This window comes from Pseudomonas lyxosi (assembly GCF_047758685.1).
Taxonomy (GTDB): domain Bacteria; phylum Pseudomonadota; class Gammaproteobacteria; order Pseudomonadales; family Pseudomonadaceae; genus Aquipseudomonas; species Aquipseudomonas lyxosi.
The window spans coordinates 3,583,411-3,637,382 of sequence record NZ_CP180481.1; the positions used below are offsets into that span (position 1 = coordinate 3,583,411).

Annotated in this window: 57 protein-coding genes (2 of these 57 only partly in view); 22 read left to right on the forward strand and 35 right to left on the reverse strand. The window is 59.8% G+C overall.

Annotated features, from left to right (window positions below):
* A protein-coding gene (locus tag ACMXYI_RS16435) for a type VI secretion system Vgr family protein (protein ID WP_415768134.1) crosses the window boundary here: on the reverse strand, positions 1-192 show its beginning. It extends 1,227 nt beyond the left edge of the window; only the first 192 of its 1,419 coding nucleotides appear in the window; it begins with the start codon at positions 190-192; its stop codon lies beyond the left edge, outside the window.
* Between the two features lie 232 nt (positions 193-424).
* On the opposite strand from ACMXYI_RS16435, the gene ACMXYI_RS16440 reads away from it, so the two are divergent.
* The gene (locus ACMXYI_RS16440) at positions 425-1,132 is read left to right on the forward strand and encodes a YebC/PmpR family DNA-binding transcriptional regulator (RefSeq protein WP_415768135.1); all 708 of its coding nucleotides are present in this window, start codon (positions 425-427) and stop codon (positions 1,130-1,132) included.
* Here the strand turns inward: ACMXYI_RS16440 and ACMXYI_RS16445 are convergent.
* From ACMXYI_RS16445 to ACMXYI_RS16485, 9 genes are all read right to left on the reverse strand, one after another.
* Complete coding sequence (locus tag ACMXYI_RS16445; protein WP_415768136.1) at positions 1,129-2,517, reverse strand: leucine-rich repeat-containing protein kinase family protein; 1,389 nt, start codon at positions 2,515-2,517, stop codon at positions 1,129-1,131. The two genes, ACMXYI_RS16440 and ACMXYI_RS16445, sit on opposite strands and share 4 nt — an antisense overlap.
* 80 nt (positions 2,518-2,597) lie before the next feature.
* The gene (zapE, locus tag ACMXYI_RS16450) at positions 2,598-3,728 is read right to left on the reverse strand and encodes a cell division protein ZapE (RefSeq protein ID WP_415768137.1); all 1,131 of its coding nucleotides are present in this window, start codon (positions 3,726-3,728) and stop codon (positions 2,598-2,600) included.
* Positions 3,729-3,986: 258 nt separating this feature from the next.
* Positions 3,987-5,033 carry an ABC transporter substrate-binding protein gene (locus ACMXYI_RS16455; protein ID WP_415768138.1) on the reverse strand — a complete coding sequence of 349 codons (1,047 nt, stop codon included), beginning with the start codon at positions 5,031-5,033 and terminating at the stop codon, positions 3,987-3,989.
* Between the two features lie 18 nt (positions 5,034-5,051).
* Positions 5,052-6,167, reverse strand: coding sequence for an NAD(P)/FAD-dependent oxidoreductase (locus tag ACMXYI_RS16460; RefSeq protein ID WP_415768139.1), 1,116 nt, complete (start codon positions 6,165-6,167; stop codon positions 5,052-5,054).
* Entirely contained in the window at positions 6,164-7,519 is a 1,356-nt protein-coding gene (locus ACMXYI_RS16465; protein ID WP_415768141.1) for an NAD(P)/FAD-dependent oxidoreductase, read from the reverse strand. Before ACMXYI_RS16465 ends, ACMXYI_RS16460 begins: the two co-directional genes overlap by 4 nt.
* 154 nt (positions 7,520-7,673) lie before the next feature.
* Positions 7,674-7,964, reverse strand: a complete 291-nt coding sequence (locus tag ACMXYI_RS16470) for a (2Fe-2S)-binding protein (protein WP_008148449.1) — start codon at positions 7,962-7,964, stop codon at positions 7,674-7,676.
* A gap of 7 nt (positions 7,965-7,971) precedes the next feature.
* Entirely contained in the window at positions 7,972-8,766 is a 795-nt protein-coding gene (locus tag ACMXYI_RS16475) for an ABC transporter permease (protein WP_415768142.1), read from the reverse strand.
* Positions 8,767-8,772: 6 nt separating this feature from the next.
* Positions 8,773-9,642 carry an ABC transporter permease gene (locus ACMXYI_RS16480; protein WP_223527647.1) on the reverse strand — a complete coding sequence of 290 codons (870 nt, stop codon included), beginning with the start codon at positions 9,640-9,642 and terminating at the stop codon, positions 8,773-8,775.
* The gene (locus ACMXYI_RS16485) at positions 9,639-10,658 is read right to left on the reverse strand and encodes an ABC transporter ATP-binding protein (protein ID WP_415768143.1); all 1,020 of its coding nucleotides are present in this window, start codon (positions 10,656-10,658) and stop codon (positions 9,639-9,641) included. Before ACMXYI_RS16485 ends, ACMXYI_RS16480 begins: the two co-directional genes overlap by 4 nt.
* Before the next feature lie 244 nt (positions 10,659-10,902).
* Here ACMXYI_RS16485 and ACMXYI_RS16490 point away from each other — a divergent pair, with 244 nt between their 5' ends.
* On the forward strand, positions 10,903-11,739 hold the full coding sequence (locus tag ACMXYI_RS16490; RefSeq protein ID WP_008148459.1) for an IclR family transcriptional regulator: 837 nt from the start codon (positions 10,903-10,905) through the stop codon (positions 11,737-11,739).
* Between the two features lie 51 nt (positions 11,740-11,790).
* On the opposite strand, the gene ACMXYI_RS16495 is transcribed toward ACMXYI_RS16490, so the two are convergent.
* Positions 11,791-12,543 (reverse strand): anti-sigma factor family protein, encoded by a 753-nt coding sequence (locus ACMXYI_RS16495; RefSeq protein ID WP_415768145.1) that lies wholly within the window; start codon positions 12,541-12,543, stop codon positions 11,791-11,793.
* On the reverse strand, positions 12,540-13,046 hold the full coding sequence (locus tag ACMXYI_RS16500; RefSeq protein ID WP_415768146.1) for a sigma-70 family RNA polymerase sigma factor: 507 nt from the start codon (positions 13,044-13,046) through the stop codon (positions 12,540-12,542). The genes ACMXYI_RS16495 and ACMXYI_RS16500 overlap by 4 nt, the downstream gene beginning before the upstream one ends.
* Positions 13,047-13,204: 158 nt before the next feature.
* On the opposite strand from ACMXYI_RS16500, the gene ACMXYI_RS16505 reads away from it, so the two are divergent.
* Positions 13,205-14,293: a catalase family peroxidase gene (locus tag ACMXYI_RS16505; RefSeq protein ID WP_415768148.1), complete on the forward strand. Its 1,089-nt coding sequence runs from the start codon at positions 13,205-13,207 to the stop codon at positions 14,291-14,293.
* Positions 14,290-14,835 carry a cytochrome b gene (locus ACMXYI_RS16510; RefSeq protein WP_415768150.1) on the forward strand — a complete coding sequence of 182 codons (546 nt, stop codon included), beginning with the start codon at positions 14,290-14,292 and terminating at the stop codon, positions 14,833-14,835. The genes ACMXYI_RS16505 and ACMXYI_RS16510 overlap by 4 nt, the downstream gene beginning before the upstream one ends.
* A gap of 133 nt (positions 14,836-14,968) precedes the next feature.
* On the opposite strand, the gene ACMXYI_RS16515 is transcribed toward ACMXYI_RS16510, so the two are convergent.
* Positions 14,969-16,168: an MFS transporter gene (locus ACMXYI_RS16515; RefSeq protein ID WP_415768151.1), complete on the reverse strand. Its 1,200-nt coding sequence runs from the start codon at positions 16,166-16,168 to the stop codon at positions 14,969-14,971.
* 96 nt (positions 16,169-16,264) lie between these two features.
* Between ACMXYI_RS16515 and ACMXYI_RS16520 the strand changes: the two genes are divergently transcribed.
* Positions 16,265-16,711, forward strand: coding sequence for a winged helix-turn-helix transcriptional regulator (locus tag ACMXYI_RS16520; protein ID WP_123366482.1), 447 nt, complete (start codon positions 16,265-16,267; stop codon positions 16,709-16,711).
* 39 nt (positions 16,712-16,750) lie between these two features.
* Here ACMXYI_RS16520 and ACMXYI_RS16525 read toward each other — a convergent pair whose 3' ends face one another.
* Together ACMXYI_RS16525 and ACMXYI_RS16530 are read right to left on the reverse strand one after the other, a co-directional pair.
* Complete coding sequence (locus ACMXYI_RS16525; RefSeq protein WP_415768152.1) at positions 16,751-17,902, reverse strand: M14 family metallopeptidase; 1,152 nt, start codon at positions 17,900-17,902, stop codon at positions 16,751-16,753.
* Positions 17,903-18,386: 484 nt separating this feature from the next.
* Positions 18,387-18,728: a DUF6124 family protein gene (locus tag ACMXYI_RS16530; protein ID WP_415768153.1), complete on the reverse strand. Its 342-nt coding sequence runs from the start codon at positions 18,726-18,728 to the stop codon at positions 18,387-18,389.
* A gap of 129 nt (positions 18,729-18,857) precedes the next feature.
* Here ACMXYI_RS16530 and ACMXYI_RS16535 point away from each other — a divergent pair, with 129 nt between their 5' ends.
* Complete coding sequence (locus tag ACMXYI_RS16535) at positions 18,858-19,508, forward strand: LexA family protein (RefSeq protein WP_033057227.1); 651 nt, start codon at positions 18,858-18,860, stop codon at positions 19,506-19,508.
* A 39-nt stretch (positions 19,509-19,547) separates the two neighbouring features.
* Here the strand turns inward: ACMXYI_RS16535 and ACMXYI_RS16540 are convergent, their stop codons facing one another.
* Genes ACMXYI_RS16540 through ACMXYI_RS16555 form a run of 4 tightly spaced genes read right to left on the reverse strand, consistent with a single transcriptional unit; the run spans position 19,548 to position 25,115 of the window.
* The gene (locus ACMXYI_RS16540) at positions 19,548-21,503 is read right to left on the reverse strand and encodes an acetyl/propionyl/methylcrotonyl-CoA carboxylase subunit alpha (RefSeq protein ID WP_415768154.1); all 1,956 of its coding nucleotides are present in this window, start codon (positions 21,501-21,503) and stop codon (positions 19,548-19,550) included.
* A complete protein-coding gene (locus ACMXYI_RS16545) occupies positions 21,503-22,318 on the reverse strand; it encodes a gamma-carboxygeranoyl-CoA hydratase (protein ID WP_415768155.1) in 816 nt (271 codons plus the stop codon). The genes ACMXYI_RS16540 and ACMXYI_RS16545 overlap by 1 nt, the downstream gene beginning before the upstream one ends.
* A 13-nt stretch (positions 22,319-22,331) precedes the next feature.
* Positions 22,332-23,939: a carboxyl transferase domain-containing protein gene (locus ACMXYI_RS16550; protein WP_150656352.1), complete on the reverse strand. Its 1,608-nt coding sequence runs from the start codon at positions 23,937-23,939 to the stop codon at positions 22,332-22,334.
* Positions 23,940-23,951: 12 nt separating this feature from the next.
* Positions 23,952-25,115 carry an isovaleryl-CoA dehydrogenase gene (locus ACMXYI_RS16555; protein ID WP_046047545.1) on the reverse strand — a complete coding sequence of 388 codons (1,164 nt, stop codon included), beginning with the start codon at positions 25,113-25,115 and terminating at the stop codon, positions 23,952-23,954.
* A 204-nt stretch (positions 25,116-25,319) separates the two neighbouring features.
* Here ACMXYI_RS16555 and ACMXYI_RS16560 point away from each other — a divergent pair, with 204 nt between their 5' ends.
* Positions 25,320-27,017, forward strand: coding sequence for an AMP-binding protein (locus tag ACMXYI_RS16560; protein WP_415768156.1), 1,698 nt, complete (start codon positions 25,320-25,322; stop codon positions 27,015-27,017).
* A 609-nt stretch (positions 27,018-27,626) separates the two neighbouring features.
* Here ACMXYI_RS16560 and ACMXYI_RS16565 read toward each other — a convergent pair.
* From ACMXYI_RS16565 to ACMXYI_RS16575, 3 genes are all read right to left on the reverse strand, one after another.
* Positions 27,627-28,526 (reverse strand): hydroxymethylglutaryl-CoA lyase, encoded by a 900-nt coding sequence (locus tag ACMXYI_RS16565; protein ID WP_415768157.1) that lies wholly within the window; start codon positions 28,524-28,526, stop codon positions 27,627-27,629.
* A 147-nt stretch (positions 28,527-28,673) separates the two neighbouring features.
* A complete protein-coding gene (locus ACMXYI_RS16570; protein WP_415768158.1) occupies positions 28,674-29,075 on the reverse strand; it encodes a MerR family transcriptional regulator in 402 nt (133 codons plus the stop codon).
* Positions 29,076-29,169: 94 nt separating this feature from the next.
* Positions 29,170-30,099, reverse strand: a complete 930-nt coding sequence (locus tag ACMXYI_RS16575; protein ID WP_008148497.1) for a LysR family transcriptional regulator — start codon at positions 30,097-30,099, stop codon at positions 29,170-29,172.
* Positions 30,100-30,264: 165 nt separating this feature from the next.
* Between ACMXYI_RS16575 and ACMXYI_RS16580 the strand changes: the two genes are divergently transcribed.
* On the forward strand, positions 30,265-31,494 hold the full coding sequence (locus tag ACMXYI_RS16580; protein ID WP_415768159.1) for an acyl-CoA dehydrogenase: 1,230 nt from the start codon (positions 30,265-30,267) through the stop codon (positions 31,492-31,494).
* Positions 31,495-31,598: 104 nt separating this feature from the next.
* Here the strand turns inward: ACMXYI_RS16580 and ACMXYI_RS16585 are convergent, their stop codons facing one another.
* Positions 31,599-32,405 (reverse strand): TatD family hydrolase, encoded by an 807-nt coding sequence (locus tag ACMXYI_RS16585; protein WP_415768160.1) that lies wholly within the window; start codon positions 32,403-32,405, stop codon positions 31,599-31,601.
* Positions 32,406-32,640: 235 nt separating this feature from the next.
* Here ACMXYI_RS16585 and ACMXYI_RS16590 point away from each other — a divergent pair, with 235 nt between their 5' ends.
* The 3 genes from ACMXYI_RS16590 (at position 32,641) to ACMXYI_RS16600 (ending at position 35,160) form a co-directional block, all read left to right on the forward strand.
* The gene (locus ACMXYI_RS16590; RefSeq protein ID WP_415768161.1) at positions 32,641-34,062 is read left to right on the forward strand and encodes a transglycosylase SLT domain-containing protein; all 1,422 of its coding nucleotides are present in this window, start codon (positions 32,641-32,643) and stop codon (positions 34,060-34,062) included.
* 107 nt (positions 34,063-34,169) lie between these two features.
* Positions 34,170-34,604 (forward strand): DoxX family protein, encoded by a 435-nt coding sequence (locus ACMXYI_RS16595; protein ID WP_033057209.1) that lies wholly within the window; start codon positions 34,170-34,172, stop codon positions 34,602-34,604.
* Positions 34,605-34,851: 247 nt separating this feature from the next.
* Positions 34,852-35,160, forward strand: coding sequence for a hypothetical protein (locus ACMXYI_RS16600; RefSeq protein WP_046056997.1), 309 nt, complete (start codon positions 34,852-34,854; stop codon positions 35,158-35,160).
* 18 nt (positions 35,161-35,178) lie between these two features.
* Here the strand turns inward: ACMXYI_RS16600 and greB are convergent, their stop codons facing one another.
* From greB to ACMXYI_RS16615, 3 genes are read right to left on the reverse strand one after another with little or no spacing between them, the layout of a single operon-like run.
* A complete protein-coding gene (gene greB, locus ACMXYI_RS16605; RefSeq protein WP_415768162.1) occupies positions 35,179-35,676 on the reverse strand; it encodes a transcription elongation factor GreB in 498 nt (165 codons plus the stop codon).
* Between the two features lie 34 nt (positions 35,677-35,710).
* Entirely contained in the window at positions 35,711-38,215 is a 2,505-nt protein-coding gene (locus ACMXYI_RS16610) for an ABC transporter permease (RefSeq protein ID WP_415768163.1), read from the reverse strand.
* Complete coding sequence (locus ACMXYI_RS16615; protein ID WP_415768164.1) at positions 38,215-38,898, reverse strand: ABC transporter ATP-binding protein; 684 nt, start codon at positions 38,896-38,898, stop codon at positions 38,215-38,217. Before ACMXYI_RS16615 ends, ACMXYI_RS16610 begins: the two co-directional genes overlap by 1 nt.
* Before the next feature lie 10 nt (positions 38,899-38,908).
* Between ACMXYI_RS16615 and ACMXYI_RS16620 the strand changes: the two genes are divergently transcribed.
* From ACMXYI_RS16620 to ACMXYI_RS16630, 3 genes are all read left to right on the forward strand, one after another.
* The gene (locus ACMXYI_RS16620) at positions 38,909-39,514 is read left to right on the forward strand and encodes an arylesterase (RefSeq protein WP_415768165.1); all 606 of its coding nucleotides are present in this window, start codon (positions 38,909-38,911) and stop codon (positions 39,512-39,514) included.
* A 56-nt stretch (positions 39,515-39,570) separates the two neighbouring features.
* Positions 39,571-39,864, forward strand: a complete 294-nt coding sequence (locus ACMXYI_RS16625) for a hypothetical protein (RefSeq protein ID WP_415768166.1) — start codon at positions 39,571-39,573, stop codon at positions 39,862-39,864.
* 102 nt (positions 39,865-39,966) lie between these two features.
* Positions 39,967-40,938: a L,D-transpeptidase family protein gene (locus ACMXYI_RS16630; RefSeq protein ID WP_415768168.1), complete on the forward strand. Its 972-nt coding sequence runs from the start codon at positions 39,967-39,969 to the stop codon at positions 40,936-40,938.
* Positions 40,939-41,062: 124 nt separating this feature from the next.
* Here the strand turns inward: ACMXYI_RS16630 and oprI are convergent, their stop codons facing one another.
* Positions 41,063-41,314 carry an outer membrane lipoprotei OprI gene (gene oprI, locus ACMXYI_RS16635; RefSeq protein WP_002553018.1) on the reverse strand — a complete coding sequence of 84 codons (252 nt, stop codon included), beginning with the start codon at positions 41,312-41,314 and terminating at the stop codon, positions 41,063-41,065.
* Positions 41,315-41,954: 640 nt separating this feature from the next.
* Between oprI and ACMXYI_RS16640 the strand changes: the two genes are divergently transcribed.
* Positions 41,955-42,242, forward strand: a complete 288-nt coding sequence (locus ACMXYI_RS16640) for a GNAT family N-acetyltransferase (RefSeq protein ID WP_008057026.1) — start codon at positions 41,955-41,957, stop codon at positions 42,240-42,242.
* 71 nt (positions 42,243-42,313) lie between these two features.
* Here the strand turns inward: ACMXYI_RS16640 and ACMXYI_RS16645 are convergent, their stop codons facing one another.
* Together ACMXYI_RS16645 and ACMXYI_RS16650 are read right to left on the reverse strand one after the other, a co-directional pair.
* Positions 42,314-43,390 (reverse strand): 3-deoxy-7-phosphoheptulonate synthase, encoded by a 1,077-nt coding sequence (locus ACMXYI_RS16645; protein ID WP_415768169.1) that lies wholly within the window; start codon positions 43,388-43,390, stop codon positions 42,314-42,316.
* A gap of 182 nt (positions 43,391-43,572) precedes the next feature.
* A complete protein-coding gene (locus ACMXYI_RS16650; RefSeq protein WP_415768170.1) occupies positions 43,573-44,016 on the reverse strand; it encodes a PilZ domain-containing protein in 444 nt (147 codons plus the stop codon).
* Here ACMXYI_RS16650 and ACMXYI_RS16655 point away from each other — a divergent pair.
* The 5 genes from ACMXYI_RS16655 (at position 44,015) to cysB (ending at position 47,972) form a co-directional block, all read left to right on the forward strand.
* Positions 44,015-44,401, forward strand: coding sequence for a thioredoxin family protein (locus ACMXYI_RS16655; RefSeq protein WP_415768171.1), 387 nt, complete (start codon positions 44,015-44,017; stop codon positions 44,399-44,401). The genes ACMXYI_RS16650 and ACMXYI_RS16655 overlap by 2 nt on opposite strands.
* Positions 44,398-45,354, forward strand: a complete 957-nt coding sequence (locus ACMXYI_RS16660; protein WP_415768172.1) for a putative 2-dehydropantoate 2-reductase — start codon at positions 44,398-44,400, stop codon at positions 45,352-45,354. Before ACMXYI_RS16655 ends, ACMXYI_RS16660 begins: the two co-directional genes overlap by 4 nt.
* Positions 45,355-45,380: 26 nt before the next feature.
* Positions 45,381-46,286, forward strand: a complete 906-nt coding sequence (locus tag ACMXYI_RS16665) for a 5'-nucleotidase (protein ID WP_008148545.1) — start codon at positions 45,381-45,383, stop codon at positions 46,284-46,286.
* 94 nt (positions 46,287-46,380) lie between these two features.
* On the forward strand, positions 46,381-46,884 hold the full coding sequence (locus ACMXYI_RS16670; protein WP_415768173.1) for a universal stress protein: 504 nt from the start codon (positions 46,381-46,383) through the stop codon (positions 46,882-46,884).
* Positions 46,885-46,997: 113 nt separating this feature from the next.
* A complete protein-coding gene (gene cysB, locus ACMXYI_RS16675) occupies positions 46,998-47,972 on the forward strand; it encodes an HTH-type transcriptional regulator CysB (RefSeq protein ID WP_008148549.1) in 975 nt (324 codons plus the stop codon).
* A gap of 9 nt (positions 47,973-47,981) precedes the next feature.
* On the opposite strand, the gene ACMXYI_RS16680 is transcribed toward cysB, so the two are convergent.
* Together ACMXYI_RS16680 and ACMXYI_RS16685 are read right to left on the reverse strand one after the other, a co-directional pair.
* Complete coding sequence (locus tag ACMXYI_RS16680; RefSeq protein WP_046047528.1) at positions 47,982-48,464, reverse strand: GreA/GreB family elongation factor; 483 nt, start codon at positions 48,462-48,464, stop codon at positions 47,982-47,984.
* A gap of 14 nt (positions 48,465-48,478) precedes the next feature.
* Positions 48,479-48,889, reverse strand: coding sequence for a hypothetical protein (locus ACMXYI_RS16685; protein WP_415768174.1), 411 nt, complete (start codon positions 48,887-48,889; stop codon positions 48,479-48,481).
* Positions 48,890-49,013: 124 nt separating this feature from the next.
* Between ACMXYI_RS16685 and earP the strand changes: the two genes are divergently transcribed.
* Complete coding sequence (gene earP, locus ACMXYI_RS16690; RefSeq protein WP_415768176.1) at positions 49,014-50,171, forward strand: elongation factor P maturation arginine rhamnosyltransferase EarP; 1,158 nt, start codon at positions 49,014-49,016, stop codon at positions 50,169-50,171.
* 48 nt (positions 50,172-50,219) lie between these two features.
* On the forward strand, positions 50,220-50,789 hold the full coding sequence (locus tag ACMXYI_RS16695) for an elongation factor P (RefSeq protein ID WP_007943632.1): 570 nt from the start codon (positions 50,220-50,222) through the stop codon (positions 50,787-50,789).
* 66 nt (positions 50,790-50,855) lie between these two features.
* Here the strand turns inward: ACMXYI_RS16695 and ACMXYI_RS16700 are convergent, their stop codons facing one another.
* The 4 genes from ACMXYI_RS16700 to ACMXYI_RS16715 form a co-directional block, all read right to left on the reverse strand.
* A complete protein-coding gene (locus ACMXYI_RS16700) occupies positions 50,856-51,869 on the reverse strand; it encodes an alpha/beta hydrolase fold domain-containing protein (RefSeq protein ID WP_415768177.1) in 1,014 nt (337 codons plus the stop codon).
* Positions 51,870-51,903: 34 nt separating this feature from the next.
* The gene (locus tag ACMXYI_RS16705) at positions 51,904-52,323 is read right to left on the reverse strand and encodes an organic hydroperoxide resistance protein (protein ID WP_415768178.1); all 420 of its coding nucleotides are present in this window, start codon (positions 52,321-52,323) and stop codon (positions 51,904-51,906) included.
* Positions 52,324-52,604: 281 nt separating this feature from the next.
* The gene (locus tag ACMXYI_RS16710; protein WP_415773906.1) at positions 52,605-53,066 is read right to left on the reverse strand and encodes a MarR family winged helix-turn-helix transcriptional regulator; all 462 of its coding nucleotides are present in this window, start codon (positions 53,064-53,066) and stop codon (positions 52,605-52,607) included.
* Between the two features lie 69 nt (positions 53,067-53,135).
* A protein-coding gene (locus ACMXYI_RS16715; RefSeq protein ID WP_415768179.1) for a LysR family transcriptional regulator crosses the window boundary here: on the reverse strand, positions 53,136-53,972 show its 3' portion. The gene runs 120 nt beyond the window's last position; only the last 837 of its 957 coding nucleotides appear in the window; its start codon lies off the right edge, out of view; the stop codon is at positions 53,136-53,138.

A 53,972-nucleotide genomic window follows, 5' to 3' on the forward strand; every position in this document is an offset into this window, starting at 1 on the left:
CTCCATCAGGCTGAGGAACACCGGCTGTTGTAGCAATCGGTCGAGGTTCATGGCCGGTGCGAGGCCGATCACTTCGATGTCGAATCGATAGGACTGGTTGAGGGCTTCTCGGCCACTGAACTGCAACACCTGCAAACTCAAATCGCCGTCGAGGAGTGTCAGGGTGAAAGGACTTTCCTTGTCGTTGTGCATCGAACGCGCTTCTGCCATGGAATACGGGCGCAGAGGGTACGAAACCACAGCCCTTTATGGTCACCGCAAATCGAAGTTTCAGAATCGCCCTACAACTGCCGGTGAAGATGTCGATTGGTCATGCGGGTGAACAGGGTGGATTTTTTGGTCGATTGCCAACTTTAGGGCGTATAAACTTGCGCCATGCGTCGGCCAATAGATGTCTCGGCGCCATAGATCAAGAGAGTGAGTAATGGGCGCACAGTGGAAGGTTAAACACAAAGAAGCGGCATCTAACGCCAAGGGCAAGATCTTCGGCAAACTGGTAAAAGAAATCACCATCGCTGCCCGTAACGGTGCCGATGTCGCTACCAACGCACACCTGCGTCTGGTGGTTGAACAGGCTAAAAAAGCTTCGATGCCCAAGGAAACTCTGGATCGCGCCATCAAAAAAGGCGCGGGCCTGCTGGGTGAGACCGTTCAGTACCATCGCGTGACTTACGAGGGTTTCGCTCCGCACCAGGTTCCGTTGATCGTCGAGTGCGTCACCGACAACATCAACCGTACCGTTGCTGAAATCCGCGTCGCGTTCCGCAAGGGCCAATTGGGCGCTTCCGGTTCGGTAGCGTGGGACTTCAACCATGTCGGCATGATCGAGGCGTCCCCGGACAGCCCTGACGCCGATCCGGAAATGGCCGCCATCGAAGCCGGTGCCCAGGATTTCGAGCCGGGTGAAGAAGAGGGCACGACCCTGTTCCTGACCGAGCCTGCGGACCTGGACGCGGTGCAGAAAGCCCTTCCCGAGCAAGGGTTCACCGTGTTGTCGGCCAAGCTGGGCTATCAGCCGAAAAACCCGGTCAGCGGCCTGAGCGATGAGCAGATGGCTGAAGTCGAAGCCTTCCTCGAAGGCCTCGATAACCACGATGACGTGCAGGACATGTTTGTCGGGTTGGCGGGTTAAACCGCTTCGAGCGTGTGATGACCTGTGGCGAGGCCCCTCGCCACAGGTTTGTGTTGGCTTCCAGTGGTTGAGGCCAATACTGTCAGCGCCTGAACAAGCTCGTTGAACCCCGGTCGCGTCAGCACCTGCGGCTGACAGCAGCGCTGCTGCAATTGCTCCAGCTGCACACGACCTTCATCGCTCAACCCCGAGTCGATCCGCTCCAACAATTCCCCCAGCAAAACACCAAACGCCCGTACCTCGATCCGTTGCAGCGCACGGCTTTCAAGGCTGTCCGAGATGGCATGGAACGACGCGGCGCCAAAATCCCCCAGCAGGCAATCGCCATGCTCATTCCACAGAATGTTATGGCCGTAGAGGTCACCGTGGGTGATGCCATGTCGGTGCAAATGTTCGGCTGCCGAGGCGATGCCACAGGCGATGCGCAATGCCACGCCAGCGCTGAAACGGGTGTCGTTGGCGTAAACGTCGCGGGTACATGACGCCAGGCTCGGCAGCCCGGACAGATTGCGATAGCTCGGATCGATCAATTGCATCACCAGCCCGGCCTGGGCTTCTGGATGCCCGACGACGCGCCCTTCAACCCGGATCAGGTTGGGGTGACAGCCGGCGGTGATGCAGGCGTTCATTTCGTGCAACGGCGAGCCATCGCTGGTCATTTCGCCTTTGTAGAGTTTGACGGCGACCTGTGTGGCCGGTTGGCCCGGTCGATCCCACATTGCCCGATGAATTACCCCTGACGCGCCTTCGCCCAGTTGCTGCTTCAGATGCAGTTCGGACCAGGGAATGTGGGGCGTGGCTTCGAGGGCGGCCGCATCGGCTTCGGTCTCCAGCGGGTTACCGGCGTACGCCAGCCAGGTCAGGCTCGGCAAGGTCAGCAGCCACTCGGGCAACTCGGTCAACCGGTTGGCGGCGATGCGAATCAGCTCGAGTCGATGGCAATGGCGCAAGCTCTCCGGCAAACGTTGCAAGCGGTTGCCAGCAAGCATGAGTTTTTGCAGGTGCGGACGCTGACCCAGCTCGGCGGGCAGTTCAGTGATGCAGTTATCGGTCAGGATCAGCCAGCGCAGCAACGGTGGCAGGGCCGCGCCTGGCACGCGTTCGATGCGGTTGGCCTTGAAGCCGACCATCGTCAGTGCGGCGCATTGGCCCAGGCAGTCGGGCAGTTCGGTGAACAGATTGTCCGAACAGAACAACACGCGCAAACGGGTCAGGCGGTGCAAGTCGTCCGGCAGGCTGCTCAAGGCATTGCCACTGAGGTTGAGGACTTCCAGCGAGTCCGCCAGGTCGAAGATTTCTCGCGGAAACTCCGTCAGGCCGCCGGTGAGGTCCAGGCGGGTAACGCCTGACAGTTGGCCGGCGCGCAGTTGGGCAAGGGTATCCATGAGCAGATTCACTTTGATCGAAAGGAGGGCGCGGAGGCCTGGAAACGGGCGACATGATACCGGCAAAGGCCGGGGACGTGTCAGACCGGATCCCTGACTTCGACCAACTGCCCCAACCGGCTGCGCGTGCGCGCCAGATCGATGGCATCGCCGCCCAGGCTTTCGCGCAAAGACTGCTGCCCGAGCAGAATCAGGTGCTTGTCCTGGTCGTAGAGGACGTCGACCAGATTGATGAAGCGCTGCTGGGCGGCGATGGAACACTCGGCGAGGTTGGGCAGTTCATCGATGAACCAGTGATCGAAACGTCGGCACAGCTCCAGGTAATCCATGACCGCCGTGGGTTGGTCGCACAGATCGCCGAAGGTGAAACCGATGGTTCGCCCTTCGCAGTGTCGGGCCTGAAGGTTGCGTGTCCCGACGGGCAGTTGAATGGCCGGCGCGTCGCGTTCGGGCAGGTTCAACGACTGACGCTGCGCCAGCGTGGCCGGCCAGACGTACTGTCCCTGGGTAAACAGCTGCTGGGCATGGGTTCTGACCTGACTGCGGTAGTCGTGGGGGCCGCCGACCTCCATGACCTGCATGCGTGCGTTGATCAGGTCGATCACCGGCTTGAAACGCGCGTGGTACAGCGGGTTGGGCAGCAGCCCTTCCGGAGGGTAGTTAGAAGTGACCAGCAGCAGGATGCCTCGGCGGAACAATGCCTTGAACAACCGGGTGATGAGCATCGCGTCGCCGATGTCATGGACGTGAAACTCGTCGAAACACAGCACCCGGCAATCGCGCAGCTGTTCGTCGAGGGTGATTTCCAGTGCATCGGGTTGATCGCGATGACTGAACATTCCTTGGTGCAGTTGCGCAAAAAACTCATGAAAATGCAGGCGCTGTTTTTCCGCGAGGGGAAGGGCCTGGAAAAACCCGTCGAGCAGCCAGCTCTTGCCGCGACCCACCGCGCCGTGCAGGTAAAGGCCGGGGAGCGTTTTTGCCGAGGTGCCCGCCAGCGCTGCGGCGTGTTGCGCCATGCAGTCGATGACGCGCAGTTGGCTATGACTGAGGGTGTAACCCTGAGTGTGGGCCTTGCGGTGGAAGCAGTCGTGGATGACTCGACCTGTCGCGGTGTGACCGGCGGATACAGCCGATGACTTGCCGAACAAGCGGCGTAGCGCAGGCCAGCGTGATGTCAGTCGCGAACGGTTGGGCGGTCGAACGGCCACTGTGATTTCACCCCGTAATCTACATGCCGGCTCCCCGAGCGGCGGCATAGTGTAACCAGAGGGGGAATTTTCATTCCAGTTGTGTCGACCTGTAGCAGCTGCCGAGCCTGCGAGGCTGCGTTCGGCTGCGCAGCAGTCGTAAAACCAAACACCGCGGTCATTCAGGTAAACCGCAGTGAATGGATTGGCGACTGCTTCGCAGCCGAACGCAGCCTCGCAGGCTCGGCAGCTGCTACATAGAAAGCGCTATGCCGGAAGCTAGCGTTCGATACTACGATTCCACCGCGCATTCCACGCCGGGCGCTGTTCGTTGACCTGATCCCAATCGATCGCAATGGCAGTGGTCAGGTACTGCTTCATCGCCTCGACCTGGCCGCGAGTCTTGTCGGTGGTCGGGGTATTCGGATTGGACGGGATCTGGTCGCCGTCTTCAAGCGCGGCAGCCTGAGCTTCCGGCGTCAGCAAGAAAGCGGCGAGTTTCTGCGCCAGTTCCGGTTGAGTGTTGTTGGCGATGGCACATTCGGCCACGTTGAGCACCACGGCGCCTTCCTTCGGTTGCGCATATTCGACCGGCATGCCCTTGAGTTTCAGGGCGGTGACCTGGGTCGGCGTGAGTGGGAACAGCGCGGCTTCGTCGGTCTGAAGCATTTCGGAAATTTTCGCCGAACTCGGGATGTACTCCAGCACGTTGCGCCCGACGGTGTTCGGCCATGCCTTGAAGCCTGGCTCGACGTCGGTTTCGCTGCCGCCCTGAATCCGGTTGAACATCAGGAAGCCGTGCAGGCCGAAGGTCGATGAGGCCATCGACTGGAACACCAGTTTGTCCTTGAATCGCGGGTCGGCCATGTCCATCCACGAGGTTGGCGCGGTCCAGCCTTTCTCCTTGAACAGACGCGTGTTGTACGCCAGCCCGGTCACGCCGAGGCTGACCGCCACGGCTTGATCCTTGATGCGGCCCTTGGCCGGAATCTGCGCCAGCGGTGCGCTGTCTTCGAGTTTGTCGCACAGCCCCATGGCGATGGCGCGGTACATGATGCCGTCGTCGAGGAACATCACGTGCATCTGCGGGTTGCCTTTGCTGGCCTGGACCTTGGCCAGAATATCGGCGGAGGTGCCGGGCACGATCACCACTTTGACGTTGTTGGCCTTCTCGAAAACCGGCAGCACCTTGTCGGCGTAGAGCCGCTCCATGGTTCCGCCGTTCATGCCCAGGTAAAGCGTCGGTTCGGCCTGGGCCTGGGTGACCGTGAGCAGGGCGGTCAGACAGGAGAAACCGAGCAGTGCAGTGCGTTTGACGTTATTCATTGGCGCGACCTTCCTCTATCAAGCAACGGAGATGGAGTGAAACCGGGTGATGGAAAACGCATCCAGTGGCGTCTTTGAGGCGCCGCTGCAGATGATTTCGGTGAGCACCTGGCCCACCGCGGGGCCGATCTGAAAACCTGCGCCGGCAAAGCCGAACGCGTGCAACAGACCGGGTTGAGTGCCACTGTGGCCGATCACCGGCTGACGATCGGGCAGGTAACCTTCGGTGCCGCTCCAGGTGCGAATCGCCTGGGCGCCTTCAAGAAACGGATAAAGCTCGACGGCCTGACGCAGGATCTCGATCACCGCGTGTTGACCGGGCCGGGCGCGGGCGTCGTCGAGGGCAAAACCCTGACCGCCACCCAACACGCAATTGCCGCGCGCGACCTGGCGGGCATAGATACCGCCGCCCTCGACCCCGGTGCTGGCATTCATCACCAGCGGCAACGGCTCGGTGACCAGCATCGCCGGGTGCCCGGCGTGCATCGGCACGCCCTCACCGAACTGTTCTGCCAGGCTGCCGGCCCAGGCTCCGGCGCAATTCAGCAACCAGGGCGCCTGCAACTCCAGACCGGTTTGCGTGCTGACGCGAAAGCGTTGCCCGTCGTGTTCAACCGCCGTCACCGGGCATTGTTCATGGACTTGTGCGCCATGTCGCCGCGCCGCCCGGGCAAACGCCGGGGAGACCAGCCGCGGGTTGGCATGACCGTCATCGGGACAAAACGAGGCACCGACCGCCACCTCGCCGACCCACGGAAAACGTGCGCGTAATTCACTGCGCTCGAGTACCTGCAAATCGAGGCCAAAGCCCCGACTGCTGGCGGCATAGTCTTGCAAGGCGTGCAGGTCGTTGAGGCTGCGGGCCAGTTTCAGGTGGCCGCTGCGCTGATACTCACCGTCGATGCTAATCAGCTGCGGCAATTGCCCCCAGATGACGTGGGCCCGCTGCGACAGTGGCAGTTGCGACAGCGGTCGCCCCTGACGCCGTACGCCGCCGTAGTTCACGCCGCTGGAATGCGAGCCACAAAAATCCCGCTCCAGCAGCGCCACGCGACGCCCGGCCTTGCTCAGAAACAGCGCGGCTGAGGCACCGACAATACCGCCGCCAATGATGACGGCATCGACTTCGATCATGACTCGACCTCCAGACCAAACGGCAGGGGTTTGATGGGGGCCTGAGCCCGAAGCCTGCCGATGTCGGACACGCCGCGCTGGCTTTCGCAGGCAATGATTTCCGCGGCGGCGGCGCCACACATCCGTCCCTGACAGCGGCCCATGCCGACCCGGCAATGCGCCTTGACCCGGTTGATCTCCCAATGGCCCTCGCGCACCACTTGGCGGATGTCGCCGGCCCGCACTTCTTCGCAGCGGCAGATCATCACGTCATTCGGGGCATCGGCGGCCCAATTCTCGGGAAAGATGAAGGCCCGTTCCAGGCCTTGGCGGAAGGTATCGATCCGTCCCAGCGCCTGCTCCAAGTGCGCCCCACGTTGCGGCGGGATCAGGTAACCGATGTCTTCGAGCAACGCCAGGGCCGCGCGTTCACCGGCCATTTCCGCCGCGTCGGCGCCCATGATGCCGGCGCCGTCACCGGCCAGGTAAACCTCGGCGACACTGCTGCGTCCGGCGCTGTCACGTTGCGGCAGCCAGGCGCGGTTGAGCGGGTTCCAGGTGAATTCACAGCCGAGCAAATCGGCGAGTTGGGTTTCACTGCGCAGGCCGTGGGCGAAGGCGACGGCGTCGCAATCGAGTTGCTGTTCACCCTTTGAGTTGGACCAGTTCAGCGATTGCACACGTTGCTCGCCATTGATGCGTTTCAGGCTGGCACCCTGATGCACCGGGATGCCGTGAGCGGTCAGCCAACTGCGGTAATAGATGCCTTTGGCCAGGGTGGCCGGTTGCGAGAGCAGACCGGGCAGGGCGCGGGCCTGAGCGCTGAACGGCGAACTGTCGAGCACTGCGACCACCTTGGCGCCGGCCTTGGCGTATTGATACGCCACCAGATACAGCAACGGCCCGCTGCCAGCGAACACCACCCGTTCACCGATGGCGCAACCTTGAAACTTGAGGGCGATCTGCGCTGCGCCGAGGCTGTAAACCCCCGGAAGGGTCCAGCCTGGCACCGGCAGAATCCGGTCGGTGGCGCCCGTAGCGACGATCACGCGGGAGAATGCCAGCCGCGCGGCGCGGCCCTCATGCAAGGTGTCGAGCGCACCGTCCTCGGCGTTCCATACCAAAGTCTCGGGACGGTAATCGAGTTGCTCGCGCAGCTCATCAATCGTCTGATGCAGCGCGTTGGCCTTGCCGGCTTCGAAGCCATACAGTTTGACCGGTGAACGCTTGAAGTTGGCCGGTTGGCGACGATAAATCTGCCCGCCACCGCGTGCAGCTTCGTCCAGCAAAATCGGGCGAATGCCATGCGCAACCAGCGTCTGCGCCGCACGAATCCCGGCCGGACCGGCACCAATGATGACCACGGAATTCATACCCACCTCATGTGTGAACGCCGCTGAACCCCTGTGGGAGCGAGCTTGCTCGCGATGACGGCGGCACAGTCAACAGATGTGTTGGCCGACAGACCGCTATCGCGAGCAAGCTCGCTCCCACAGGGGATACGGTTTCTGCTGGTAGGAAAGGTGTTCATAGGGACCGCCCCGGTTCGCGGCTGATCTGCTGGCCGGCTTCGAGCAATGTCGAGCAGGCGCGCACGCGCCGACCATCGCCCAGTCGAACCCAGCAGTCCTGACAGGCACCCATCATGCAAAACCCGGCGCGGGGTTCAGCGCTGAAGTCGCTGCCGCGCAAGTGTTCGCTGCAGGTCAGCACTGCCGTCAGCAAGGTATCGCCGAGCAGGCCGGTGGCCGGTGTGCCGTCGAGGGTAAAGTCCAGGGCCGGGCGGTCGCCTTCGGCCAGTCGTTTCAGCAGAGCCATAGCGCCCTCATTGTTTGCCCACCAGAACCCGATCGAGGCCGTAGACCCGGTCGAGCAAAATCATCGTCAGCGCGGTCAGCCCAATCACCAGTGCCGACACCGCCGCCATCATCGGATCGATGGATTCGGTGGCGTACACGTACATCCGCACCGGCAAGGTTTGCGTGGCCGGCGAGGTGACGAAAATCGACAGCGTGACCTCATCGAAACTGTTGATGAACGCCAGCAGCCAGCCACCGGCGACCCCCGGCAGAATCATCGGCAAGGTGATTTCCCTGAACAGCGTGAAGCGCCCGGCACCGAGCGATTGCGCGGCGTGTTCGGCACTGCGATCCAGGCCAATGGCCGACGCCAGCACCAGTCGCAGCACGTACGGTGTGATCACCAGCACGTGGGCGAAGATCAGCCAGGTGAAGCTGCCGTTCACGCCCATCAGCGCAAACAAGCGCAGCAATGCGACACCCAGCACCAAGTGCGGAATGATGATCGGCGACAGGAACAGACCGTTGAAAAAGTCGCGGCCGGGGAACTCGAATCGCGTGATCGCCAGCGCCGCCGGCACCGCAATCAACGTCGCCAGACTGGCCGCGCCGAACGCCAGGATCAGGCTGTTGTAGAACGCATCGACAAAGTCAGCGCGCTCGAACACCGCGCGGAACCAGCGCAGGGAAAACTCCGTGGTCGGCAGGCTCAGGGTGTTTTCCGGGGTGAAGGCCACAAGGCACACCACCACCAGCGGCGCCAGCATGAACAGCACCACCAGGGTATGGAACAGCAGGGCGAAAGGACCGTTCTTGGACATGACGAGTTATCCCAATGACTTCTTGTAGCGGCCTTCGATCATCCGGTTCCACGACAGCATGATCAGCAGGTTGAGCAACAGCAGGGCCACGGCGATGGCCGCACCCATCGGCCAGTTGAGCTCCGACAGGTACTGGTCGTAGATCAGCGTGGCGACCATTTTTATCCGACGTCCGCCGAGCAGGCCGGGGATGGCAAACGAACTGGCGGCCAGACCGAACACGATCAACGTGCCGGAGAGCACACCGGGCATGATTTGCGGCAACACCACTTGGCGCATCACGGTGAAGTGGCTGGCACCGAGGGACATCGCGGCCTGTTCGGCGGCCGGGTCGAGTTTTTGCAGCGAGGTCCAGACCGGAATGATCATGAACGGCAGCATCACGTGGACCAGCGCAATCACCACCGCGAACGGCGTGTAGAGCAGCTTCATCGGCGAGCCGCCGAAGGCTTGCAGGGTCTGGTTGACCAGGCCGTCGGCACCCAGCAACAGGCTCCAGCCGAAGGCGCGCACCACCACCGAAATCAGCAACGGCGTGAGGATCAGAATCAGGAAAATCGAGCGCCACGGCGTGCCCATGCGGCTGAGGATGTAGGCCTCGGGCACGCCTATCACCACGCAGAGCAGGGTGGTCAGGGCACTGATCCACATCGTGCGCAAAAAGATTTCGTAGAAGTACGGATCGCCGAGCAGGCTGCTGTAGTGATCGAGGGTGTAGGCATCGCCGTTGATCCCCGAGCTGTAGTCGAAGACGTTGAACGACAGCACCAAGGTCAGCAGCAGCGGGATAACCAGCAGGCTGAGGTATAAGGCCAGGGCCGGTGCTGACAGCCAGTAACCCTGGCGTCCCTGGCGAATAGCGACAAGCGTACTCATGCCGGCACCTCGTCGACACTCAGTACCCGCAGCAGCGTTGCGTCCCAATCGAGCCCGACCGCCGTGCCTTCGGTCAGCGGTGCCGAACCGTCGTTGCGGCGCACCACACTGAGTTCGCCCAGGGTCGTCGACACGCCGTACAGCCATTGGCTGCCGAGAAAGAAGCGGCTGACGATGTTGCCTTGCAGACGGCCCTGACCTTTGTCCCGAAGATCAATTTTTTCCGGGCGCAGGCTGAGGGTCAGTTCACCGCCACTGCTCACTTGAACCACGCCAGCGCTGTCACGTTCACCGGGCAGCAGATTGGCCTTGCCGACGAACCCGGAAATGAACTCGGTGCGCGGGTGTTCGTAAAGGGTGTAAGGCGCGTCGATCTGGGTGATGCGCCCGGCCTGCATCACCACCACCCGGTCGCTGATGGACAGCGCTTCGGACTGGTCATGGGTGACCATCAGCGTGGTGATCCCGACTTCGCGCTGGATGCGGCGGATCTCGAATTGCATCTCTTCGCGCAGGTTGGCGTCGAGGTTGGACAGCGGCTCATCGAGCAGCAGCACTGGTGGTTCGATCACCAGGGCCCGAGCCAATGCAACACGTTGACGCTGGCCGCCGGAGAGCTCTCGGGGATAACGCTCGGCGTGCTGGTTGAGGCGCACCAGTTTCAACACCCGGTCTACTCGCTGCTGCAACTCGGCACCGGGCACTTTGCGCATGCGCAGGCCGAAGGCGACGTTATCTTTCACGGTCATGTGCGGGAACAGCGCGTAACTTTGGAACACCACGCCCAGACCGCGGCTGGCGGGTTTGGCGTGGGTGATGTCGCGACCGTCCAGCACAATGCGTCCGCTGCTGACTTCGACGAAGCCGGCGATCATTTGCAGGGTGGTGGTTTTGCCGCATCCGGAGGGGCCGAGCAGCGAGACGAACTCGCCTTTCTCGACCGAGAGGTTGGTGGCGACGACGGCGTCGATCTCACCGTAACGTTTGCCGAGTCCTTCAAGTTGCACAAAAGCCATAACTGCGCTCCACCTGAGATTGTTATGCGTCGCCCGAAGGCGCGCTTTTTTGTATGGGCAGATACGAAAAGGTCTTGCTGGGTGCGTTGGCGCTCGACTTCTGTCGGCTGCCGCTGTTGTTCGAATCGCCCCTGTCTGGACGCAGAGTAGGACGAAGAATAGGATGGGCTCAATGGCCTATTTCACTGAAGCGATGACTATTTTCAGTTTCATTCGGTGAGTAAATTAATACTCGAGAAAACCCATGACAGATTCCATTGAGCGGAATGAAAGCAAAAGTGATGTCGGTGTTGGCGCGGTCTCCAGACTGTTTGCCGTGCTGCGCAGCCTGGGTGACACCGTCGAGGGCGGGGAGCGGGTGACGCAACTGGCTCAGCGCATCGGTTTATCGCAACCGACCACGCACCGATTGCTGCGCAGCCTGATGGATGAGGGCATGGTCGAGCAGGATGCGCGCAGCAAACGCTATCGCTTGAGTCTGGAGTTTTTTGCGCTGGCGGCTCGTGCCGGGAACACTGGGAACCTGCGCGAACTGGTGCGTCCGGCGTTGCTGCGGCTGTCGGCATCGTTGGGGGATTCGTTGTTCTTGCTGGCGCGCAGTGGGTTTGATGCGATCTGCCTCGACCGCAGCGAAGGGCCGTTTCCGATCCGCACCTTTACCGGTGACATCGGCGGGCGGGTGGCGCTGGGCGTGGGGCAGGGCAGTCTGGCGATTCTGGCGTTTTTGCCGGAAGAAGAGCGCGACACGGTGATTCACTACAACTTGCCGCGGCTCAAGGATTTCCACCTGTACGACGAGGTGTTCCTGCGCTCGGAAGTCGAGAACGTGCGCAAGCTCGGTTACGCCGGGCGCAACACCGGCGTGTTGCAGGGCATGGCCGGGGTGGCGGTGCCGATTCTGGATCGTGAGGGGCGGGCGGTCGCGGCGCTGAGTGTGGCCACCGTGAGTGATCGGCTGGGGCCGGATCGCTTGCCGACGGTGGTGGAAATGCTCAAGCGTGAAGCGGCGTTGATCGGGCCGCGGATCAATCCGTTCGACCCGTTGCTGCGTCGGCCTTCGCAAGTCTTCGGGCAGGGCTGACCCCTATGTCGATCGTTCCCACGCGGAGCGTGGGAACGATCGGTAGCAAGATCAGAACTGCACGGTTTGTTTGAGCAACTGCGCCGCTGGCGTATCCGTCGGGCTGACCATCGCATAGTTGTACCCGCCCCCCGACCAGTACTCGGCCTGCAACTCGCCATCGCTGCGACTGCCCCTCGGCAACAGGTAGTTTTTCGGACCCGGTGGACGGACGTAGAAGCTGACTTTATGGCCGCTTTGATCCTCGTAAACCACCATCGCCGCCGGCCCTTGCTCGGTGCTCAGCAAGCGTCCGCTGACCGGTTTGAAACCTGCGCCCGAGAGGTCAGGCAAGCGATTGGCCTGAGTGAAATAGCGGTCGAGCCAACCCTGCATGTCACCGTCATCACTGACTTTGTAGTCGGCCGGCAGGATGCCTTGCTGGGCAATCAGGCGATAGGCCTGCAGGGCATCGGTCATCGGCAGTTGGGCACTGATGAGCGTCATCTCCCGGGCTTGCCAACCGCTGACCCCGCCGACGCTGACCGCGATCAGCAACACAGCGGCGCTGGCCAGGTGACGGCGAGATTGCCGTTTGAGGCGTTGGCGAATCAGCGCCGGGTCGAGGTTCGGGTTGGCCGGTTGCTGCAGGGCGCCGCTCAATGCCGCGCGCAATTGCTGGGCGTCCTGCTGCCAGGCACGCACTTGGGCAGCCACTTCAGCATTGCTGGCCAGAAAAGTCTCCACCAGACGTCGGTCGGCATCGCTGAGTTGCTGGTCGACATAGGCGTGCAGGTCACGCTCGCTTGGGGGCAGGCTGATCATTTGAGTCTCCGCAGAGAAGGGCGGGTGATTTCGCCGTCGCTCAACTGGCGCAAGGCTTGGCGGGCACGGGACAGGCGGGACATCACGGTGCCGGTGGGGACGTCGAGAATCTCGGCGACCTCTTTGTAACTCAAACCTTCGACCGAGACCCAGAGCAGCAGGGCGCGTTGTTCAGTGCTGAGTTGATCGAAGGCTTTCAGGGTCGATTGGGCGATCACGGTGCGCTCCACCGACGGTTGTGCATCGTCACGCCCGGTAAAGAATTCGAGCATCCGTGCATAACGCCGGGAGCGCCGGTGAGCATCGAGAAACTGTCGATACAGAATCGAAAACAACCAGGCGCGCAAGTCGCCCTCGGGGCGTTTGTCACCCCAACTCGACAGCGCGCGCTCAAGGCAAGACTGCACCAGGTCGTCGGCGCTGCTGGGGTTGCGCGTCAACGACACGGCAAACCGGCGCAATCCGGGAATGATTTCTCGCAGTTGTTCGTCGATATCGTTCATGAAGTTCTGGCTAGTCACTACGCTGTGGACTAGAGAGACGCCCGGCATTCGAGGTTATTCCACGCCTGAAAAAATAAATACGGCGCGATGGAATAAACCACCACGGGGTTCGTCTGCTTGATCCTTCTCACTTGTGGCCGATGGCCCTGGAGTCTTTCATGGTAGATCGCTCATCACCGCCAACCCGGCCACCCTTGAGTGCCGCGAGCCTGACATTACGTCTGGCCGGTATTGCTGTGGTGGTTGCCGCCCTGGCCGGGGCTTTTGCCTACGTCAACGGCACCTTAGACCCACAGCGCCTGACGCCGAAAAAGCTGATCAATGTGCTGGAGACCAACAACGGCGTGCACCCGGGCTTCCGGCGTAACCACTCCAAAGGTGTGTGCGTGATCGGGCATTTCGAGAGCAGCGGTGAGGCGCGCAGCTATTCCAGCGCTCAGGTGTTCAATGTAGCGCGGACCCCGGTGGTCGGGCGTTTCGCATTGCCGGCCGGTAATCCTTATGCGCCAGACAGCAGCGTGCCGATCCGCAGCCTGGCGCTGCGCTTCACCCAGGCCAACGGCCAACAATGGCGCACCGGGATGAACAGCATGCCGGTGTTCCCGGTGGGCACACCCGAGGCGTTCTACCAATTGCAGCAAGCCCAGTCACCGGACCCGGCCACCGGCAAACCGAACCCGGCTGCCGTGCCAGCGTTCTTCGGTTCGCATCCGGAAGCTGCACCGTTCCTGGCCTGGATCAAAACTGCCAAGCCGTCGGCCAGTTACGTGACGGAAACCTACAACAGCGTCAATGCGTTTTACCTGGTGAACACGGCCGGGCAACGGCAAGCGGTGCGCTGGAGCATGGTGCCCGTCGCTCAGGATGCCGCGGGTGCTACGGCGCCTGAAGGGAGTGAATTCCTGGAGAAAGACCTGATTCAGCGCATTTCCGCGGGGCAGCTGCGTTGGCAGCTGAACATCACACTGGCCAATCCCGGTGATCCGGTCAACGACGCCAGCAAAGCCTGGCCCGAGGGTCGCAAAGTGTTGAACGCCGGCACGTTGGTCCTCGAAAGCACTCAGCCTCAACTCAATGGTGAATGCCGTGACATCAACTACGACCCGCTGGTACTGCCCGCCGGCATAGAAGGTTCCGACGACCCATTGCTCGCCGCTCGTTCAGCGGGGTACGCCACTTCCTACTTGCGTCGTACCAGCGAAGTCAGCCAGTTGCCCGCCGCTAATAAACAGGAGTCTCGTCAATGAGCGCTCAACCGAACCATTTCGCGCCTTTAGCGCGATTGCTGCACTGGCTGATGGCGCTGATGATCATTGCCATGCTGTTTATCGGCGCGGGCATGGCCGCTTCGGTGTCCGAGCGTCATGAGTGGCTGATTCATCTGCACAAACCCTTGGGCGTCGCGATTCTGCTGCTGGTGATCGTGCGCCTGGCCGTACGCTTTTCCACTCAACAACCACCGCTGCCGGCGGATCTGCCGGGTTGGCAAGCACTGGCGGCCAAGGCTTCGCATGTCTTGTTGTACGCGTTGATGCTGATCCTGCCGCTGCTGGGCTGGGCGATGATTTCGGCGGCGGGGGATCCGGTGATGCTCAGCAGCTCGTTGCAGTTGCCATCGATCGTACCGGCGAATGCGCAGGTGTTTGCGTTCCTGCGCAAGGCTCACGGGTATCTGGCGTATTTGCTGTTCCTGACGGTGCTGCTGCATTTGGCGGCGGCGCTATTTCACGGCTGGGTGCGCCGCGATGACGTGCTGGACAGCATGTTGCGGAGCAAGGATCGCGGCTGATCTCCTGTAGCCGGCAGTGCGTTCGGCTGCGAAGCAGTCGCAAAATCAAACGCCGCGGTCATTCAGATCAACCGTGGGGAATAGATTGACGACTGCTGCGCAGTCGAACGCAGGCTTCGCCAGCTGCTACAGGTCAGTGTGAAGCGACTTCCAGAGAGTGGACCTTCGTGGCCAGCGTTCGCCACCAATAGATCAACGCCACAGCATTGATGCCTGCGCCCAGCAGGCATACGCCGAACCACCCGGCCCACGCGTACATCGCCGTCGAACCGATTGACCCCAAGGCGCTGCCAATTGAATAGAACAGCATGTAGCCGGCGGTGAGTCGGCTTTGGGCTTCGGGGCGCACGCTGTAGATCATGCTCTGGCTGGTGACGTGCACGGCCTGCAAACCCAGATCCAGGGTAATCACGCCAAGCAGCAATGCCCACAATGAGGACTGGGTGAAGGCGATCGGCAGCCAGGAAACCAGCATCAACAAGAGTGACAAACCGCTGGTCCATTGTCCCAGGCCACGATCAGCCAGATGCCCGGCGCGAGCGGCGGCCAGTGCACCGGCGGCACCTGCCAGTCCGAATAATCCGATTTGTGTGTGGGACAACGACAGCGGCGGGGCGCTCAGCGGTAGCACCATGGGCGTCCACAACACCATGGCACTGGCGAAGGTCAGTAGCGCGAGCACCGCCCGCTGGCGCAGCACCGGTTCTTCCTTGAACAGCGTGAATACCGAGCCCAGTAAGGCGCCGTAGGAACTGGCGGGTTGTGCATCTTCATGTTTGGGCAACACACGAAACAGCAGCAACGCCATCACCAGCGTCAAACCCGCGGACAACAGATAAATCGAACGCCAACCGGCGAGGTCAGCCATGCCGCCGGCCACTGTCCGGGCGAGCAGAATACCGACGACGATGCCGCTGGTGACCACTCCGACCACACGCCCTCGCTGTTCCGGGATGGCCAATGTCGCGGCGTAGGCCACCAATACTTGGGTCACGACAGCCAATAACCCGGTCAATGTCATGCCGATCAGCAGCCAGATGTTGTCAGGTGCCAGTGCGATCATGAGCAAGGCCAGCGCCGACAGCACAGTTTGCGTAACGATCAGACGCCGACGATTGAGCAAGTCACCCAGCGGCACCAGTAACACCAGGCCTGCGCCGTAACCGACTTGCGTCAGCGTGACGACGATGCCGATGGTTGCGGGGTCCATGGCGAAGTCCTCGGCCATGGCATCGAGCAGCGGTTGTGCGTAGTAAACATTGCCGACGGCCAGGCCGCAGGCGATGGCAAACAGCAGCACCACGGCGCCGCTCAATGGATGATCAGATTTCATGACGGGCTTCCTTGTGTGGTTTCAAAGTGAAACCAGTTGTACGGTAAGGAAGCTGGTTTTATATTGCAACTACATTTGATGGATGTGAGCGCGCTCATGGCTAAACGTACAAGCATGGAAAACGCCGAATGCCCGGTTGCCCGTTCCCTGGATGCCATTGGTGATTGGTGGTCGTTGCTGATCGTGCGCGATGCATTTGACGGCATACGCCGGTTCGGGGAGTTTCAGCGCAATTTGGGCATGGCCAAGAATATTTTGTCTGCGCGGCTGCGCACCCTGGTGGCCCACGGCATTTTTGACCTGGTGCCGGCATCGGACGGCAGTGCGTATCAGGAATATGTGCTGACCGAAAAGGGCAAAGGCCTGTTCCCGTTGATCATCGGACTGCGCCAGTGGGGCGAGGCGTTTTTCTATGAGGCTGGGGAGGCGCACTCGCGGGTTGTTGACAGAGAGAACGGCCGACCGGTGCAGACGCTGGAATTACGTGCCGAGGATGGGCGCTTGCTGGGACCTGAGGATTGTGTGCGGATCGCTGCCGAGTGAGGCATGGCTGCATGCCGGGCATGCAGCCATCGAGCGTGATCAGCGCAAGGTATCAACCATGTCAGCCACGGTAGTCAGCACATCCTTGCCCAACTGCTTCGAGCGTTTGCCAGACCAGCCGGTCAGCGCATTCGGCGCATCGTTGTTGTCCTTGAAGGGCATTTCGAGGGTCAGCGACAGGCAGTCGAATTTCTCGCCGACGCTGTTGCACGCCAGGGTCATGTTGGCTTTGCCCGGTTCGTCGCGGGTGTAGCCGTGCTTGGTCTGGAAGTCCTTGGTCAGGTGCTTCAGATGACTGCGGAAATGCTCTTCGAGTTTTTCGATTCGTGGCGTGTAGCCCGGGTTGCCTTCGCAACCGGCAGTGAACACGAAGGGGATTTCTTCATCGCCATGGATGTCGAGGAACAGGTCCACGCCGTACTTTTCCATCTGCTGCTGAACGAACAGCACTTCCGGGCTGAGTTCCTGGCTGGCGCTCTGCCAGGCGCGGTTCAGGTCCTGGCCCATGGCGTTGGTGCGCAGGTGACCGTGGAAAGCGCCGTCCGGGTTCATGTTCGGAACCAGGTACAGATCGGCGCTGGTCAGCAGTTTGTTCAATACCGGATCGTCGTGTTTTTCCAAGCGTTCGATCACGCCTTCCATGAACCATTCGGCCATGTGTTCACCTGGATGTTGCTGGGCGATGAGCCAGACCTTGCGTTGACCTTCGGCGCCCGTGCCTTTACGCAGCAGCTGTATATCCCGACCTTCGACGCTCTTGCCGGTGGCCAGCAGTTCGGTGCCGGCCTTGGTCAGCGCTTGCTCGATCAACCAGTCATGGCGACCGCGGCTGTAGGGTTCGAAGTAAGCAAACCAGGCGTGGGTGGCGGTGGCTTCAAGGCTGAAGCGTAGGCAGTCACCTTCGAAAATGGTCGGCACCCGGAACCAGTTGACGTGGTCGTAGGACGCCACCGCCTGATAACCATCCCAGGCTTTGTTGTAGGAGGACTTGCTGGCATTGTTCAGACGAAACCAGTGTTCCTGACCGACGTGCAGACCGCTGGCCTTGAAGTGGAACCATTGAAAGTGCTGGCTGCGGGTGTCTGGCTTGATGGCCAGCAAAGCTTGCAACGGATTGCTGATGTCCAGCACTTCAATGTTGCCACTGTCGAAGTTGGCACTGATGTCGAAAGAGGATTTAGCCACGGTCATAGTCGATTCCTGAATATGATTTTTATGGCTGCTACTTTACACGCTGGGAAGGGAAAAACCGGGGGAAATTCTGGGCTGAAGCGGGGGGCGTCCTCCTTGACGCCGACGCAGCTTAGAGACTGTGCGATTGATTCTCAAGCGCTATTTTTGATTAGTTTGGGCCAATGATGCCGGGCTTCTCTTGCCAACGGATATTCTTTTGATATCATCCGCGCCATTCGAATTTGCAGCACCTAAAGACTTCATTAGCCTGAAGGTAAAGCCAGAATAACTGGCAAAAAAAAGACCCGGCAAAAAGCCGGGTCAAAAACCGTGATTAGCCTGATGAGGAGATAGTCCAGGAGACCGACCTAAGGTCACTTGGACAATCGACTGATCTCGCGACCAGCTGCATGCAATAATAATCATTCTCGTTTGCAAGTCAAATGTTTTTATCTGCGCGATTGGAAAATTCTTTCCCGTCCTCCTCGCAAGTACCCGTGTCTCACCCGTTCTGATCGCCCTCCAGGGATCGATCCACCATCGCCCTGGCCATGTCGATCATGTGTACCGCCGAAAACGCCAGGTCCCGACTTGCGCCCTGCAAATTGCTGGCTGACTCGTACGCGATGGCGGCGGCACAACGTAGCAAATCCGTGGCATGGACCAGCGCCTCTTCACAGCTGATGTTGCGGTTTACGTCAAAGAAACGTTCTTCGACCACTTCCTCTGAAACAGCTGGTTTCAAGTAATAGTCCAGCGCTCGTTGCGCGGCGGCAGAGCCTTTGGGCGAGGTGAGGGTGGTGTCGATTTGCATGTCTGGCAGGTCGTTGCAGGGGATGGACATGGCGATGGCAAACTCCGTGATAGATTCAGATCCGTGAACCAATCCTAGTACGTACTGTATTTATGACGAGAGATTAAATACTACAATTTGTGTTTTGATGGCCGGAGGCGCCCACGTATCGTGCCGCACATGGATAAATGGATTGAATTGGTCAAGGCCAAGATGAGTGAACTCAAAGTCACTCAAGACGAACTCGCAGATCGCCTCGGGATGTCCCAGGGCGGCGTCGGCCACTGGCTGAACAAACGCCGCGACCCTGGCGTCGTCAACATGAACCGTGTGTTGAAGGCGCTGGGCATGGACTTTCTTGAAGTGGCGCTGGTGATCCGCGAACCACTCATCTTGGAAGAGGAGGAGATGCCTCTGGCGCTGAAGTACAACCCGTACTTCCGCTACCCGGTCAGTGACTGGAAGGAGCCGGCGCAGCTGCGCGATGGTGAGCTGACGGTGTATCGCAAGGAGGAACGCTTCGAGCTGACCGACTACCACGCCCAGGGCCCGGCCTTCTGGCTGAGTGTGGTGGGCGATGCGATGACTGCGCCCACGGGTATCAGCATTGCCGAGGGCATGATGATCCTGGTGGACCCGGCCATCGTGCCGGAACCCGGAAAACTGGTAATCGCCCAGTGGCCGGACAGCGCCGAGGCGACCTTTCGCAAGCTGATCGAAGAGGGCGGGCAGCGTTACCTGGTCCCGCTCAATCCGACGTATCCGAAAGCCCTTTACACCGAAGAGTGCCGAATTATCGGCGTGGTGGTTCAGGCGACAGCCAGGTTCTAGTCAGATCGGTCCTCGCAAGGAGTAGGACCGATCTTCACTTCATGCTTCTTCAAACTCGACCAATGCACTGCCTTCACTGACCATCTCGCCTTCCTGGCAATACAGCGCCTTGATCACCCCGGCGTGTGGTGCACGAATGCTGTGCTCCATCTTCATCGCCTCCAGCACCACCAACTGCGCCCCGGCTTCGACCGTTTGCCCGGCTTCCACCAATACGCGCACGATGCTGCCATTCATGGGCGCGGTCAGCCCGCCGTGATGGCTGTGGCTGGCTTCGACGGCACTGATCGGGTCGTAGGACTCGATGCGGCGCAATTCACCTTCCCATTGCAGATACACAACGTCGCCCCGGCGGATTGCCCGATGCTGGCGGCGCAGGCCGTTGTGCTCGGTCAGCAGTTGCTCGCCCTTGAGTTGAGCGGTGTGGGCATCAGCGTCACCCAACGTCAGCGCTCGATCCTGTCCTTCACAACTCAAGTGCAGGGTGATTTCTGTCGGCAGTCCGGCACGGAAACCATTGCTGTTGGCCCAAGGCGAAACCGGGTCATCGGCACGGGTCGTATTCGGCTGACTTTGGGCAAACGACTGGGCGGCGGCTTGCCAGAATTCGTCACTGAGGTCCGAGGCGACTGGCAGCAGTTCTTCCTGATAACGCGGAATGAACCCAGTATCCAGTTCGGCCGCAGCAAACGCCGGATGGCCGACGATCCGGCGCAGGAAGTTGATGTTGGTCTTGAGCCCGCCAATGGCGAACTCATCGAGCATGCTCAGCAGCCGCAGTCGCGCCTGTTCACGATCCTCGCCCCAGGCAATCAGTTTGCCGAGCATCGGGTCGTAGAACGGTGAAATTTCATCGCCTTCTTCGACGCCACTGTCCACCCGCCGTCCCGGACCTTGCGCGGATTCACGATACAGCTCCAGTCGACCGGTCGCTGGCAGGAAATCATTGCCCGGGTCTTCGGCATACAACCGCACTTCGATGGCATGGCCGATCAGCGGAACCTCGGCCTGAGTCATCGGCAGCGCTTCGCCACGGGCCACACGAATCTGCCAGGCCACCAGATCGAGGCCGGTGATGGCTTCGGTGACCGGGTGCTCGACCTGCAGGCGCGTGTTCATCTCCATAAAGAAGAACTCACCGCGAGAATCCAGCAGAAACTCCACGGTGCCGGCGCCCACGTAACCGATGGCCTGTGCTGAACGCACGGCGGCCTCACCCATGGCGCGACGCAGTTCCGGGCTCAAGCCTGGAGCGGGTGCTTCTTCAACGACTTTTTGGTGCCGGCGCTGGATCGAGCAATCACGTTCGTTGAGGTACAGGCAGTTGCCATGCTGGTCGGCGAAAACCTGGATTTCCACATGGCGCGGTTTGAGCAAGTACTTCTCCACCAGCATCCGCGAATCGCCAAACGAGGATTTCGCTTCGCGCTGGGCCGACGCCAAGGCTTCGGCCAACTGGCTGACATCCTCGACCACTTTCATGCCTTTGCCGCCACCGCCCGCGGTGGCCTTGAGCAGCACTGGATAACCGATGCGTTCGCAGGCATCGCGGAAGGTGTCGAGGTCCTGCGCTTCGCCGTGATAGCCGGGCACCAGCGGCACGCCGGCGGTTTCCATCAAGGCTTTGGCGGCGGATTTGCTGCCCATCGCGTCGATGGCCGAGGCGGGCGGGCCGAGGAAAATCAGGCCGGCTTCTTCAATCGCACGGGCGAACCCGGCGTTCTCGGAAAGAAAGCCATAACCCGGATGAATCGCCTGAGCGCCGCTGGCCTTGGCGGCGGCGATCAGTTTGTCGATTTGCAGGTAACTGTCGGCGGCTTTGCTGCCACCGAGATCGACGCGGATATCCGCTTCGCGGCTGTGTCGGGCTTCACGGTCAGTGGCGCTATGAACGGCCACGGTGGTCAGGCCCAGGGCTTTGGCGGTGCGCATCACCCGGCAAGCGATTTCGCCGCGGTTGGCCACCAGCAGGGTGGTGAGAACAGGTGCGCTCATCAACGCGGCTCCTTGGTGGTGGTTTCGGCTTGCCAGCTCGGCGGACGTTTTTGCAGAAAGGCCCGCAAGCCTTCCTGACCTTCGGGGCTGACGCGGATGCGGGCGATGGCGTTTTCGGTGTAGCGGCGTAGTGCCGGAGTCAGCGCGCCGTGGCCGACTTCGCGCAGCAAGTCCTTGCTGGCGCGCATGGCGGCCGGGCTGTTGAGCAACAGGTTGTCGATCCACTGATCGACTTTTTGCTCCAGCTCAGCGATCGGATAACTCTCCGACAACAAGCCGATTTCCCGCGCTCGTTGTCCGCCGAAACGCTCGGCGGTCAGCGCGTAGCGTCGTGCCGCACGTTCGCCGATGGCTTGCACCACGAACGGACTGATCACCGCCGGGGCCAGGCCGATGCGCACTTCCGACAGGCAGAACTGCGCGTCATCGGCGCCAACCGCCATGTCGCAGCAACTGATCAGGCCCAACGCACCACCGAATGCAGCGCCTTGCACCACCGCCAGCGTCGGGACTTTCAGCTTGGCGAGGTTGTACATCAACTCCGCCAGTTCCCGGGCGTCGTCGAGGTTGGTGTGGTAATCGAGTTCGGCCGATTGCTGCATCCAGGCCAGGTCTGCGCCGGCGCTGAAATGCTTGCCGCGTCCGCGCACCAGCAGAAACCGCAGGCTGGTGTCGCTCGACACTTTATCCAGCGCGAGGATCAGTTCGCGGATCATTTCGGCGTTGAACGCGTTGTTCTTTTCTTCACGGCTGAGCCACAGGGTCGCAAAACCACGCGGGTCGGTCAGCAGTTCGAGGGTGTTGAAGTCGTTCATGATTTTCTCCCGATCACATCCGGAACACGCCGAAGCGGCTCTGTTCGACAGGCGCATTCAGCGACGCCGACAAGGCCAGGGCCAATACATCGCGGGTTTGCGCCGGGTCGATGACGCCGTCGTCCCACAACCGGGCGCTGGAGTAGTAGGGATGACCCTGTTCTTCATACTGGTCGAGGATCGGTTGCTTGATTTCGGCTTCCTGCTCGGCACTGAAGCTGTGACCACTGCGTTCGGCCTGTTCGCGTTTCACCTGCACCAAAACACCCGCGGCCTGCTCGGCGCCCATCACGCCGATGCGTGCGTTCGGCCACATCCACAGGAAGCGTGGATCGTAAGCCCGCCCACACATGCCGTAGTTACCGGCACCGAAACTGCCGCCGATGATCACGGTAAATTTCGGCACCTTGGCGCACGCCACGGCGGTCACCAGTTTGGCGCCGTGCTTGGCAATGCCGCCGGCCTCGTATTTCTGGCCGACCATGAAACCGGTGATGTTTTGCAGGAACAGCAGCGGGATGCCGCGCTGACAAGCCAGTTCGATGAAGTGCGCGCCTTTCTGCGCGGCTTCGGCGAAGAGGATGCCGTTGTTGGCGAGGATCGCGATCGGGTAACCGTGCAAGTGGGCAAAGCCGCACACCAAGGTCGTCCCGAACAACGCTTTGAATTCATCGAACACCGAACCGTCCACCAACCGCGCGATCACTTCGCGCACGTCGAACGGCTGCTTGGCATCCGCCGACACCACGCCGTACAACTCGTCGCTGTTGTAGAGCGGTGCGATGGGCGTGCGCTGTTGCACTTCGCCGAGCTTGCGCCAGTTGAGGTTGGCGATGCTGCGCCGCGCAATGGCCAAGGCGTGTTCGTCGCTCTCGGCGTAATGGTCGGCCACCCCGGAAATCTTGCAGTGCACATCGGCCCCGCCGAGGTCTTCGGCGCTGACCACTTCACCGGTCGCGGCTTTCACCAGCGGCGGGCCGGCGAGGAAAATGGTTGCCTGTTCGCGCACCATGATCGCTTCGTCGGCCATGGCCGGCACGTACGCGCCACCGGCGGTGCAGGAACCCATGACCACCGCGATTTGCGGGATGCCCATAGCGCTCATGTTGGCCTGGTTGAAGAAGATCCGTCCGAAGTGCTCGCGGTCCGGGAACACTTCATCCTGACGTGGCAGGTTGGCGCCGCCAGAGTCCACCAGATAGATGCACGGCAATCGGTTCTGCTGAGCGATGGTCTGCGCGCGCAGGTGTTTTTTCACGGTCAGCGGGTAATACGAGCCACCTTTTACGGTGGCGTCGTTGGCGACGATCATGCATTCGACGCCTTCCACACGGCCGATCCCGGCAATCACGCCAGCGGCCGGAACGTCTTCGCCATACACCTCGTAGGCCGCCAATTGGCTGATCTCGAGAAACGGCGAACCCGGATCGAGCAGACGATTGATCCGTTCACGAGGCAGCAGTTTACCCCGCGAGGTGTGGCGCTCTTGCGCCTTCGGGCCGCCACCTTGCTGCACTTTAGCGAGCAGGGTGTGCAGGTCGTCGACCTGTTTGAGCATCGCCGCGCTGTTGGCCGCGAACTCCGCCGAACGGGGGTTGAGCTGGGTATGCAGGATAGCCATGGACAGCTCCGTTTAGCGGGTTTCGTTGAACAGTTCGCGACCGATCAGCATGCGACGGATCTCACTGGTGCCGGCGCCGATTTCGTACAGCTTGGCGTCACGCAGCAGACGACCGGCCGGGAATTCGTTGATGTAGCCGTTTCCACCGAGAATCTGTATCGCGTCGAGAGCCATTCGGGTCGCGCATTCGGCGCTGTAAAGGATCACCCCGGCGGCATCCTTGCGGGCGGTTTCGCCGCGCTCGCACGCTTGCGCTACCGCATAGAGGTAGGCGCGGCTGGCGTTGAGTTGGGTGTACATGTCGGCGACCTTGCCCTGGATCAGCTGGAATTCGCCGATGCTTTGGCCGAACTGCTTGCGGTCGTGGATGTACGGCACGATCAAGTCCATGCAGGCCTGCATGATCCCGGTCGGGCCGCCGGACAGGACAACGCGTTCGTAATCGAGACCGCTCATCAGCACCTTCACGCCGCCGTTGAGCACGCCGAGGATGTTTTCTTCCGGTACTTCGACGTCATCGAAGAACAGCTCGCAAGTGTTAGAACCGCGCATGCCGAGCTTGTCGAATTTGTTGCTGCGGCTGAAGCCCTTGGAATCACGTTCCACGATGAACGCGGTGATGCCGTGGGGGCCTTTTTCAAGGTCAGTCTTGGCGTAGATCACATAGGTGTTGGCGTCCGGGCCGTTGGTGATCCAGGTCTTGCTGCCGTTGAGGACGTAGTGATCGCCGCGTTTGTCGGCGCGCAGTTTCATCGACACCACGTCAGAACCGGCATTCGGTTCACTCATGGCCAGGGCGCCGATGTGCTCGCCGCTGATCAGCTTCGGCAGGTATTTGGTTTTCTGTTCGTGATTGCCGTTGCGGTTGATCTGGTTGACGCAGAGGTTGGAGTGCGCGCCGTAGGACAGGGCGACCGACGCCGAGCCACGGCTGATTTCTTCCATGATCACCACGTGCGCCAGGTAACCCAGGCCCGCGCCGCCGTATTCTTCCGGGACGGTTACGCCCAGCAGGCCCATGTCGCCGAATTTACGCCACAGGTCAGCGGGGAACAGGTTGTCGATGTCGATCTGAGCGGCGCGTGGTGCGATCTCTTTGGCGACGAAGGACTGAACCTGATCGCGCAGCATGTCGATGGTTTCACCGAGGGCAAAGTTCAGGGATGGGTAGCTCATGGGTCACCTTTTGGCTTTTTTGTAGGGTAGGGAGGGCCGTGATTTGGCTCTCACCTTTACGTTAACGTAAGCCTGTGACGAATGGCTGTCAATCACCCTTTACGTTAACGTCAACTTGAGCGAGAGTAGAGCCAGTTCTGAATGATCGGGGCTAGCCATATGCCTCGTTCCAACAACCCACTAATAAAGACAATAGGGGTCGTCATGGATCAACCCAGTGCAAGCCCGCAGCGCAGCTATACCCGTGGTTCCCAGGACAAAGCCTTGCTGGCGATGACCATCGGCCAGGCGTTCGATAACACCGTTGCGCAGTACCCGACCGGGGAGGCGCTGGTCGTGCGCCATCAACAGTTGCGCTACACCTGGCAGCAACTGGCCGAAGCCGTGGACCTGCACGCCAGAGCACTGTTGGCGCTGGGTTTGCAGACTGGTGATCGTCTCGGCATTTGGGCACCGAACTGCGCCCAATGGTGTATCAGCCAGTTCGCCAGCGCGAAAATCGGCGTGATTCTGGTCAACATCAACCCGGCCTACCGCAGCTCCGAACTCGAATATGTGTTGAAGCAATCCGGTTGCCAATGGCTGGTCTGCGCCGGTGCCTTCAAGACCTCCGACTATCACGGGATGCTGCAAGGCCTCGTTCCCGAGCTGGCTGAGCAATCCATCGGAAAATTGCAGAGCGAACGACTGCCGGAGCTGCGCGGTGTCATCAGCCTTGATGCTTCACCTCCATCGGGTTTCCTGCCGTGGTCGCAATTGACCGATCTCGCGGGGAGCGTGTCAGCGGAGCAGTTGAGTGAACGTCAGGACAGCCTGCATTTCGATCAGGCGGTGAACATCCAGTACACCTCCGGCACCACCGGTTTCCCGAAGGGCGCGACCCTCAGTCACTACAACATTCTCAACAACGGTTACATGGTAGGCGAAAGCCTTGGCCTGACCGCGAGTGATCGTCTGGTCATCCCGGTGCCGCTGTATCACTGCTTCGGCATGGTCATGGGCAACCTCGGTTGCATGACCCACGGCAGCACCATGATTTACCCCAGCGATGCGTTCGATCCACTGCTGACCCTGACCACCGTCGCCGAAGAAAAGGCCACCGCGCTCTACGGCGTGCCAACCATGTTCATCGCCATGCTCGATCAGCCCAAGCGTGCTGAATTCGATCTGTCGAGCCTGCGCACCGGGATCATGGCCGGGGCGACCTGTCCGATCGAAGTGATGCGCCGGGTCATCAGTGAAATGCACATGAGCGAAGTGCAGATTGCCTACGGCATGACGGAAACAAGTCCGGTGTCGTTGCAGACCGGTCCGTCAGATGAACTGGAATTGCGCGTCACCACCGTCGGTCGCACTCAGCCGCAACTGGAAAGCAAGATCATCGACGAGGCGGGTAACCTGGTGCCGCGCGGCACTATCGGTGAGCTGTGCACCCGTGGCTACAGCGTGATGCTTGGTTACTGGAACAATCCGCAAGGCACCGCCGAAGCCATCGACCAGGCAGGCTGGATGCACACCGGTGATCTGGCGAGCATGAACGACGAAGGCTACGTATGCATTGCCGGACGTAACAAGGACATGATCATCCGCGGCGGTGAGAATATTTACCCGCGGGAGTTGGAAGAGTTCTTCTTTACCCATCCGGCGGTCGCGGATGTGCAAGTGATCGGGATTCCGTGCTCGCGGTATGGCGAAGAGATTGTCGCCTGGATCAAATTCCATCCGGGCCACAGCGCCACCGAGCAGGAGCTGCAAGCCTGGTGCAAGGAACGCATCGCGCACTTCAAGACACCGCGTTACTTTAAGTTCGTTGAAGAGTTTCCGATGACCGTAACCGGGAAGATCCAGAAGTTTCGGATGCGCGAGATCAGTATCGAGGAGTTGAAGACCCATAACATCTGACGAAAATCCCATGTGGGAGCGAACTCGCTCCCACATGGGGTGGCGCTGCAAATTACAAACGCCAGAAAGCACAAAGGGGAGCCGAAGCTCCCCTTTAATTTTTTCGTTGCGCGTGCTCTTTTTTTATTATTGAGGGGCGGTCTGTTGTTGTTTTTGGAAACCGTGACCCTTTACCGCTGTTTTTGTCGATCCCCATCCGGGATCAAGAGCAAACGTATTTTTTTGAGCGCTGATCTACTTTTTCGCTAAGCGATCCAACCAGTTCGGGAGCTACCTGGAGGTAGTTTTATTGTTCTCTGCCCGGTTGCGGGTTACTCCGAAAAGCACCCTGAAAAGCACATCCTCTCCAAAAAAATCTGTTAGCTGCGTCTCTGCCGTGTTGTTTTTGTTATGTCAGAGTCGTTACGTCTTATTTTTATTAGGTTTGCCGCTTTTTTTGTTCTTGTTATGCAGTAGAGATAGCAGAAGCCGTGCCAACTTTTAAAAACCCTTTAAAATCAACATCTTAAGATTTTGTCGGATTTTTCGTTCAGTCAAAACCCGACAATTTGTTTCCGTGTTACTCGCTTGCGCCCCACGTTTCAGACGCAGCGGTAACACCCGGACGCCTCACCGTGCGCTACGAGCCTTGGCCACGCGCGAACCGGTCGGTCGCCCCAGCACCGTGCAAATCTGCTGACCGGCCAGAATCAATGCGTCCAGGTCGATACCGGTCTCGATACCCAGGCCATTGAGCAGGTAAACCACGTCTTCAGTGGCGACGTTACCGCTGGCGCCCTTGGCGTATGGGCAGCCGCCGAGGCCGGCGATGGAGCTGTCGAACACCGAGATGCCTTCCAGCAGGCTGGCGTAGATGTTGGCCATGGCCTGGCCATAAGTGTCGTGGAAGTGCCCGGCCAGTTTTTCACGTGGCACATCGGCCGACACCACCTCGAACATCTTGCGGGTCGCGCCCGCGGTGCCGGTGCCGATGGTGTCGCCCAGGGAAACTTCATAGCAGCCCATCGCATAGAGCTCGCGAGCGACCCGAGCGACTTGCTCCGGTGCGACGTTACCTTCGTAAGGGCAGCCCAGCACACAGGACACGTAACCACGCACGCTGACCCCGTGTTGCCTGGCGGCGTCCATGATCGGAACGAAACGCTCCAGGCTTTCGCTGATCGAGCAATTGATGTTGCGTTGGGAAAACGATTCCGACGCGGCGGCGAACACCGCGACTTCCTTGACCCCGGCTGCAATGGCGTCTTCAAATCCGCGCAGGTTGGGGGCGAGTGCACCATAAGTCACGCCAGGCTTACGCTGGATCTGCGCGAAGACGTCGGCGGAACCGGCCATTTGCGGTACCCATTTGGGTGAAACGAAACTGCCGACTTCTATATAGCCAAGACCGGCAGCGGTCAGCGCGTCGACCAGTTGCACCTTGTCCGCAACGCTGATGGGTTGGGCTTCGTTTTGCAGGCCGTCGCGTGGGCCGACTTCGACCAGGCGTACGTGAGTGGGTAGGGACATGGGATGCGTCCTGTGCTGATTGTCTAAATGCTCAGAGAACCCTGTGGGAGCGAGCTTGCTCGCGATAGCGTCAGGTCAGTCGACATCCGTGTTGAATGGGCTACCGCCATCGCGAGCAAGCTCGCTCCCACAGGGGATTGTGTTGGCCTACTGAACCACTTGCTGACTTTTTATTGTTTGTTCCAGCGCCTGGGTGCAACGCTCCTGCGCGGTGTCCAGTTCCAGCTTCATCTGTTCGATGTCGAGCATTTGCTGCTCGAGCTGTTCACGACGTTCGGCAATTTTGGTCAGCATGGTTTGCAACTGTTTCTGATTGCCGCCGGAGGGGTCGTAGAGTTCGATCAGCTCGCGGCATTCGGCCAGGGAGAAACCAATGCGCTTGCCCCGCAGGATCAGCTTGAGGCTGACCTTGTCACGGGGCGAGTAGATGCGTTCCTGGCCGCGTCGCTCGGGGCTGAGCAGGCCTTGCTCTTCGTAAAAGCGAATGGCCCGGGTGGTGATGTCGAGCTCGCGGGCGAGGTCGGAAATGCTATAGGTCTGGCTGCTCATGGAAGCGCTCGAAAAAGGTCATGGCGCTAAGCTAATGGCAGGTTGACGTTTACGTCAAGCATCGCGCCCTGATCCTTCGTCTATCAGGTGTTTCCTACACCTTATCGAGCTTCTTCTCATGTGCCGTCACCTGCTGGCACAACTCGATCATCTGCTCACGCATCCAGCGGTTGGCCGGGTCCTGATCAGTGCTTTCGTGCCAATAGAGGTGGGTTTCTACCGGCGGCACATCGTTGACCGGCAGGTTTACCGAGTACAAATCATGGCGACGGGCAAAGCGTTCCGGCACGGTCATCACCATGTCGGTCTGCTGCAACACTTGCGAAGCCATCAAGTAGTGCTGGGAACGCAGGGCGATCTTGCGCTGGATGCCCATCTTGCCCAGGGCCAGGTCGACATGGCCCAGACCGCTGCGGCGGCTGGAGATATGGATGTGGGTCAGCGACAGATAATCATCGAGGGTAAATTTCTCTTTGCCGGCCAGCGGATGGCCCTTGCGCATGGCGCACACGTAACGGTCTTCCATCAACTTGACGTGGCGCACTTGCGGGTCGGTGTTGAGCGGTGCATCGACAGCGAAATCAAGACGCCCGGCCGCCAGCTCCTTGGTGGTTTCGCGGCGCTTGGACAGAAAGCTTTCAATGATCACCGTCGGCGCCAGGCGACGCAGGCGCTGGAACAGTGGTGGCAGGATCACTGCTTCGGTGAGGTCGGTCATGCTGATGCGGTAGGTCTTGACCGCCTGCAACGGGTTGAAAATCCGGCTTTCCTGCACCGACACCCGCAGCAAGGAGAGGGCGTTACGCACCGGCCCGATAATGTTCTGCGCCATGGGCGTCGGGACCATGCCCTGAGCGGTACGCACGAACAACGGGTCATTGAAGGTCTCGCGCAGACGGGCCAGAGCGTTCGAGACCGCCGGTTGAGTAATGCCGACAATCTGCCCGGCGCGGGTCAGGTTGGCTTCGGTGTAGATCGCGTCGAAGACGATGAAAAGGTTGAGGTCGACCTTGCTCAGATTCATTGCGCTGCACTCTTATTGTTGGGCTCTCGATCAGCCGATCATATATCGGTGATGAATGTTAATACACGCCGAGAATAGGCTAGGTAAATTTTCGTAGCTGTTCTAGCATCGATTGCATGACCTGAACAACTCCTCTAAACCCTCAGTTAAAAGGTAGAGCTGCCCATGGATTTCGCTTATTCGCCCAAGGTGCAAGAACTGCGTGAGCGCGTGACCGCGTTCATGGACACCTACGTTTATCCCGCCGAAGCGGTGTTCGAGCGCCAGGTCGCCGAGGGCGATCGCTGGCAGCCGACCGCAATCATGGAGGAGCTCAAACTCAAGGCCAAGGCTGAAGGTTTGTGGAATTTGTTTCTGCCTGAGTCCGAACTCGGCGCCGGCCTGACCAACCTCGAATACGCGCCATTGGCCGAAATCATGGGCCGTTCGCTGCTGGGCCCCGAGCCGTTCAACTGCTCGGCGCCAGACACCGGCAACATGGAAGTGCTGGTGCGTTACGCCAATGAAGAACAGAAACAGCGCTGGCTCGAGCCGCTGCTGCGCGGCGAGATCCGCTCGGCGTTCGCCATGACCGAACCGGATGTGGCTTCTTCCGACGCCACCAACATGGCCGCCCGCGCCGTGCGTGATGGCGACGAGTGGGTGATCAACGGCAAAAAATGGTGGACCTCAGGCGCTTGCGATCCACGCTGCAAGATTCTGATCTTCATGGGCCTGAGCGATCCTGACGCGCCGCGTCATGCGCAGCACTCGATGATTCTGGTGCCGGTGGATACCCCGGGCGTGAAAATCGTTCGTCCGCTGCCAGTGTTCGGTTACGACGATGCACCTCACGGCCATGCCGAAGTGCTGTTCGAAAACGTCCGCGTGCCATACGAAAACGTCCTGTTGGGCGAAGGACGCGGCTTTGAAATCGCTCAGGGTCGCCTTGGCCCGGGTCGGATTCACCACTGCATGCGTTCAATCGGCATGGCCGAACGTGCATTGGAACTGATGTGCAAACGGGCGGTAACCCGTACTGCGTTCGGTAAACCTTTGGCACGTCTGGGCGGCAACATCGACAAGATTGCCGATTCGCGGATGGAAATCGACATGGCGCGTCTGCTGACATTAAAAGCGGCGTACATGATGGACACCGTCGGTAACAAGATTGCGAAGAGCGAAATCGCTCAGATCAAGGTTGTCGCACCGAACGTGGCCTTGCGGGTGATCGACCGGGCGATCCAGATCCATGGCGGGGCAGGGGTGTCCAACGATTTCCCATTGGCCTACATGTATGCGATGCAGCGCACCCTGCGCCTGGCCGACGGCCCGGACGAAGTGCACCGCGCTGCGATCGGCAAGTTCGAGATCGGCAAGTACGTGCCTAAAGAGATGATGCGCAACAGTCACTAATAATGTGGGAGCGAGCTTGCTCGCGATAGCGGACGGACATTCAAAATTAATTTTGACTGTTAAACCGCTTTCGCGAGCAAGCTCGCTCCCACAGGTTCGGTTCGTCAGTCGACCATTGGCAACCCGTAGAATGCTCGCGCACACGCCGTGCTGTGAGCCGCCAGATCTTCCTCGCTCTCCCCGCGATGCAATGCCACTTCCCGCAGCACTTCGGTCAGATACGCCGGTTCGTTGCGACCATTCTTCGGCTTGGGTCGCAGACTGCGCGGCAACAGATATGGCGCATCGCTCTCCAGCATTAGCCGTCCCTGTTTGATCTCTTTCACCAGTGGATGCAGGTGCGTGCCCCGGCGCTCGTCGCAGATCCAGCCGGTGATACCGATGTGCAAATCCAGATCGAGGTAACTGAACAGCGCCTTCTTTTCGCCTGTGAAGCAATGCACCACGGCGGCCGGCAACTGGTCACGGTAATCGCGAAGGATCTCCAGCAAGCGCTGACTGGCATCGCGCTCGTGGAGGAACACCGGCATTTGCAGCTCGACCGCCAACTCCAAGTGCTTTTCCAGGACTTTTTCCTGCTGCGGGCGCGGCGAGAAATCACGATTGAAATCCAGCCCGCATTCACCCACCGCCACGACGTTCGGCTCCTTGAGCAAACTACGCAGACGCTGGGCGCTGTCGGCGTTCCAGTCGCTGGCGCAGTGGGGATGAAGGCCGGCGGTGGCGAACAGCCGTTGAGCCGTTTCGTCCAGTTGCCGGCACAGTTCCAGCGCCTGTTCGCTGCCCTCGACACTGGTGCCGGTAAGCACCAGTTGGCAGACCCCGGCAGCGTAGGCGCGGTCGAGTATAGCCTGGTGTTTGTCGGCAAAACTGGGGTTGGTCAGGTTGACGCCGATATCGATGAGTTGCATGGTGCTACCTCGGACCAAAGGCCGGAAAGCATATCAGAGCTGTAGATTTATAAGAAAAGCCAAGAACTACAACGAGTTAAAGCTGTCTCTTGATGCCGCGAGACAGGTCAGGGTGGCTAGCGTGCCATCACTGTGCCAGTCTTTCGCACTTTGCCAGCGCTCAAGGCGCTCTGTTTCTGTCGTTCGATTTCATGAAAATTCTTGAAATCGGCCCAGTATTCTTTCTGGAGAGTGGATGATACGTCCCTCGGTTTTGCTACTGCTGTGTTGTTCGTTGCTGCTGCCGATGCCGGCGGTTGCACGTCTGGCCGGGCCGCTGCAAGCCGTGCCTTCGACCAAAGCGCGCGACCTGGCGGAAATCCGCAGCAGTCGTGTGTTGCGGGTGCTGGTCAACCAGAGCCGCAACAGCTCCGGCGAAGTTCAGGGTCAGGCCATCGGTGTTGAATACCACCGCTTGCGTGCCTTCGAGCAGTACCTCAACGGTCACGCCCGTGACGGTCAGGAAATCACCCTCAAGATCATTCCCAAGGGCAAGGATCAACTGATCGGCGCTTTGCAGCGCGGCGAGGGTGATCTGGTCGCACCGGGGGAACTGCTGGACCTGCAACCGGGCCACGCGGTCAGCACCAGTGAACCGATTGCCAGCAACATCCCGTTGATATTGGTCGGGATCAAAGGCGAGCGACGTTACACCCGTCTCGAACAACTCTCTGGCAAAACCCTGGCGTTGCCCACCGGCAGTGCCGCCGGGGACGCGGTCAGTCAGATCAATCAAAAGCTCGCGCTGCTTAAACTGCCACCGGTGATCATCGAGTGGGTCGATCCCAGTCTGGCGGTCGAGGATGTGCTGGAGATGGTCCAGGGCGGAATCTTTCACCTGACGATCGTCGAACAACCCATTGCCGAGCGTTGGGGCAAGATTCTGCCCAAATTGCGTTTCGATCGGCAGGTGCTCATCAGTGAGCCGGGCGAAGAATTCTGGTTCGTGCGCCGCGACGCCTCAATGTTGCGCGCGAGCATTGATCGCTTCCTGACCGGTTACAAGAAACCATCGGATCAGGATGCCGCGTTCCTGCGGATCTATCGACGTCTGTATCAAGTGCACTATCCATTGGCCAAGGCTGATCGGCAGCGCCTCGAGAAACTTCGACCGGTGCTGCAGAAACACGCCGAAGCCCAAGGCATGGACTGGTTGAACCTGGCGGCACTGGCGTTCAAGGAATCGGCCCTGCAACCCAATGCCCGCAGTGGCAGCGGCCCTACCGGCCTGATGCAGATCACCCCGTCCGCCGCCCAGCGGGTGGGGGTCAACAACATTCAGAATCTCGACGCCAATGTGCAGGCCGGGGCCAAGTACCTGGCAATGATTCGTCGCAAGTTCTTTGCCAGCCCCAAACTCAACGAGCGCGAGCGCATGGCATTCGTGCTGGCGGCCTACAACATGGGGCCGGAGCGGGTTCAGGGCATGCGTGCCGAGGCTCGTCGGCGCGGTTTGAATCCCAATCAGTGGTTCTTCCAGGTCGAACGCATCGCCATGGAGCAGGTGGGAATGGGCGCCGTCAGCTATGTTAATAGCGTGAACAAGTATTACCTGGCGTTCGATCGGGAGCGGGAGTCGTTGGAGCCCCAGGGGCAGAAAGTTGCCTCACGGAAATAATCGAATAAACTGATTGTTATGGCGCATTAATTGCGCTTTTAACATGATATTTACTGATTAATATAGCGGCCAACCAACACACACACACTGACTACGGATGACACAGCATGAGCACACTGATCAACAAGGTACTGTTTACCCGCGCTGGCTACGGCCTGACTGTCTTGCGGATCTTCGTCGGCATCATCTTCGCTGCCCACGGCTCGCAGAAACTCTTTGGGGCGTTCGGTGGTTACGGTCTGGCCGGAACCGCGCAGTACATGGAAAGCATCGGCCTGGCGCCGGGCTATCTGATGGCGACGCTGGCGGGCGGTACCGAGTTCTTCGCCGGTCTGGCATTGATCATTGGCTTGCTGGTTCGCCCGGCAGCCCTCGGCCTGGCCTTCCTTTCGCTGGTGGCAATCTTCTCGGTGCACCTTCCTAACGGTCTGTTCATGGCCAACAACGGTTATGAGTTCGCCCTGGCGCTGCTCGGTGGCAGCATCGCGGTGCTGATCGAAGGCGCCGGCAAGCTCTCGGCTGACCGCGCTATCGCCGGCTGACCGCTCTGGCTCAATGAAAAGGCCCGCATTGCGCGGGCCTTTTTTGTTCTCGTCATTCTTGACACTGTCCGGTCAGCTTCTCTAGGATGCTGCCCATGCGCCGATTTAAACAGCTACTTGCGGGGCGCCAGGTGACTCATTCAGTTGCCGATAGAAGCTTGAAGCAGGCTTCGAAATACCGCTAAAGCGCTGGTTCGGTGTTGCCTCTCACCTGCCATGCAGACTTTTGAGGCCGAGACACGACACAATGAATGCATTAAGCCCTGTTATACGCCCCGCGCCGATCACGGCACACCTCACCCAGCGCAATCCAAAAATCCTGCTTGGCGGCAAACATCAGCCGACACTCTTGCGTTATCTCGATGGCTGGCCACGTCGCACCGGTGGGCCTGCGGCCTTCCTGATCCAGTTTGTCGAAGAGGGTGAATCGCTGGCTCGATTTGCCAGCGACAGTTTCGATCTGGCGGTGATTCAATCGCCCAGCCTCGAGGACGCCCCCGAAGTGATCAAGCAATTGACTCGCGTTGCCCGACAGGGGCTGATTACTCGCCGTTGAGGCTTTGAACGCTGCGGTTCAAAGATATTCGATCGCCCCGATATACACGCACTGCTCACCGGTTGGTGTCTGGACCCGAACCTCGGCGTCCAGCGTCTTGCCGATCAGGGCGCGCGCCAACGGCGAGTCGATGCTGATCAGGCCCAGTTTCAAATCCAGTTCATCCGGCCCGACGATGCGGTAGCGCGACTCTTTGCCGTCTTCGTCTTCGATCGTGACCCAGGCGCCAAAATAGACCTTGTTCGGATCGCTCGGTTTTTCGCTGACGACTTTGAGCGCTTCCAGCCGCTTGGTGAGAAAACGCACGCGACTGTCGATCTCGCGCAGCATCTTTTTGCCGTAGGTGTATTCGGCGTTTTCCGAGCGATCGCCCTGTGCCGCGGCCTCGCTGACTGACTGTGTCACCTGCGGCCGCCGAACATGCCAGAGTTCATGAAACTCGGCCCGCATCCGCGCTTCACCTTCGGGGGTGATCAGCGCGGTGCCAGCGGTGCGGGGAGGGCGATAACGGCTCATGGCAACTTCTTGTGGTAGAGAGAGCTTGAGTCTATCAACCCTCGCGCAAGACTGTCAGGGGGCTGGCGTTCAGAGCGCGCCGTGTGCCGAACACGCCAGCCCCCCCGATCAGCACCGCGCCGATCAGTGGCAATACCAGCAACCACGGATGCGGGTGCCACGGCAGGTCGAAGGCGTAGCGGTAGAGCACCAGACTCACCAGTTCAGAACCCAGCGCTGCCAACAATCCGCTGACCGCCCCCAGCAAACCGAACTCGATCCGCCGGGCCTTGACCAACAGTTGCCGCTCGGCCCCCAGCGCGCGCAACAAGGCGCCTTGGCGAATGCGTTCATCGAGCGTCGCCTGCAAGCCTGAAAACAACACCGCCATCCCCGCCGCCAACACGAACAACAGCACGTATTCCACCGCCAGGGTGACTTGGGCGAGGATGCTGCGCAGCTGTTCGAGCAAGGCTTCCACTTGCAAGATGGTCACCGCCGGAAACGCCCGGGACAGATCCACGATCTGCTGATCATGACCCGCCGCCAGATAAAAACTGGTCAGGTAGGTCGCCGGCAGATCTTTCAGTGTGCCGGGCTGGAAGATCATGAAGAAGTTAGGCTGGAAGTTGTCCCAGTTGACCTCCCGCAGGCTGGTGACTTTCGCTTCGCGATTGACGCCGCCCACGGTAAACACCATGTGATCGCCCAGCTTGAGCTTCAGGCTTTCGGCGACTTTGCCTTCCACCGATACGCCGGGAATTTCGTCCGGTGTCTGTTCGGTCCACCAGTTGCCCGCTGTGAGCTTGTTGCCCGCCGGCAAATCCGCTGCCCAGGTCAGGCTCAGGTCGCGCTGGATCGCTCGATCACCGGCCGATTCCTTGCTGACGATTTCCTGCACCGGCTCGCCATTGACGCTGATCAGCCGTCCGGGTACCACCGGGTATAGCGGCGCCGATTGCGCCGACAGTTTGATCAGGCGATCGATGAACGCCTGTTTGTCCGCCGGCAGAATGTTCAGCGCGAAATAGTTGGGCGCGTTTTTCGGTAACTGGTTTTGCCAGGTGTCCAGCAATTCGCCGCGCAGCAATGCGATCAGCGCCATGGACAGCAGAATCAATCCGAAGGCCAGGGATTGTCCCGCGGCCGCCAGTGGGTGACGCAGCAGTTGGCCCAGCCCTAGGCGCCATGGCAAAGAGGCACGCGCCAGCATTCGGCGCAGACTCTTCAGAAGCAGCAACAGCAAACCGCCAAGCACCAACGCCGCGATCACACCGCCACCGAGCAGGGCGAAGGTCAACACCAGATCCAGGCTCAGGCGCCACATGATCAGCCCGAGGGCGCCCAATGCTGCGCCGTAAACCATCCAGGTACTGGAGGGAATCGGCAGCATGTCCCGACGCAATACCCGCAATGGCGGAACCCGGCCCAGTGCCGCCAGTGGCGGCAAGGCAAAGCCGGCCAGCGCCACCAATCCGGTGCCGATCCCGGCGATGGCAGGAAACAGACCGCCCGGTGGAACGTCGGTCGGCAATAAATCATGCAGCAGCGCGAACAGACCCAGTTGCGCGAACCAGCCGATCAGCGCGCCGCTGATACTGGCGAGCAGCCCGAGCACCGTCAGCTGCAAACTGAACAACACCATGGTTTCCCGCCGGGACAGCCCCAGGCAACGCAGCAATGCACTGGCATCGAATCGGCGGGTGGCGAAGCGCGTGGCCGACAGCGCCACCGCCACACCCGACAACAGAACCGCCACCAGACTGGCCATGTTCAAGTAACGCTCGGCCTTGCCCAAGGCGCCGCCGATCTGTCGGTTGCCATCGCGGGCATCCTGCAAGCGCTGGTTGGCGGCCAGGCCGGGTTTGATCAATTGACGATAGGTTTCCAGCGCCTCGGCTTTACCGCGCCAGAGTTCGCGGTAACTGACCCGGCTGCCGGGTTGCACCACGCCTGTCGCCGCGAGGTCGCTGAGGTTGATCAGCACCCGCGGTGTCAGGCTGTAGAAATTGCCGGCGCGGTCCGGTTCGTAGGTCAGCACTCGCGCCAGTTTGAGGGTTCGCATGCCGACGTCGATGCTGTCGCCGATCTTCAAGTCCAGCGCGGTCAGCAGTCGCGCTTCGACCCAGGCTTCACCGGGTTTCGGTCCGCCACCGGGTTCTTCCGGAGCGAAGGGCGCCGGGGCACTTTTCAGTTCGCCGCGCAGTGGGTAGACGTCGTCCGCAGCTTTGATGCTGGACAACTGAATGCCATTGTCAGTGGCGATGACGCTGGAAAACTCCACCACCTGAGCGTGTTCGAGGCCCAGCTCCGTGCCGCTTTTAATCTGTTCGGGTCGCGCGGGAGAACTGCCTTCAAGCAGCAAGTCGGCACCGAGAAACTCGGTGGCGCGCAGCATCATGGCGCCGTTCAGGCGGGCACCGAAGTAACCGATGGCGGTACTCGCCGCCACGGCCACCAGCAAGGCAAAAAACAACACGCGCAACTCACCGGCGCGGGCGTCGCGCATGAGTTGGCGGAAGGCAAGACTGAACAGGCGCAACAGTGGCAGGCGTGCCATCAAGGCTCCAGAGGGGCGACCAGCAGGCCGGCTTCAAGGCGGATCAGGCGTCGGCAGCGATGTGCCAGGCGTTCGTCGTGGGTTACCAGCACCAGGGTTGTGCCGCGTTCCTGGTTGAGTTCGAACAGCAGATCGCTGATGCGCTCGCCGGTGTGGCTGTCGAGGTTGCCGGTGGGTTCGTCGGCGAACAGCACGTCGGGCTCGGCGGCAAACGCACGGGCAATCGCCACGCGCTGCTGTTCGCCACCCGAAAGCTGACGTGGCGAATGGGTCAGCCGCTGGCCCAGGCCGACCCGTTGCAGCAGCTCGGTGGCGCGTTCGCGGGCGTCTTTGCGGCCATCGAGTTCCAGCGGCAGCATGACGTTTTCCAGGGCATTGAGGCTGTCGAGCAGCTGAAAGGACTGAAACACAAACCCGACATGCTCGGCCCGGATACGGGCGCGCTGGTCTTCATCGAGATTGCTCAGGGTTTGCCCGGCGAGGGTGACATCGCCGCTGCTCGGTAGATCGAGGCCGGCGAGCAGGCCGAGGAGGGTGGATTTGCCGGAACCGGAGGCGCCGACGATGGCCAGGCTGTCGCCCTTGTTCAGTTCCAGGCTGAGTTCGTGCAGGATAGTCAGTTCACCTTCCGCGCTGGGAACCACTTTGCTGAGGTTCTTCGCGGTGAGAATGCTTGCGCCCATGGAGAATCCGATGCGTGTGTGGTTTTTGAGTACTGGCCTGGCCTTGATGTGCATGGCCCAGAACGCAGCGGCGGGTACAGTCCTGATCGTTGGCGATAGTATCAGCGCGGGTTTCGGGCTGGATACCCGGTTAGGGTGGGTCTCCCTGCTTGAGGACCGGCTCAAGCGCGAAGGTTTCGACGATAAGGTAGTCAATGCGTCCATTGGCGGCGACACCAGCGCCGGAGGCCGGGCGCGCCTGCCCGCGCTGCTTGCAGAGCATAAGCCTGAGCTGGTAATCCTCGAGTTGGGCGGTAACGATGGCCTGCGCGGATTGCTGCCAACGCAATTGCAACAAAACCTTGCAGCAATGATCGACAGCTCCCGCGCCAGTGGCGCCAAGGTGCTGCTGCTCGGCATGCAATTGCCACCCAACTACGGCGTTCGTTATACCGAGGCCTTCGCGAAGGTCTACAGCACACTGGCCGAGGAGAAAAAGATCCCGCTGGTGCCGTTTTTTCTCGACGGCGTAGGCGGTCATCCAGACTTGATGCAAGCCGACGGCTTGCACCCGACTGCCGGGGCTCAGGACAAGTTGCTGGAAAATGTCTGGCCTACACTGAAACCGCTGCTTTGACGCTTTTCTAGCGGCGGTGTTTCGGCTAAGGTGGCGCCCCCGATTTGGAGCCCCCGATGCCGCGTCCTGCCTGGTCACTTTTTGCCTACCAACTGATCGAGCCTGACGAACAGCTGGATCTGTTCGCCTGCCAGGAAGTGCGGGTACATCTGGTGACCCGTCAACTGGAGTTGGGCGGCTCGGCGGACCGGACCTTGTGCGGCAGCCTGTTGCCAGCACACCCTCGCTGGTCGAGCGTCGATCGCCGTGTGTTCCAGGACCAGCGCCTGTGTTCTCTATGCCGGGCGATTCTGGAATCGCAAAAACGCGGCACATCGCCGATCTGGCCGGAACTGCGTTTCGAGCTTTAGATCTCGATAGATTGCTTGCTATCGGTCAACTCCCCGATTTTCCAGATGCCGGTGTACAATCCCGTTTTTATACCCTTGTCGATCATGCGAAGGATTTTCCGGATGTTGCCGCGCTTTCCTGCCGTCACCCGCTACCTGTCTCTCGCCGCCCTCTGTGTGGCGGGTCCCGTAGCAGCATTGGAGCTGCCCCTGCCACCGCCCGGTGAAGACATCATCGGTCAGGTCCAGGTGATCAAGGCCAAGTACGAAGATACCTTCGCCGACCTTGGCACCACCTACGATCTGGGCTATTCGGAAATGGTCGCGGCCAACCCTGGCGTCGATCCATGGCTGCCGGGCGCTGGCACCGAAGTGGTGCTGCCGACGCGTTTCATCCTGCCGCCGGGCCCACGTGAAGGCATCGTCATCAACCTGGCCGAGTACCGCCTCTATTACTTCCCGAAAGGCCGGAACGTGGTGTACACCTTCCCGCTGGGTATCGGCCGTGAAGGCTGGGGCTCGCCGATTGCCCATACCAGCATCACCGCCAAGACGCCGAACCCGACCTGGACCCCTCCAGCGTCGATCAAGGCCGAGCACGCCGCCGATGGCGATCCATTGCCGAACGTAGTGCCGGCCGGCCCGGACAACCCTCTGGGGCCGTTCAAGTTCACGTTGGGCACGCCGGGCTACCTGATCCACGGTTCGAACAAGAAGTTCGGCATCGGCATGCGCACCAGCCACGGTTGCTTCCGCATGTTCAACAACAACGTGCTGGAAATGGCGAGCATGGTGCCGGTAGGCACGTCGGTGCGCATTATCAGCGACCCGTACAAGTTCGGTGTCAGTGGCGGCAAGGTGTATCTGGAAGCGCACACGCCGCTGGATGACAAGGGTAACCCTTCTGTGGTCGACAAACACACCGCGGTGATCAACGCGATGCTCAAGCGTGAGGACATCACCAACAACCTGCGCATGAACTGGGATGTGGTCCGCGACGTGGTTGCCGCCGAAGATGGTCTGCCGGTGGAAATCGGAGTGCCGAATTCCTCTGCGGCGATGGTGACGACTGCGCCGATCGACCCGTTGCAGTAATGCTTGAAAGGAACCCGCCGATGCTGACCGCATCGGCGGGTTTTTTATTGCCTGTACGAAATAGCGGGCAATAAAAAAGCCGACCCAAAAAATGGGTCGGCTTGATAACAATCCCGAAGGACTATTACTTGCGGCTAGCTTTGTCCAGCATGCGCAGAGCACGCTCGTTAGCTTCGTCAGCAGTCTGTTGTGCTTTTTGAGCAGCAGCCAGAGCTTCATCAGCTTTACGGTAAGCTTCGTCTGCACGAGCCTGGGAGCGAGCTGCTGCGTCTTCAGTAGCGGTCAGACGTGCTTCGGTTTCTTTCGATACGCTGCTGCAACCGGTAGCCAGAACTGCGGCCAGAGCCAGAGCAGAGAATTTCAGAACGTTGTTCATCGTGTTCCCCTTCAAGGACTTTCTATTAAGTTAGCTGTCTCCTCAGAGTGAGGAAATAGCCGGCGTACATACTACCCATTACTTGTCGTAAGTAAACTGACGTAAAGCAAGAAGCCAAAAAAATTGTAGGCGTTGATTCTTTTTCGAGCAACTTTTAACTGCATTGTTTAAAAAATATCCAGCTGGGAGGCCCGAGCTGAGCGAGCCGCCGAAGAAAAGTTCCGAGCGCTCACAGCTCTTTTCCGAGTCTTGGCTAAAGTCTGTCTAGATGGATTCGTCCACACTTTTGTTCGGATTTTGCGTGGCGCCTCTCATATCTTTCTCCATGTTCAGGTGACTTTAACAAAGGGCGCTCGTCTTAAGTCTCAACATCCGGCAATGTTCAGGCTGTCGACCTTCAGAGATCTTGGTTGAGCCGTCTCTGCGTAACCCGGAGCAGCACCCCGCCACCAGCGTGATGACGAGCGTACCTTGAGCATTTCTGCCTAAAGGTGCCTACTATTTGATACGTGCTCGGTTGCGCGAGATGGGTGCAGTTCTTCTCGGTGTCCATTCAGGCACGGGGTGGCGTAGATGTTCCTTCGCCGGAAAAACATCGGTAAGGTAGGGGTCAGAAATTCCAGACCCGCGAGGAGTAGTGATGAGCGAGGCGTTGTCCATCCACCATGACCAGGCTGGTCATCAGTTCGAGACCAATGTGGACGGTCATCGTGCCTACCTGACCTATATGGATCTGGGGAAACAGACCCTGGATATCTATCGCACCTTTGTGCCCAACGCACTGCGTGGTCGCGGCATTGCGGCAGCCTTGACCGAGAAGGCGTTGGAGTACGCTGAAGAAATGGGTTACACCGTCATTCCATCGTGTTCCTACGTGGAACGCTACATGGAGCGCCACCAGCGGCATGCAGCCAAGCTGAGCCAGTAACCTTTCACAGAATCGAACGCATAAAAAAACGCCGGGTCAAGCCCGGCGTTTTTTTGTGCGGCGAAAAGTGATCAGCTGCGATCGCGGTTCGGCAGCACGTCCTTGAGCTTGGCATGCATGCTGCGCAAGGTGTTTTCGGTGGCGGACCAGTCGATACAGGCATCGGTGATCGACACGCCGTATTGCAGGTCGGCGAGGTCTTTCGGGATCGCCTGGCAGCCCCAGTTCAAGTGACTTTCGACCATCAGGCCGATGATCGACTGGTTGCCTTCGAGGATCTGGTTGGCGACGTTCTCCATCACCAGCGGTTGCAGGGCCGGGTCCTTGTTGGAGTTGGCGTGGCTGCAATCGACCATGATGTTCGGCTTGATCTTCGCTTTGTTCAGCGCTTGCTCGCAGAGCGCGACGCTGACCGAATCGTAGTTCGGCTTGCCGTTGCCACCGCGCAGTACCACGTGACCGTAGGCATTGCCCTTGGTGGTGACGATCGATACGCCACCTTCCTGGTTGATACCCAGGAAGCGGTGAGGGCTGGAAACCGATTGCAGGGCGTTGATAGCGACCGTCAGACCGCCATCGGTGCCGTTCTTGAAGCCGACTGCCGAGGACAGGCCGGAGGCCATTTCACGGTGAGTCTGGGATTCGGTGGTGCGCGCACCGATGGCCGACCAGCTGATCAGGTCCTGCAGGTACTGCGGGGAGATCGGGTCGAGGGCTTCCGTTGCGGTCGGCAGGCCCATCTCGGCCAGGTCCAGCAACAACTGACGACCGATGTGCAGACCGTCCTGAATCTTGAAGGAATCGTCCAGGTACGGATCGTTGATCAAGCCTTTCCAGCCGACGGTGGTGCGTGGCTTCTCGAAATACACGCGCATGACCAGATACAGGGTATCGGACACTTCGGCCGCAAGCGCCTTCAGGCGCTCGGCGTATTCGTGGGCAGCCTTGATGTCGTGGATCGAGCAAGGCCCGATGACAACAAACAGGCGGTGGTCGGTGCCATCAAGAATGTTGCGAATGACTTCGCGACCCTTGGTGACGGTGCGCAGGGCAGCGTCGCTCAGAGGGATATCACGCTTGAGCTGATCGGGAGTGATCAGCGTCTCGTTGGAGGCGACGTTTAGGTCGTTGATCGGTAAATCAGCCATCGTTTACTCGTCAGGTCACGGGTGCCGGCCGCCAGCGAACCCGCGCGGCGGAGCACAGCAAATTAAGCGCGTCGGGGAGCAGAACCTTAGCGCGTTACACCGTGGCTCGACAATGGGCAGACACCGGTTTAAGGGGCATTCTCAATTAGTTTCCGCGGGGAAACCCATTGAAGATGCCCCTGCTAATCCAGCACAACCTGCGCAAATGCCCTGCGAACCGTCTCGTGAGAGAACTCGTCGGCATGCTCCTGGACCCATTCGAGGGCTAGGGCCTGAGTTTCCTGCAGGCCGTCATGCGCGTCATGCAGGCGGCAGTAACGTTCGATCTGGCACACCTGCTCGCCCATCCGGGCACTGAACATCATCTGTTCGTCAACGAAAGCAATGCCTACCAGATAGCCGCGCTTTCGTCGCAGGCACCAGGCGACATAGCCCAGGAAACGCATGTCGGGGTTCAAGGTCGGCATGCGAATTTCCAGCGCCGTACCGTGGCGCCACGCCCGGTGATAATTGCAAGCCATGCCCCCGAGGCTGATAGTGTGCAGCTGTTGCCGTGAAATACACTCAGGTTTGAGCAACGTTAATTCGACGGGAACATCGTCAGGATGAGGAATAAAACGTCCCATGAGCACGGACTCCATGTGTCGGCCATCTGACATTGTTCCACCCAGTATAGTGGTCGAATTGGAACTGACTGATTTCGACGCCGACCAACGGCTGCTGGCGATGAGCGGTGTGTCGCTGGTTATTTTCACCAGCGTCGGCTGCGCCAGTTGCCGTTTTGCCCGCGAACAGTTGCCACGACTCGATCTGGACGTTGATCGGCTGTGCTGGATCGATGCCGGGAACAATGGCGGGGTGGTCGAGCGTTATCAGGTTTTTTATTTGCCGGCGCTGTTTCTGGTGCGCGACGGTGAATTTTTCGGGGCACTAAAATCGCGCCTGACCAGTACCGAGCTCAATGAAGCCGTGGGTCAGGCGTTGAGTCGAATTGCAGAGGAGTTGCCATGATGGGGGCAGTGATCAAACCGACAATCGGTATTATCGGAACCGGCGCGATCGGCGGTTTCTACGGGTTGATGCTGGCGCGCGCCGGTTTCGATGTGCATTTTCTGTTGCGCAGTGAGTTTTCGGCGGTCGCCGAGCGCGGGTTGCAGCTCGACAGTGCGGCGCACGGCGCGCTGACGTTGAATCCGGTTCAGGCCTATTCGAGTGCCGAAGACATGCCGCCCTGTGACTGGTTGCTGGTGGGCGCGAAAACCACCAGTAACGCGCAGCTGGCACCGACGATCATTCAAGCCGCGGCACCGAATGCCAAAGTGTTGTTGCTGCAAAATGGCCTCGACGTTGAAGACAGTCTGCGAGCGTTGCTCCCTGATTCGCTGCATGTGCTCGGTGGGCTCTGCTATATCTGCGTTCATCGCGAGGGGCCAGGCGTCATCACCCATCAGGCGCTCGGAGCGGTGAATGTTGGCTATCACAGCGGCCCTGCAGCCAATGAGCAGGCGCGCATGGCGATTGTCGAGGAGGGCGCCGGGCTGTTCCGCGTCGCCGGCATCGATTCCCAGGCCATGGCGAATCTGCATCAGGCGCGCTGGCAAAAACTGGTCTGGAATATCCCTTACAACGGTCTGTCGGTTTTACTCGGGGCAAGCACCACGCCGTTGATGGCCGATGCCGACAGTCGGGAACTGATCAAGGCTCTGATGGCTGAAGTGGTCCAGGGAGCAATCGCCTGCGGTCACGACGTACCGGCCGGTTATGCCGATCATCTGTTCATGGTGACCGAGAAAATGCCGGACTACTGGCCGAGCATGTACCACGATTTTCTGCACAAACGACCACTTGAGCTGGATGCGATTTACGCCCGGCCACTGGCGGCAGCCAAGGCCGCAGGGTGCGAGTTGCCGCGAATCGAAGCCTTGTATCGCAGTTTGTGTTTTATCGATCGACGTAACACCTGAGTCGATCATCCTGAGGGGGGAAGGGCATGGCAAAGACTATCGACGACAAACTGGTGCTGGCGATTTCTTCGCGTGCGCTGTTCGACCTGAGCGAAAGCCACAAGGTCTATCTGTCGAGCGGCGTCGAAGCCTATCGGCAATATCAGATCGAACACGAAGATGAAATCCTCGAGCCCGGTGATGCATTTCCGTTGGTACAGAAACTCCTCAACTTGAACACCAGCCTTGGTCGCGCCCGGGTCGAGGTGATCCTGGTGTCGCGCAACAGTGCCGACACCGGCCTGCGGGTTTTCAATTCGATCCACCACTATGGCCTGGCGATTTCCCGCGCGGCGTTTGTCGGCGGGCGCAGTCCTTATCCGTACCTGAAGGCGTTTGGCTGCGACCTGTTTCTCTCGACGCATGCCGAAGACGTGCGCAGTGCACTGGATGCCGGGTTCGCCGCCGCGACCATTCTGTCGGGTGGCGCCAGCCGTGCGGCCAGTGATGAGTTGCGCATTGCCTTCGATGGTGACGCGGTGCTGTTTTCCGACGAATCGGAGCGCGTCTATCAGTCCGGTGGTCTGGAAGCGTTTCAGGCCAGCGAGCGTGAAGCCGCCCGCGAGCCGTTGCGCGGTGGGCCGTTCAAAGGCTTCCTCGCCGCCCTCAATCTGTTACAGCGCGAGTTCCCGGAAGACGCCTGTCCGATCCGCACCGCGCTGGTGACCGCGCGATCGGCGCCCGCCCATGAGCGAGTGATCCGTACCTTGCGCGAATGGGACATTCGTCTGGACGAGTCGCTGTTTCTCGGCGGCCTGACCAAGTCGGCGTTTCTCGAAGCCTTTGCCGCCGACGTGTTTTTCGACGATCAGGCCGGTCATTGCGAGTTGGCCCGCGAGGTGGTCGCCACCGGCCACGTGCCGCACGGCATAAGCAACGAACAAAAGGTTTAAGCCCACGGTTCAACGCGTTACGCGAAACGTCGTACTCGCCAAGGCACTGCTAAGCTGAATCAATCCCGGCCATGTTGGCATTCGAGGAGGTCGTATGATTCATTCGATGCTGTATGCCACTGACCTCGGCCTGTACGCACCTTTGGTGATGCAGCATGCCTTGGCGCTGGCTCGAACATTCAACGCCGACCTCTACGTGGTGCACGCCGTTGAACCGATGGGGCTGTTCGCCGAATCGGTGCTTCAGAGTTACCTCGATGAGCAGGCGTTGAACGAGTTTCACAGCCAGGGCCTGAATACGGTGATTGCCAATATCGAGCAGCGGGTACTCGACAGCTTTCGTGAGGAACTGGGGGGCGAAGGGGAGCAGGACCTGGAGCGAATCAAAGCAGTGCGGGTGCTTCAGGGCGACCCGTCGCAGGTGATTCTCGACCAGGCGCAGAAACTCTCCGTGGATTTGTTGATCGTAGGTAGTCATAGCCGTGGTGCCGGCGCGGAAACGCCTTTGGGCCGGACTGCAGCGCGGGTGTTGCAACTGTCTCGGGTACCGGTCTATCTGGTGCCGCTGGTGGAACGTCGTCGCCAAGGGGATCGCTAGAACACGAATAGTGGCAGTTTGATAAAAAAGTTCTAGATTTATTCTTCAAACCATTAATATAGTTATATACCGTCGCTGATGCCCGTGGCGTCTACCTGCTTTGAGGGATTCATATGAAGCTTCAACAATTGCGCTACATCTGGGAAGTGGCGCACCACGACCTCAACGTTTCCGCTACAGCCCAAAGCCTTTACACGTCGCAACCGGGCATCAGTAAGCAGATCCGTCTGCTGGAAGACGAATTGGGGGTTGAGGTTTTCGCTCGCAGCGGCAAGCACCTGACCCGCGTTACCCCGGCCGGCGAGCGAATTATTACCACCGCCGGCGAGATCCTGCGCAAGGTTGAAAGCATCAAGCAGATCGCCCAGGAATTTTCCAACGAGAAGAAAGGCACCCTGTCGATCGCCACCACGCACACCCAGGCGCGTTATGCGTTGCCACCGGTGATCAGCAATTTCATCAAGCAATACCCGGACGTTGCCCTGCACATGCACCAGGGTTCGCCGATGCAGATCGCTGAAATGGCCGCTGACGGCACCGTGGATTTCGCCATCGCCACCGAAGCCCTGGAGCTGTTCGGTGATCTGGTGATGATGCCGTGCTATCGCTGGAATCGCTGCGTGGTCGTGCCTCAGGGCCACCCGCTGACCAAGCTGTCGAAGCTGACCCTCGAAGCGCTGGCCGAATACCCGATCGTGACGTACGTGTTCGGTTTCACCGGCCGTTCGAAGCTCGACGAAGCCTTCAGCCATCGCGGCCTGACACCGAAAGTGGTGTTCACCGCCGCCGACGCCGACGTGATCAAGACTTACGTTCGCCTGGGTCTGGGCGTGGGCATCGTGGCGAAAATGGCGGTCGATGCCAAACTCGATAGCGACCTGGTCATGCTTGATGCCAGCGACTTGTTCGAATCCAGCATTACTAAAATCGGTTTCCGTCGCGGCACGTTCCTGCGTGGCTTCATGTGCGACTTCATCGAGAAGTTCGCCCCGCACCTGACCCGCGAAGTCATGGCCAAGGCCATCCAGTGCCACAACAAGCAGGAACTGGAAGAGCTGTTCGACGGCGTCGAACTGCCGGTGCATTAATCTCCCGCGTTAGACCACCTCGGTAACAGAAAACTGTTGCCGAGCACCCGCCACCAGAATCTCCACCTCGTCCCCTTCGAACTTGCCCAGCAGACTCTTGCCCAGCGGTGAGCGAGGGGTGATGACGGTAATCCATTGCCCGACCAGGTCGACCTTCAAACCCGCCGCGTCGGGGGCCAGAAACAACCATTGCTCACGACCCTTTTCGTCTTCCAGACCGAGCAGGGCACCGACTTCGATGCCGCGCTGATCGTCATAAGGTCGCAGCGTCAGGTTCTGGCAAAGCGTCAGTGACTGCCTGATTTCCTCCACCCGTCTGGCCTGCCCGGCTGCCAGATAAGACGCTTCCAGACCCAGCGTGTCGTACTTGTTCTCAGCGATGTTTTCTTCGTGGGTCGCGGTTTCGTAAGCGGTTTGTGCGGCGCGCTCGGCGATGTCGAGGTCGATCCGCAGCTTGTCGAGAATCAGTTGGTGGACGGTCGGCTTGTGCATAGAGAGCTTCTTGATCAATCGCAGAATTGCTGGACGTTGGCGCGGCTTTTTTCGCTCGGTGCTGTCTGGTCCTGTTGCAACCAGAACTGGCATTTGGGGTTCGATAGATTGCGGTTGTTGCTGCGGGCCTGATCAAGCCTTTGCTGCTGCTCGTTCTTGCGCAGGTTCTCTTCGTACTGTTCGAACAACGGGCTCTGCGGCGGAATATCCGGCACCGGTTGCACCACCACCGGTGGTTTGGCCAGTTGCTGCACGGCCTCTGCCACGGGAGCCAGCTGCTCGCTGAACAACAGTTGGGAGGCAAGCCAGCACGTCAGCGCGATCGCGATAAACCCCAGCCACACACCCAGGGCAATGCTGCCGGTCAGTTGCAAGGCGTTGAGCTGGATCGGCAACGGGCGGCGCGGGTTGGGACGGTAGGGCATGGCTGCCTCCTGGCGGGTGGTCGCGGGCAAGTGGCGATTGTCGCATGAAGATTAATCGCCGTTGGCTCTTCTGCACGGGGTAATTTATGAGGACAATCGGCGCCTTTGCCAACGGGAGCCTGGAATGCCTGAAATGCCTCAAGTAAAAAACTGCTGGCGCTGGGATATTTTCTGCACCGTGGTCGACAACTTTGGTGACATCGGCGTGACCTGGCGTCTGGCCCGACAACTGGTGGCCGAACATTCGGTGGCGGTGCGTTTGTGGGTCGATGATCTGCGGGCCTTCGAGCGCTTGTGCCCTGAAGTTGACATCAACGCCTCACAGCAATGGCAACAGGGCGTCGAAGTGCGCCAGTGGACGGCCGACTGGCAGCCGACTGAAGCCGCTGATGTGGTGATCGCAGCGTTCGCCTGTCAATTGCCGAGTGCTTATATGGAGGCCATGACCGAGCGGGAAAAACCGCCGCTGTGGATGAATCTTGACTACCTAAGTGCCGAGGACTGGATCGTCGGCTGCCACGGCTTGCCGTCGGTGAAGTACAAGAGCGTACAAAAATTCTTCTTCTTTCCGGGGTTTCAGAAGGGCACCGGTGGCTTGCTGCGTGAAAGCGGATTGCTTGAGCGTCGTCAGCAGTTTCAACAAAACCCCCAGGCTCAGCGAGAATTCCTGCAAGGTTTAGGGATTGATCGCGCGCAAAGTGCGCAGTTGATCTCGCTGTTTGCCTACGAAAATAACGGGCTGGCCAGCTGGCTTGATGCAATGGCTGCCGACTCGACGCCCACTCATCTGCTGGTGCCCGAAGGTCGGATTCTTGGGGATGTCGAACGTTGGCTCGGTGTGGACGGTCTGGTGGCCGGCGCGGTGCATGTGCGCGATGCCTTGACCGTGCAAGTGCTGCCGTTCGTCCGACAGGATCAATACGATCACCTGCTCTGGTGCTGCGATTTCAATGCCGTGCGCGGCGAAGATTCCTTTGTCCGCGCCCAATGGGCGGGCCGGCCGCTGCTCTGGCACATCTATCAGCAGGACGAAGATATCCACCTGGACAAGCTCGACGCCTTCCTCGCGCTGTACATCAAAGGCCTGTCGGAGCCTGCCCGCGAAGCGATCAGCGGTCTTTGGCGGGCGTGGAATGCGGGTGACAATATGACCGGGCACTGGCAATCGACCCGAAAACACTGGCCAGAACTGCAAAAACACGCCGAAGCGTGGTGTCTGGAACAGGCTTTGCAGGCAGATCTTGCCGCGGCGCTGGTACAGTTTTATGTAAATTGGATATGATACGCGGCCTAGATTTTTGTAAATCCCATCCAAATTCGGATATTCGCAATGAAAACTGGTAAAGAACTGAAACCCGGTACCGTGATCCGTCTCGAAAACGATCCTTGGCTGGTTCAGAAAGCTGAATTCACCAAGTCTGGTCGTAACAGCGCGATCATGAAGACCAAGCTGAAAAACCTGCTGACCGGTTACAAGACCGAGATCGTTTACAGCGCCGACGACAAGCTGGACGACGTAATCCTCGACCGCAAAGAAGCGACCCTGTCCTTCATCAGCGGCGACACCTACACGTTCATGGACACCACCGACTACACCATGTATGAGCTGAACGCTGAAGACATCGAAGCCGTTCTGCCTTTCGTTGAAGAAGGCATGACCGATGTTTGCGAAGCGATCTTCTTCGAAGAGCGTCTGGTTTCCGTAGAATTGCCGACCACCATCGTGCGTCAGGTTGACTACACCGAAGGTTCCGCTCGCGGCGACACTTCCGGCAAGGTGATGAAGCCTGCCAAACTGAAGAACGGTACCGAACTGTCGGTTGCTGACTTCATCGAAATCGGCGATATGATCGAGATCGATACCCGCGAAGGCGGTTCCTACAAAGGCCGTGCTAAATAAGCACTGCTTCAGGAATGAAAAAGCCCGACCATTGAGTCGGGCTTTTTTGTGTCTGCGATTTGTCGCTTATTTGAGGTGTTGCTTGAGTTCTTCGGACGCCTGCAACATCGCCGAACGCACTGCTGGCACCTGGCTCACCACGTTGAGCAAACCATAGTCGTGGATCAAGCCGTTGTAGCGCACCGACGTGACCGGCACCCCAGCCTCGTCGAGTTTGCGGGCGTAGGCTTCGCCCTCGTCGCGCAATACGTCGGCGCCGGCTGTCTGCACCAGGGCAGGTGGCAGGCCTTTGAGTTGTGCAGTGGTCGCCCGCAGCGGCGACGCGTAGATCTCGTTACGCTGTTTGGCGTCGGTGGTGTAGTTGTCCCAGAACCACTTCATCATGTTTTTGGTGAGGAAGTGCCCCTCGGCAAACTGGTTGTAGGACGCCGTCTCGAAGCTGGCGTCAGTCACCGGCCACAGCAGCACCTGGAACCTGATCGCCGGCGTGCCCTTGTCTTTGGCCATCAGCGCAACCACTGCCGCCATGTTGCCGCCGACACTGTTACCGGCCACGGCCAGACGTTTGCCGTCGACGTTGATCTCTTTACCATGCTCGGCCACCCATTTGGTTGCGGCGTAGGCCTGGTTGATCGCCACCGGGTAATGCGCTTCCGGTGACGGGGTGTAGTTGACGAACACCGCCGCCGCCCCCGAACCGCTAACCAAGTCCCGAACCAGACGCTCGTGGGTCGGGAAATCCCCCAGCACCCAGCCACCGCCGTGAAAGAACATGAACACTGGCAGCGGACCTTTGACCCCGGCCGGCCGGACGATGGTCAGGTTGAGCGGTTGGCCGTCGACTTGAATGGTCTTTTCGCTGACATCGGCTTTTGGCAGCGTCAGTTTCACCCCGGCCTGCGCGCCGACCAGCACGGCGCGGGCATCTTTAGGGGTGAGTTGTTCCATCGGTTTGCCGGTGCCGGCGTTCAGAACGTCGAGGAACGCCTGGGTGTTGTGTTCAACACCCTCACCTGCAAACGCGCTGTTAATGGACAAGGCGAGAAGGGTACCGGTCAAGACTTTACTGAAAGTGCTCATGTTCGTTTCCTGGTTCGGGACTGGGAATCAGCGTTTAGACGGCAACGTGCAGTCGCACTTCGACATTGCCACGGGTGGCGTTGGAGTACGGGCAGACCTGGTGTGCAGCGTCGACCAGGCTTTGTGCATCGGCCTGTTCAAGCCCCGGCAAGCTGATGTGCAGGTCGATGTCCAGACCGAAACCACCAGGGATCTGGCCGATGCCGACATGGGCGGTGATCGAGGCGTCGTCCGGGATTTTGCGTTTGGTCTGGCTGGCGACGAATTTCAGCGCGCCGATGAAGCAGGCAGAGTAACCGGCGGCGAACAGTTGCTCAGGGTTGGTCGCTGCGCCGCCGGCACCACCGAGTTCTTTGGGTGTGGCGAGTCTGACGTAGAGGATGTTGTCGCTGGAAACCGCACGACCGTCACGGCCGCCGGTGGAGGTTGCGATTGCGGTGTAGAGAGTTTGCATGATGTAAGCCTCGTTCGAGTTTTGGTGTTTTGCGCTAAATGTTTGCGCGCTAAGTAAGTGCGAGCTAAATGTAGCGCGCTGATATTTAGCGCGCAATATAAATTTTGAAAAAAAGTTTTGGCTTGGGGGGGGGGCGCTGATTAGATGTGTTGAGCTAGAGCTGTTGCGGCAGGATTTTCAGCGAGGAATTTTTTGACGGGGGGAACGAGGCAGGAAGGGACACCACAAAGCAAATGTGGGAGCGAGCTCGCTCCCACAGGGGATTTGTGGTGGTTTGAAGATTACAGGCTGTCTTGCAGATTGCTGCGCAGCACTTGCAGTTCCGCTTGCAGTTTCTGCAGTCTCTCCAGCGTCATCCCGCTGGCGCCGAGGATGCACTGGGGAATACCGCGCGCCCGCTCCCGCAATGCACGACCCTGTTCGGTGAGTTCGACAATCACCACTCGCTCGTCTTCACGGCTGCGGGTGCGGCTGAGTAAACCTTCGACTTCCAGGCGCTTGAGCAACGGCGTCAGTGAGCCAGGATCGGTCAGCAGGCGCGTGCTGATTTCGCCTACGGTCAAACCGTCCTGTTCCCACAACACCATCATCGCCAGGTATTGCGGATAGGTCAGACCCAGCGCTTGCAACAGCGGCTTGTAGACCTTGGTCATCAGCAACGAGGTGGAATGCAGGGCGAAGCAGGTCTGATTATCCAGCAGCAGGTCGTCGCAGTTATCCGGGGTGTTGCGCTCGGTAGTCATTTCGAAGCCTTGATCAGTGATCGTCATAAATCTAGCGGGCGAATCTTTAATGCACCAGACAATTCTAGCCTAGTGCCGGTCCAGGGTGCTTTGCAGCGCCAGATCCCACGGCGGGATCGGGCTGAAGCGGGTTTTCAGGTATTCCAGCAACAAGCGACTGCGGGGATTGGGTTGTTGCTCAAGGCGCAAGGCATAAATACCGGTCGTTTCCGGTGGTGGCAGGCCGTGTTCGCAGAACAGCGGAAGCAGTTCACCGCGCAGCAGGTATTCGCTGGTCAACCAGGTTGGCAAGTGCGCGATACCCAGCCCGGCTAACGCGCCGCAGACCAAAGCCTCGGCGTTGTTGGCACTCATGCGGATGCGCGCAGGGCGGTGCAAGTGCATCTGCCCGTCCCGCTCGAAACGCCAGGCGAACGGCGGAGCCAGGCCATCCCAGTCGAGACCATCATGCTCAATCAGCTGCGCCGGATCGGTCGGCAAGCCACGCCGTTGCAAATACTCGGGGTTGGCACAGGCGATGCGCACCATGCTAGCCAGCGGCGTGGCCACCAGCCGGGTATCGGCCATTTGCCCGGCGCGCAGCACCAGATCTACTTTGCCCAGATTCAAACCCTGCATGTCGACGAAACTGTCGATCAGGTGCAGTTGCACGTCGAGACCGGGGTAGAGCATCAGAAAGTCGGCAATCACCGGCGCCAGATGTCGCCGTCCGAACGCTGCCGGTGCGTCGATCCGAATCAAGCCTTCCGGTGCGCTGCTCAAGGAAACCGCCTCAGCCCTGGCCAGTCGCAGTTCAGCCACGATCCGTCGCGCGCGCTCGGCAAACGCCAAACCCGCCGGCGTAGCGCGCACTGCGTGGGTGCTGCGAATGAACAACTGGCTGCCCACGGCGTTTTCCAGGCTGTC

Coding starts and splice junctions, on each gene's coding strand:
- ACMXYI_RS16560 (WP_415768156.1), top strand. CDS start 25,320: ATGGATCAACCCAGTGCAAGCCCGCAGCGCAGCTATACCCGTGGTTCC.
- ACMXYI_RS16530 (WP_415768153.1), bottom strand. CDS start 18,728: ATGTCCATCCCCTGCAACGACCTGCCAGACATGCAAATCGACACCACC.
- ACMXYI_RS16550 (WP_150656352.1), bottom strand. CDS start 23,939: ATGGCTATCCTGCATACCCAGCTCAACCCCCGTTCGGCGGAGTTCGCG.
- ACMXYI_RS16705 (WP_415768178.1), bottom strand. CDS start 52,323: ATGCAAACTCTCTACACCGCAATCGCAACCTCCACCGGCGGCCGTGAC.
- ACMXYI_RS16485 (WP_415768143.1), bottom strand. CDS start 10,658: ATGGCTTTTGTGCAACTTGAAGGACTCGGCAAACGTTACGGTGAGATC.
- ACMXYI_RS16680 (WP_046047528.1), bottom strand. CDS start 48,464: ATGCACAAGCCGACCGTCCACCAACTGATTCTCGACAAGCTGCGGATC.
- ACMXYI_RS16470 (WP_008148449.1), bottom strand. CDS start 7,964: ATGGCTCTGCTGAAACGACTGGCCGAAGGCGACCGCCCGGCCCTGGAC.
- ACMXYI_RS16500 (WP_415768146.1), bottom strand. CDS start 13,046: ATGAACGATATCGACGAACAACTGCGAGAAATCATTCCCGGATTGCGC.
- cysB (WP_008148549.1), top strand. CDS start 46,998: ATGAAGCTTCAACAATTGCGCTACATCTGGGAAGTGGCGCACCACGAC.
- ACMXYI_RS16570 (WP_415768158.1), bottom strand. CDS start 29,075: ATGAGCAGCCAGACCTATAGCATTTCCGACCTCGCCCGCGAGCTCGAC.
- ACMXYI_RS16710 (WP_415773906.1), bottom strand. CDS start 53,066: ATGACTACCGAGCGCAACACCCCGGATAACTGCGACGACCTGCTGCTG.
- ACMXYI_RS16440 (WP_415768135.1), top strand. CDS start 425: ATGGGCGCACAGTGGAAGGTTAAACACAAAGAAGCGGCATCTAACGCC.
- ACMXYI_RS16575 (WP_008148497.1), bottom strand. CDS start 30,099: ATGAATCTGAGCAAGGTCGACCTCAACCTTTTCATCGTCTTCGACGCG.
- ACMXYI_RS16525 (WP_415768152.1), bottom strand. CDS start 17,902: ATGACCGTGGCTAAATCCTCTTTCGACATCAGTGCCAACTTCGACAGT.
- ACMXYI_RS16495 (WP_415768145.1), bottom strand. CDS start 12,543: ATGATCAGCCTGCCCCCAAGCGAGCGTGACCTGCACGCCTATGTCGAC.
- ACMXYI_RS16615 (WP_415768164.1), bottom strand. CDS start 38,898: ATGGGCGCAAGCATTCTCACCGCGAAGAACCTCAGCAAAGTGGTTCCC.
- ACMXYI_RS16660 (WP_415768172.1), top strand. CDS start 44,398: ATGATGGGGGCAGTGATCAAACCGACAATCGGTATTATCGGAACCGGC.
- ACMXYI_RS16595 (WP_033057209.1), top strand. CDS start 34,170: ATGAGCACACTGATCAACAAGGTACTGTTTACCCGCGCTGGCTACGGC.
- ACMXYI_RS16585 (WP_415768160.1), bottom strand. CDS start 32,405: ATGCAACTCATCGATATCGGCGTCAACCTGACCAACCCCAGTTTTGCC.
- ACMXYI_RS16655 (WP_415768171.1), top strand. CDS start 44,015: ATGAGCACGGACTCCATGTGTCGGCCATCTGACATTGTTCCACCCAGT.
- ACMXYI_RS16685 (WP_415768174.1), bottom strand. CDS start 48,889: ATGCCCTACCGTCCCAACCCGCGCCGCCCGTTGCCGATCCAGCTCAAC.
- ACMXYI_RS16520 (WP_123366482.1), top strand. CDS start 16,265: ATGGCTAAACGTACAAGCATGGAAAACGCCGAATGCCCGGTTGCCCGT.
- ACMXYI_RS16580 (WP_415768159.1), top strand. CDS start 30,265: ATGGATTTCGCTTATTCGCCCAAGGTGCAAGAACTGCGTGAGCGCGTG.
- ACMXYI_RS16510 (WP_415768150.1), top strand. CDS start 14,290: ATGAGCGCTCAACCGAACCATTTCGCGCCTTTAGCGCGATTGCTGCAC.
- ACMXYI_RS16600 (WP_046056997.1), top strand. CDS start 34,852: ATGAATGCATTAAGCCCTGTTATACGCCCCGCGCCGATCACGGCACAC.
- ACMXYI_RS16695 (WP_007943632.1), top strand. CDS start 50,220: ATGAAAACTGGTAAAGAACTGAAACCCGGTACCGTGATCCGTCTCGAA.
- ACMXYI_RS16640 (WP_008057026.1), top strand. CDS start 41,955: ATGAGCGAGGCGTTGTCCATCCACCATGACCAGGCTGGTCATCAGTTC.
- ACMXYI_RS16630 (WP_415768168.1), top strand. CDS start 39,967: ATGTTGCCGCGCTTTCCTGCCGTCACCCGCTACCTGTCTCTCGCCGCC.
- ACMXYI_RS16555 (WP_046047545.1), bottom strand. CDS start 25,115: ATGAGCTACCCATCCCTGAACTTTGCCCTCGGTGAAACCATCGACATG.
- greB (WP_415768162.1), bottom strand. CDS start 35,676: ATGAGCCGTTATCGCCCTCCCCGCACCGCTGGCACCGCGCTGATCACC.
- ACMXYI_RS16490 (WP_008148459.1), top strand. CDS start 10,903: ATGACAGATTCCATTGAGCGGAATGAAAGCAAAAGTGATGTCGGTGTT.
- earP (WP_415768176.1), top strand. CDS start 49,014: ATGCCTGAAATGCCTCAAGTAAAAAACTGCTGGCGCTGGGATATTTTC.
- ACMXYI_RS16505 (WP_415768148.1), top strand. CDS start 13,205: ATGGTAGATCGCTCATCACCGCCAACCCGGCCACCCTTGAGTGCCGCG.
- ACMXYI_RS16700 (WP_415768177.1), bottom strand. CDS start 51,869: ATGAGCACTTTCAGTAAAGTCTTGACCGGTACCCTTCTCGCCTTGTCC.
- ACMXYI_RS16565 (WP_415768157.1), bottom strand. CDS start 28,526: ATGTCCCTACCCACTCACGTACGCCTGGTCGAAGTCGGCCCACGCGAC.
- ACMXYI_RS16445 (WP_415768136.1), bottom strand. CDS start 2,517: ATGGATACCCTTGCCCAACTGCGCGCCGGCCAACTGTCAGGCGTTACC.
- ACMXYI_RS16480 (WP_223527647.1), bottom strand. CDS start 9,642: ATGAGTACGCTTGTCGCTATTCGCCAGGGACGCCAGGGTTACTGGCTG.
- ACMXYI_RS16670 (WP_415768173.1), top strand. CDS start 46,381: ATGATTCATTCGATGCTGTATGCCACTGACCTCGGCCTGTACGCACCT.
- ACMXYI_RS16665 (WP_008148545.1), top strand. CDS start 45,381: ATGGCAAAGACTATCGACGACAAACTGGTGCTGGCGATTTCTTCGCGT.
- ACMXYI_RS16535 (WP_033057227.1), top strand. CDS start 18,858: ATGGATAAATGGATTGAATTGGTCAAGGCCAAGATGAGTGAACTCAAA.
- ACMXYI_RS16610 (WP_415768163.1), bottom strand. CDS start 38,215: ATGGCACGCCTGCCACTGTTGCGCCTGTTCAGTCTTGCCTTCCGCCAA.
- oprI (WP_002553018.1), bottom strand. CDS start 41,314: ATGAACAACGTTCTGAAATTCTCTGCTCTGGCTCTGGCCGCAGTTCTG.
- ACMXYI_RS16625 (WP_415768166.1), top strand. CDS start 39,571: ATGCCGCGTCCTGCCTGGTCACTTTTTGCCTACCAACTGATCGAGCCT.
- ACMXYI_RS16475 (WP_415768142.1), bottom strand. CDS start 8,766: ATGTCCAAGAACGGTCCTTTCGCCCTGCTGTTCCATACCCTGGTGGTG.
- ACMXYI_RS16515 (WP_415768151.1), bottom strand. CDS start 16,168: ATGAAATCTGATCATCCATTGAGCGGCGCCGTGGTGCTGCTGTTTGCC.
- ACMXYI_RS16620 (WP_415768165.1), top strand. CDS start 38,909: ATGCGTGTGTGGTTTTTGAGTACTGGCCTGGCCTTGATGTGCATGGCC.
- ACMXYI_RS16540 (WP_415768154.1), bottom strand. CDS start 21,503: ATGAGCGCACCTGTTCTCACCACCCTGCTGGTGGCCAACCGCGGCGAA.
- ACMXYI_RS16460 (WP_415768139.1), bottom strand. CDS start 6,167: ATGATCGAAGTCGATGCCGTCATCATTGGCGGCGGTATTGTCGGTGCC.
- ACMXYI_RS16645 (WP_415768169.1), bottom strand. CDS start 43,390: ATGGCTGATTTACCGATCAACGACCTAAACGTCGCCTCCAACGAGACG.
- ACMXYI_RS16545 (WP_415768155.1), bottom strand. CDS start 22,318: ATGAACGACTTCAACACCCTCGAACTGCTGACCGACCCGCGTGGTTTT.
- ACMXYI_RS16590 (WP_415768161.1), top strand. CDS start 32,641: ATGATACGTCCCTCGGTTTTGCTACTGCTGTGTTGTTCGTTGCTGCTG.
- ACMXYI_RS16455 (WP_415768138.1), bottom strand. CDS start 5,033: ATGAATAACGTCAAACGCACTGCACTGCTCGGTTTCTCCTGTCTGACC.
- ACMXYI_RS16650 (WP_415768170.1), bottom strand. CDS start 44,016: ATGGGACGTTTTATTCCTCATCCTGACGATGTTCCCGTCGAATTAACG.
- ACMXYI_RS16465 (WP_415768141.1), bottom strand. CDS start 7,519: ATGAATTCCGTGGTCATCATTGGTGCCGGTCCGGCCGGGATTCGTGCG.